We start from the raw sequence: 56,235 nt of genomic DNA on the forward strand, positions 1-56,235 counted from the left end.
CGCGTCGCTGCCAGACGGCTCCCGGCTCCACGTGGTCCTGGCGGGCATCGCCCGCGGTTCGTGGGCGGTGAACATCAGGAAGTTCCTGCCGGGTGCCGCCTCTCTCGATCGCCTCGTCGAGCTCGGGGCCCTCTCCGGCTCCGCCGCGGAGCTGCTCACGGCCGCGATGAGCGAGGGACGGTCGACGATCGTGTCCGGCGCGACGCACGCGGGCAAGACGACGATGCTCGGCGCGCTCGTGTCCGCCTGCCCGCCGGAGCAGCGCATCGTGACGGTCGAGGAGACCTTCGAGCTCGCGGTGGAGAGGGAGGACCTCGTCGCGATGCAGGGTCGCCAGCCGAGCCTCGAGGGCACGGGGGAGATCACGCTGCGGCGTCTCGTGAAGGAGGCGCTGCGCATGCGACCCGATCGGCTCGTCATCGGCGAGGTGCGCGATGCGGAGGCGCTCGATCTGCTGCTCGCGCTCAACACGGGCCTGCCCGGAGCCGCGACGATCCACGCCAATTCGGCGGCCGACGCGCTCGTGAAGCTGTCCGCCCTGCCGCTGCTGGCGGGGCGCAACATCGACCGCGACTTCGTGCTGCCCGCGGTGGCGAGCTCTGTCGATCTCGTGGTGCACTGCGCCCGCACCGCGGACGGGCGCCGCTACGTCGCCGAGATCGTCGAGCCGACGGGGCTGATCGTCGACGGCGTCGCGGAGATCCGCAGCCGCTACACGGGCGATCCGCCTCCGGTCGAGCGAGCGGAGCGGGCTCCGCTGAGGCGCGCGCAGCGGCGCGGGGAGCGCGCGGCGTGACCGTGCTGCTCGGGTGCCTGCTCGGCGCGGGCCTCGTGCTCGTCGCCGCCCCCTGGCTCTGGCCGCGAGGAGTCGGCGCGACGCGGCGCGCGCCCCGCCGCCGGCCGGCGGACGGCCGGCTCCAGGCGCTGCTGGGGGCGGCCGGGCTCAGCCGCGTCGCGCCCCGGGTCCTCCTCGTCGGCATGGCCGCGACAGGGCTCCTGGCCGCGGCCTCGGCCTGGCTCGTCACGGGGATCCCGGTGATCGCCGTGCTCGCGGGAGGCGCGGCGGGGGCGGCTCCCGTGCTCTGGCTGCGCTCGCGCGCCGCGCGCCTCGTCCGTCAGCGCCGCGCGCTGTGGCCCGACGTCTGCGACCTGCTCGTCGGATCCGTGCGGGCGGGGCTGTCCCTCCCCGAGGCCGTCGCGAGCCTCGCCGACTCGGCGCCCGCCGCTCTGCGCGAGCCCTTCGCCGACTTCGATCGAGACATGCGCGCGAGCGGGCACTTCTCCACGAGCATCGACCGCCTCAAGCAGCGGATCGCCGATCCGATGTGCGACAGGATCGTGGAGACGCTCCGGATGGCGAGGGAGGTCGGCGGCGCGGAGCTCGTGCCCGTGCTGCGCGCGCTGTCGGCCTCGGTGCGCGCCGACGTGTCCCTCCGCGGAGAGGTCGAGTCGCGTCAGTCGTGGACGCGCGGGGCCGCCGTTCTCGGCGTGGTCGCCCCCTGGGCGATCCTCGCGCTGCTGTCCCTGCGTCCCGAGGGAGCGCACGCCTACGCGACGCCGGGCGGCATCGTCCTGATCCTCTGCGGCGCGGTCGTCTCGTTCGTCGCCTACCGGGTGATGCTCCGCATCGGGCGTCTCCCCGAGCCGCGGCGGTGGTTCGCGTGAGCGGCGTGACCGACATCGCGATCGCGATCGTGCTCGGCGGCGCTCTCGGCGGCGGCCTCTGGTGCCTCGCGGCGGCTCTTCCCGCCTGGCGCGCCCGGCCTCTCGTGGCGCGGCTCGCTCCGTACGTGCGCGACGTCACGCATCCCGCGGGGCGCGCGCTCGAGGAGGCCCCCTCCGATCCCACGGCGGTGCTGGTCGGAGGCGTCCGCGCCGTCTGGTCCGATCTGCAGGATCGCTTCGCGCGGCTCGTCGGGTCGGGAGACGCGGTCGAACGGCGGCTCGCGCAGGCCTCCTCGAGGCTCGACCCGGCGGCGTTCCGGGGGCGGCAGCTGAGCTGGGCGATCGCGGGGGCGACGGTCGGCGCGGGAGCGCTCGTGGTCCTCGGCGCCGCCGGCCGCTTCTCGGGCCCGGCGATCCTCTTTCCCGTGATCGGCCTCGTCGCGGGCACCTTCGCCCGCGACGCGCTGCTCGCCCGTCAGGCGGCGGCGCGGGTGGCCAGGATCGAGGAGGAGCTCCCGACCGTCCTCGAGTTCCTCGCGCTGTGCCTCTCCGCCGGCGAGGGCGTCCTGTCCAGCGTGCGCCGCGTCGCGGCGATCGGCTCCGGCGAGTTCACGCGCGAGCTGCGCGCCGTCGTGGTGGCGGTCGACACCGGCTCGTCGCTCGCCGATGCGCTCGAGCAGATGGCCCAGCGTCTGCGCATCCCCGCCCTCACGCGCGCGGTGGATCATGTCGTGGCCGCGATCGACCGCGGGTCGCCGCTCGCCCAGACCCTGCAGGCGCAGGCCGCCGACGCGCGCGAGGAGGCCAAGCGCCGTCTCATCGAGCAGGCCGGCCGCAAGGAGATCCTCATGATGATCCCTCTGATCTTCGGCCTGCTCCCCCTCAGCGTCCTCTTCGCGATCTTCCCCGGAATCATCATGCTCCGGCTCGGCCTCGGCTGAGCCCCGACAGAAAGGCGACCATGATCAACACACTCTCGGCACGACTCGACAGGGGGCTCCGGCGCGCCCGCACCGCCTGGGGCGAGCTCCGCGACGACGAGGAAGGCGATATCGCGGGCTGGGTCCTCATCGTTCTGATGACGGCGGGCCTCGTGATGCTCCTCTGGGCTCTGGCGGGTCCGGCTCTCACGGGCCTGTTCGAGCAGGCGATCGACCGGGTCACGGGCATCGGATGATCGACGACGAGCGCGGGTCGGCGCCCGTCGAGTTCGTGCTCGTCGGCGCCCTCCTCACCGCGCTCACCCTGGCGGTCCTCCAACTCGGCCTCGCCCTGTACGTGCGCAACGTGGCTCAGGACGCCGCGGTGGAGGGCGCGCACCACGCGGCCCTCGCCGACGTGGATCCGCAGGAGGGGGCCGCGCTCGCCGAGCGGGTGATCACCCGCACCCTCGGAGAGGGGTTCGCCCGCGGCGCGCGGGCGGAGCTGACCGACCGGGCGGGGGCGCCGTCGGTGACGGTGCGCCTCACGACGACGCTTCCGCTGGCGGGACTGCTCGGCGTGCCGCGCGGGCTGGAGGTGGTCGCGCATGCCCCGCGCGAGAGCCTGGACTGACGACGACGGCAGCGCGTCGCTGGAGTTCCTCACGGTCGGCGTGCTCCTGCTCGTGCCCATCGCCTACCTCGTCATCGCCCTCGGAGCCATCCAGAACGCGTCCCTCGGAGTCGAGGCGAGCGCGCGCTTCGTCGCACGGTCCATCGCCGGCGGTCAGGACGCGCCTCCCGACGCGGTGCTCGCGTCCGTCGCCGACGCGTACGGCCTCGACCCGGACGCGCTCGAGGTGCGGGTGACCTGCCTGCCGGAGGGGCCGGAGTGCCCGACGGCCGGATCGACCGTGTCGGTCACGGTGGCCGACCGCGTCCCGCTCCCCCTCGTGCCGGGGTTCCTCGGGCTCGGGGAGCGTCTCGCGGTGCCCGTCGACGCCACCGCGGTCTTCCGCGCGTCCCGCCTCGCGGAGACGTCGCCGTGACCGCGTGGCGCGACCGGCATCCGTCGCCCGTCGAGGACGACGAGGGCAGCACGCTGGTCCTCGCGATCGCCTACGCCGCCCTCGCCCTGGCCGCTCTCTTCGTCTGCGTGTGCGGCGCGTCCCTGCACCTCGCGCAGCGCCAGCTCGACGCCGTCGCCGATGCCGCGGCCCTCGCCGCCGCCGACGGCTTCGTCCTCGCCTCCGGAGACGGCGGCGTCCGCACCGTCGTCGACGAGACGGCGGCGGAGGGGCAGGCGCGCGACATCGTCGATGCGGCGCGGCACGACGCCCGGCTCGTCTCCGCGGAGGTCAGGGGCGGGTCGTCCGTGCGGGTCACGGTCGCCGCGACCTGGCGCCCTCCCCTGCCCGCGATCCTCGTCCCCTCCGGCATGCCGCTCGAGGCGACGGCGACGAGCCGCTCCGCGCTCGCGGGAGGGGAGGAGTAGCGTCGGCTCCGTCACCGAAGGGAGTCATCATGGCCGACGACATCCGCCTCAAGCGGGTCTACTCCCCCGCCGAGAAGGCCGACGGGTTCCGCGTGCTCGTCGACCGGCTCTGGCCGCGCGGCGTCTCCAAGGAGCGCGCCGCCCTCGACGAGTGGGACAAGGAGGTCGCGCCCTCCCCGGACCTGCGCACGTGGTGGGATCACGATCCCGACCGGTTCGACGAGTTCGCGCGCCGGTACCGCGCCGAGCTCGACGACAGCCCGGCACTCGACGACCTCGCTCGGACGATCGCGGCGCACCCCGTCGTCACGCTCGTGTACGGCGCGCGCGACGAGCGGGTGAACCATGCGACCGTGCTGAGGGAAGTCCTCCGAGAGCGCTGATCCGCCGCGATCCGCTCAGAGGTCGCGGAGCACGTCGCCGAGGGCCGCGAAGGCGCGGGCCCGATGCGACGCGGCGTTCTTCTCCTCGGGGCTCAGCTCCGCGGCGCTGCGATCGCCGCCGTCGGGGATGAAGACGGGGTCGTAGCCGAAGCCGTGCTCGCCCTGCGGCTCCCGGGCGACGCGGCCGGGCCAGACGCCCTCGACGACGTGCTCGGAGCCGCCGGGCGACACCACGGCGATCGTCGACCGGAACTGGGCCGATCGGTCCTCATCGCGGGCGAGGTCGCTCAGCTGGTCGAGCAGCAGCGCGAGGTTCGCCCGCGCATCCTTGCGGTGACCGGCCCAGTAGGCGGAGAACACGCCGGGCGACCCGCCGAGCACGTCGACGCAGATCCCCGAGTCGTCCGCGAGCGCGACGAGCCCCGTGTGCGCCGCCGCCGCTCGGGCCTTGATGAGGGCGTTCTCCGCGAACGTCGTGCCGTCCTCGACCGGCTCGGGGCCGTCGTAGCTCACGACCTCGAGATCGGGGCGCACCTGCGCGACGATCGCCTGGAACTCCGCGACCTTGTGCGGGTTGTGCGTGGCGAGCACCACCTGCGAGGTCATCAGCGAGCGCCCGCGAGCGTCTCGCGCTGCAGGACCGCGAGGTCGGCGCAGCCCTTCGCCCCGAGCTCGAGCAGGCGGTCGAGCTCCTCCTTGTCGAAGGGTGCGCCCTCGGCGGTGCCCTGCACCTCGACGAAGCTGCCGGATCCCGTCATCACGATGTTCATGTCGGTCTCGGCACGGGAGTCCTCGACGTACGGCAGGTCGAGCATCGGGACGCCGTCGATGATGCCGACCGAGATCGCCTGCACGCTGTCGGCGAGCGGCTCGGCGCGACGGGCGACGAAGCCCTGCGCGCGCCCCCACTCGATCGCGTCGTGGAGGGCCACGTAGGCGCCCGTGATCGACGCCGTGCGCGTGCCGCCGTCTGCCTGCAGGACGTCGCAGTCGACGACGAGGGTGTTCTCGCCGAGCTTCCGCGTGTCGACGACGGCGCGCAGCGCGCGTCCGATGAGGCGGGAGATCTCGTGGGTGCGTCCGCCGATCTTCCCCTTCACGCTCTCGCGCTGGCTGCGCTCGTTCGTCGCGCGCGGGAGCATCGCGTACTCCGCCGTCACCCATCCGCGCCCCTGTCCGGTGAGCCAGCGCGGCACGCCGTTCGTGAAGGACGCCGTGCACAGCACCTTCGTCCCGCCGAAGCTGATGAGGGCGGATCCCTCCGCCTGGCTGCTCCAGCCGCGCTCGATCGTCACGGGGCGGAGCTGGTCGAGGGCACGGCCGTCGGCGCGCTGGGTCATCGGTGTTCCTTACGGTCGGTGTGTCTGGTCAGTCGTCGAGGGCGGCGCGCAGCTCGGACAGGTCGATCTGTCCGGTGCGCACGAGGCGCACGTCGCGCACCTCGCGCCCGAGGAGTCGGTTGGCGAGATCGATGAACGCCCCCGAGTCGGCGCCCGTGGCCTCGTAGGTGCGGGAGGAGACCGCATCGGATCCCGCGAGCAGGTCGCCGCGCACGAGGCCGCTGTAGACGTCCTTCGCGGTCTCGCTGTCGCTCGAGACGAGCGAGACGCCCGGACCCATGAGGTAGCTGATGGCGCCCTTGAGGAACGGATAGTGCGTGCAGCCGAGCACGAGGGTGTCGACCTCGGCCCTCCGCAGAGGGGCGAGGTACTCGTCGGCCACCGCGAGCAGCTCGGGCGAGTCGGTGATCCCGCTCTCGACGAACTCGACGAAGCGGGGGCACGCCTGGGCGAAGACCTCGACGCCGGGGTTGACCTGGAGCATGTCCTGGTAGGCGCCGGACGCGATCGTGCCGACCGTGCCGAGCACGCCGATCCTCCCCGATCGAGTCGTGGCGAGCGCCGTGCGCACGGCGGGGCGGATCACCTCGACGACCGGCACGTCGTAGCGCTCGCGCGCATCGTGCAGCAGGGCGGCGGACGCCGTGTTGCAGGCGATCACGAGCATCTTGACGCCCTGGTCGACGAGCGCGTCGAGCACCTCGAGCCCGTAGCGCCGCACCTCGGCGATCGGCTTCGGCCCGTACGGCGAGTGCAGCGTGTCGCCAATGTAGAGGATCGACTCCCGGGGCAGCTGGTCGCTCACGGCGCGGGCGACGGTGAGACCGCCGACTCCCGAGTCGAAGATCCCGATCGGAGAATTGTCCACGCTCCCAGCCTACGTCGCCGGGTCCGACGTCCCGGGATCCGCGCGCATTAGAGTGACGGGATGACCGCATCGACGGCACTCCGCACCGATCAGTACGAACTCACGATGCTCGACGCCGCGCTCCGCGACGGGACGGCCCATCGCCGCTGCGTGTTCGAGCTGTTCGGTCGCCGGCTCTCGGGCGGTCGGCGCTTCGGCGTCGTCGCCGGACAGGGGCGGCTCATGTCGCTCCTGCGCGACTTCCGTTTCGGCGACGACGAGCTGCGCTTCCTGCGCGACCGCCGGATCGTGAGCGACGAGGCGCTCGCCTACCTCGAGGGCTACCGGTTCTCGGGCTCGATCACGGGCTACCGGGAGGGCGAGCTGTACTTCCCCGGATCTCCCCTCCTCACCGTCGAGGGGACCTTCGCCGACGCGGTCATCCTCGAGACGCTCGCGCTGAGCGTGCTCAACTACGACTCGGCCGTCGCGACGGCGGCCGCGCGCATGAGCATCGCCGCGGGAGAGCGCCCGCTCGCCGAGATGGGGTCGCGCCGGGCGCACGAGGAGGGCGCCGTCGCGGCGGCCCGTGCCGCCCACATCGCGGGCTTCACGGCCACGAGCAACCTGGAGGCCGGACGCCGCTGGGGCGTCCCGACGATGGGCACGGCCGCCCATGCGTGGACCCTGCTGCACGACACCGAGCAGGACGCCTTCCGCTCGCAGATCGCGGCGCTCGGATCCGACACGACGCTGCTCGTCGACACGTACGACATCGCGGAGGGCGTCCGCCGCGCGGTCGAGATCGCCGGCCCCTCGCTCGGGGGCGTGCGCATCGACTCGGGCGACCTCCCCCTGGTCGCCGCCGCCGTCCGCGACCAGCTCGACGCTCTCGGCGCGACGGACACGACGATCACGGTGACGAGCGACCTCGACGAGTACGCGATCGCCGCGCTCACCGCCTCCCCCGTCGACGCCTACGGCGTCGGGACGTCGGTCGTGACGGGCTCGGGCTACCCGACGGCGGGTCTCGTCTACAAGCTCGTCGCCCGCGAGAACGGCGCCGGCGAGTGGGAGTCGGTCGCGAAGAAGGCCGAGGGGAAGGGCTCCGTCGGCGGGCGCAAGACCGCGTTCCGCCGGCTCGCGAACGGCCGCGCCGTCGCCGAGCTCGTGCTCGGCGCGGACGCCGAGGCCGGGGATGCGCGTCCGCTCGAGGTCGGATACGTGCGATCGGGATCCTTTGACGACGCCCACGAGGGCGCGGACGGCGTGCGCGCCGCTCGCGCGCACCACCTGGCGGTGCGGGAGGAGCTCCCGGTGCGGGCGCTCGCCCTCAGCAAGTCGGATCCGGCGATCCCGACGGTCTACGAGGTCAGAGACTCGTAGATCTCCTTGCAGGTCGGGCAGACCGGGAACTTCTCGGGGTCTCGGCCCGGCGTCCACTTCTTGCCGCAGAGCGCCCGCACGGGCTTGCCGGTGATGGCCGACTCGAGGATCTTCTCCTTCTGCACGTAGTGCGAGAAGCGCTCGTGGTCGCCGGGCTCCTGGGTCTCTTCGTTGAGAAGCTCCTCGAGCTCGCGGTCGAGGAGCGCGGTGCCCCCGCTGTCGGGACGGTCGAGTGGCGTGCTCATGGGTTCGAGTGTAATGCGGTGAGGGGCGGTCAGGCCCGAGCCGCGAGATCCAGGGCGCGGTGCCCGCGCCGGTCGAAGACGATCGCGCCGATGGCGACGCCGACGACGAGCACGCCGAGACCCGTGCCGATGCCGGTCGCGATCGCGTCGCCGTCCGTCGGCTCTCCGCCGAGGATGGCCCGCCCCGCGAGGATCAGGGTCGGCAGCGCCGCGCCGACCGTCCCGACGAGCACGATCGCGGGCGACAGGACGCCGCGGGCTCCCGTGCGCTGCGGCTGCCGGAACGGGCTGTCCCCCGGCCTCGCGACCGCGTAGGGCGCGACGACGGACGCGACGGACGACAGGCCCAGTCCGCTGAGGAACAGGCACGCCGCGACGGCGACCAGGACGCCGATGTGGTCCCAGGCCTGCGCGAGCTGCGCGGTCAGGGCGACGGCGATCGCGAGGACGGGGAGCGCGATCGCCGTCACCGGCACGAGCCTCCCGAGACGGTCGGCGACGCCGCGCGCGCCCGTGATCACGTGGATCCAGAGCGCCTCCGAGTCGTAGGCGAGGTCGTTGTGGACGATCCAGCCGAGGAACGTCGCCATGATCGGCATCGGGATCAGCGCCGCGATCTCGATCGGGACGCCGGCGATGAGCAGGGGGACGATCGGCACGATGCCGGCGATCGGGACGACGGCGAGGTTCGCGAGGTAGCGCCGGTCGCGCGCCCAGTAGAAGAGGCCGCGCGCGCCGATCGCGCCCGTCGCGGTGCCGGGGAGCATCGCGAACCAGCCGAGGCGGTCGCGCAGCTGCGTGCGGGGACGCGGGGGGACGTGCAGGGTGCGCACGACCGCGCCGTGCCACGCGAGGGCCAGGAGCGCGAGCGTCGCGAGCGCGACGACGGCGCTCGCCGCGAGCACCGCGAGGACGCCCCCGCCGTCGAACGCGCCGAACGCGCCCACCGCGGTCGCCGCGCCGAAGGGGGTGAAGGAGAGGGCGTTCGTGATCGCCCGCACGACGGCCGGGGCCCCGTCCTCCCAGGACATCGAGAGGATCTGGAGCAGGGCGGGCACGAAGATCACGAGCACCGCGATGACCGAGAGGGCGGTGAGCTCCGCCGAGCGATGCCCGTCGAGCAGCCGATCGGAGCACCAGTAGCCGAGACGCGCCGCGAGCGCGCAGGTCGCGAGATGCAGCACGAGCGATCCGATGCCCGCGGCGACGGGAGCGCCGTGCGCGCCCCAGACGGCGATCATCGCGACGTCGACGACCGCGGTGGCGAGGATGGGGACGCTGAGGAGCCCGCAGAGCCCCGTCCAGGCCGACAGCAGCGCGGGGCTCGCCGGGAGCGGCGCGAGCGCGCGCAGGTCGAGGGGGTCGCGGCGGCCGCGCGCGAACGACAGCGCGAAGAAGCAGAAGGTGAGGAGCGATCCGATCGCGGTCGTCGTCACGAAGGCCACGTCGCCGGGGGCGTCGCGCAGGTGCCCGATGCCCCAGACCGCGGCCGCGGTGAGGAGCGCGAGCGCGACGAGCCCGACGACCGTGCGCACGGTGCGCCGCCAGGGTCCGCGAACGGGGGCGACCAGCAGCGCGAGCCTCAGTCGGAGGATGTATGCAGCCACTCCAGCCCTCCCCCGGCGTCGCCTCCGCTGAGATCGATGAAGCGCTGTTCGAGCGACATCTCGCCCCGCACCTCGTCGAGGGCGCCCTCGGCGAGCACCTGCCCCGTGACGAGCACGGCGATGCGCGAGCACATCGTCTCGATGAGGTCCATGCTGTGCCCGGACAGGATGACGGTGCCGCCGCCCGCGACGTAGGAGCGCAGCACGTCGAGCAGCTTCTGCGACGACACGGGATCGACGGATTCGAACGGCTCGTCGAGCACCAGCAGCCGGGGCGCGTGGATCATCGCGCAGGCGAGCATGAGCTTCTTCGTCATGCCGGTCGAGTAGTCGGACACCGCGCGTCCCATCGCGGCCGCGAGGTCGAACGCGGCGACGAGGTCGTCGGAGCGCTCGCGGACCTCGTCCGCCGGCAGGCCGCGGAGGGCGCCGAAATAGGCGAGCAGCTGACGCCCGGTGAGCCGGTCGAAGGTGCGCATGCGGTCGGGCAGCACCCCCATGAGCGACTTCGCGCGCCGCGTGTCCGTGCGCGCGTCGACGCCGAACACCTCGATCGTCCCCTTGTCGGGCTTGAGCAGCCCGGAGATCATGGACAGGGTCGTCGTCTTGCCCGCGCCGTTGGGGCCGACGAGGCCGTAGAAGGATCCCGCGGGCACCGTGAGGTCGATGCCGGCCACGGCCGGCTCTCCCCCGTATGTCTTCACGACGCCGCGCAGCTGCAGCGCCGCATCGGGATCGGACTCGCTCTCGTGGTCGCCCGCCTCTGCGAACTCCGACACGATCGCGGACGCCTCGCGAGCGGCCTCGTCCTCGTCCTCAGGCTCAGGCTCAGGCTCAGGCTCAGGCTCAGGCTCAGGCTCAGGCAGAGCCTGGTCCGCCGCGGCGCTCACCCCGTCCTCGGAGCCGGCGTCGCCCTCGTCCTCCGCGCTCGGATCGGCCTCCTCCGCCGCCTCGACGACCGACTCGGTCTCGTCCGCGTCGTCGTCATCGAGCGGCGTCGTCTCCTCGTCCGGTTCCGCTCCCTCGTCGGCATCCGCGGTCGCGGAGGAGCCATCGTCATCGGGGGCGTCATCCGCGTCCCCGTCGGCGGGGGCGTCGTCCTCGGCTCCGGGCTCGGCGCTCACGCTCTCCCCTCCGAGAGCCTCCGGATCGGCGGGTGGGGCCGGCTCCGCCGCGTCGTCGTCCTCTCCGGCGCCCGCCGACTCCGGCCCGTCCTCCGCGAGGATCTCCTCATCCGCCGCGGGGCCCGCGGGCTCGGTGTCGTCCGGCTCTCGCTCCCCGAGATCCTCGCTCGACGCGTCATCGGCATCCGCGACGGCGTTCTGCTCCTCGTCGCCCTCGGCCGGATCCTCGCCCGCCTGGGCGGAGAGAGCCGCGAGTCGCGCAGCGGCCTCGGCCGCGGTCTCCGCGGGTTTCGGGGGTGCGGTCGCCAGCGCGTCGGCGCCGTCCGATGCGCTCTTCTCCTCGTTCTGCATACCGCGTATATCCCCCGACCTGCTCGTCACCGTCCCAACCTAACAATGCGAGAGGCCCTCTCCCGACGAGACACCTCGACCGACCCTGAATCGGCGCGGGGAGAGCCGAGTCTGCTGATCAGCCGTGAGAATCCCCGCGATATTCAGCTGACGCGAGTACCATCGGGCCAGACCAGGGATGAACGCCCCGTGAACCCCGCGTGACGCGGAGGTTCCCGATGCACGACGCGTCGGCGGAGCGCCTCCCCCGATCCAAGGAGCTCTGTTCCGCATGACCATCCAGACCGTGATCCTCGCCGCAGGCATGGGGACGCGTCTCGGACGCGCCCTGCCCAAGTCGCTCACCCAGCTCTCCGACGGCCGCACCATCATGCAGCAGCAGCATGAGAACATCCGTGCCGCCTTCGGCCGCGACGCCCGCATCACGACCGTCGTCGGCTACCGCGCCGAGACGATCATCGACGCGTTCCCGGACGCGCACTACGTGCACAACGAGCGCTACGACCAGACGAACACGTCGAAGAGCCTGCTCCGCGCCCTCAGCGAGACGGGCCGCGGGGGCGTGCTGTGGATGAACGGCGACGTCGTGTTCGACCCGCGCATCCTCGGCCGCGCGGTCGCGCACATCGAGCGCGACGAGTCCTTCGTCACCGTGAACACCTCGCGCGTCAGCGACGAGGAGGTCAAGTACACGCTCGACGAGAACGGCTTCATCCAGGAGCTGTCGAAGACCGTCGTCGGCGGCATCGGCGAGGCCGTGGGCATCAACTACATCTCGCGCGCCGACAAGCGCACGCTCATCCAGCAGCTGCAGCGGGTCGACGACCAGGACTACTTCGAGCGCGGCCTCGAGCTCGCGATCGCGGAGAACGGCGTCCGCGTGCAGGCGATGGACATCAGCGACCTCTACGCCGTCGAGGTCGACTTCGCGGAGGACCTCGAGCGCGCCAACGAAGTGCTCGCCTGACGTCTTCCTCGGGAAGCCCCTCCGACGACCGAACGGATGTTCGACTGTCGGAGGGGTTCTCTATGTTCGGGCCATGTCGCCGATCCCCCTCCGCCCAACCCTTCACCCGCCCTCCGACGCGCCCCTCGCCTACCGCGTGCCCTGGAGCGTCGATCGCTCCGGGCCCCATCCCGTCGTCGCCAACACCGGGGATGAGACGCTGCGCTTCGTGCGAGCCCTCATCGGCGACGGGTCCGGGCACGCGTCGCAGGAGCGATGGGGATCGATCGCTGCCGGCGAGACGAGCGAGGTGTGCCTGTGCGACCTCGACCGCTCCGACTGCTTCGTGACCCTCGCGTGGTTCCGCGACGGCGGGGAGGACGAGTACCTCTGGAGGTTCGTCCTCTGATCGATCAGAGGATGCCGTCGTCTCGCCGATGGCGCCGGCGCGGCTCGTGTTCGCTGTAGCCGTAGGGCGCACGCCCGTTCTGCAGCTGCTCGGGACCGATCTCCCGCACGAGCTCGCTCACGTCGACCTCGAGCGCGGTCGCGATCTGCACGAGCGTGGAGATGGTGGGGTTCCCCTCGCCGCGCTCGATGCGCTGGAAGTTCGTGAGATCCATGTCGGCGCAGTGCGCGAGGGTGCGGGCGCTGACATTCGCGCGGGTGCGCAGCTGCGCGATGCGCCGACCGATCTCGATCGACGCCGCGGAGTGCTTTCGTGCGGCCACCCCTCGTGTCTACGGGGCCACCGCCTCGACACACTAAGCACTCGTGCCGTCGCTTATATGCCACGGGCGAGAGGAACCGGGCCCTTACGCCCGGTCGAGATCAGCGGGTCGGCGCCTGCTCGCGCTCGGACCAGGCCTCCCACGTCGCCATGAGCTGCTCGATCGCCGCGTGGAAGCGCGCGGTCGGCGCGCCAGGGGTCGTGTCGCCGAAGTAGTGGCGGGTCCACTTCTCCAGGCGCTGGGTCGTCTCCGGGTCCGCGCGCACGCGCTCGACCTCGGCGATGACGTCCGCGGCGCGGTCGGCCTCGAGCCACTCGCACGCGCTCAGATACCCGGCGTCGTCGATCTCGGCCTCGGGATCGACGGGGCGCGCGATCATGAGCGGCTTGCCCGCCGCGAGGCGGTCGTAGACCATCGCGGAGATGTCGACGATCGCGACGTCGGACGCCGCCAGCTGCCATCCGAGCTCCGGGCCGTCGTCGTGCACGTGCTGAGCCGCAGGGTCCGCCTCGTTCGCGCGCTCGATCGCCGCGACGATCCGCGCTCGAGCCTGCCCGTAGGCCGGGTCGACGACGCCGCTGCGCGGGTGGGGACGGAAGATCAGCCGGTAGCGGGGATCGGCGAGCAGCGCCTCCGCGATCGCCTCGCCGTGCGAGACGATCGACCCGTAGTGCGCCGCCGGCCGGTCGCCCTCCCAGGTCGGGGCGTAGAGCACGACGGTGCGGTCGTCGGGCGCGTACGGCAGCTCGCCCGAGTAGTGGTCGGCCTGGGGGCGGCCGATCTCGATCGTGCGCTGGTCGAGGTCGAAGTCCCACAGCGTGCGCGAGAGCCGGTCGCGCGCCGCCTGCCCGGCGATGAGCGCGTAGTCGTAGGCCTTGTACTGGTTCGTCGTCATGTACATCTTGTCCGACTCGCCGTGGTTGATGAACACGTGCCAGCGCTCGCCGTACCGGAACATCTGGAAGTTGCGGGTGTTCTGGTTCACGTAGAGCACGACGCGGATGTCCTGGCGGCGCAGGAACGCCTCGACGTGCTTCACCTCGGGCACGAAGGCGACGGGGAGGGCGTCGTCTTCCATCAGCGCCTTGGCGCCCATCGCGTTGCGCGCCATGACCACGACGGGCCAGTGCTCGGAGAGCTCCTGGAGGGGGCGGTACCACTGCCGCATCTGGTACATGTTCACGTCGCTGTCGGCGAAGTAGACCGCGACGCGGAAGCGGCCCTGCTCGAACGGCCCCCTGTCGCCCTGCACCCTGCGGACGGCGAGGTGCGCCGAACGCGCCCTCCTGGCCTTCCGGATGAGAGCCACGGCTTTCTTCGCATCGTTCAGCAGACCCACGGCCTCCACGCTAGCTCCGGGACCTGGCAGGCACCTCGTGGGATGATCGACGAATGCGTAACGATCCCCGCGAGCGGCCCGCGCGCCCGACGCGACGCGACGCACCCGACGTGCCCGATGGATCCGGGGTGTCGTTCGTCATGCCCGTGCTCAACGAGCGGGACTACCTCGAGCGGGCCGTCACGACCACCCTCGCTCAGAGCGTCGACGGGCCGATCGAGCTGGTCCTCGCCCTCGGCCCGTCGTCCGACGGGACCACGGAGCTCGCTCGGGAGCTGGCGGCCTCCGACGCCCGCATCGTGCTCGTCGACAACCCGGCGGCGGACATCCCCGTGGGACTCAATGCGGCGATCCGCGCGAGCCGGCACCCGACGATCGTGCGCGTGGACGCGCACTCCGAGCTCGCCCCCGGGTACACGCGCCGCGCTCTCGCGACGCTCGCCCGCACCCGGGCCGGGAACGTCGGCGGGATCATGCGCGCCGAGGGCCGCACGCCGTTCCAGAAGTCCGTGGCCGCGGCGTACAACTCGCGCGTCGGACTCGGCGGCGGCGCCTACCACGGCGGGCAGGAGGAGAGCGAGGCCGAGTCGGCGTACCTCGGCGTGATGCGCCGCGCCGTGCTCGACGAGGTCGGGCTCTTCGACGAGTCGATCCGCCGCGGCGAGGACTGGGAGCTCAACCTGCGCATCCGCTCGGCCGGCTATCGGGTGATGTTCGATCCGGAGCTGTCGGTCACCTACTGGCCGCGCGAGAGCTGGGCCCGGCTGGCGCGCCAGTTCGTCGCGACGGGACGCTGGCGCGGCGAGCTCGTGCGCCGCTACGGGACGCGCAACTCCCTGCGCTTCTTCGCTCCGCCCGCGCTCGTCGTCGCGGTCGTCGTGAGCGCGGTCGTCGGGATCCTGCAGGCGACGCCGCTGCTCTCCCCGCTCTGGACGGCCCTCGCCGCGATCACGCACCTGCCGCTCGCCCTGTACGTGGTGCTCGTCGTCGGCGTCGCGGTCTCGCGCCGGGGGGCGGGTCTCGCCGACCGGCTGTGGACGCTCGCGGTGCTGCCGACGATGCATCTCGCGTGGGGCGCGGGCTTCCTCGCGGGGGTCCTCCGCGGCGCGCACGACACGGTCGACACCTCTCGCCTCTCGGGACGCAACACGCCCCTCCCCTGATCAGCGCGCGACGAAGCCCTGATCGAGGATCCGCGCCACGACGCGCTCGGCGGCGCGGCCGTCCTCGCGGGCGTTGAAGCGGGCGCGCCACGACGCGTATCGGCCGGCGTACGCGGAGGGGTCCTCCGCGAGCGCGTCGACCAGCTCCTCCTGCGTGCGCACCACCGGCCCGGGGGCGCGCTCGACGAGGTCGAAGTAGAAGCCGCGCAGCTCGCCCCGGTAGTGCTCGAGGTCGGGCACGAGGAAGATCATCGGCTTGCCGGTGACGCTGAAGTCGAACATCACCGACGAGTAGTCGGTGATGAGCGCGTCGGCGGCCACGAGCAGGCTCGACGTGTCGGGGAAGCCCGTCACGTCGATCACGCGCGGACCGCTCGTGTCGCGCCCGGGCTGCAGGGTGCGGGTGTGACCGCGCACGAGGACGACGGATCCGGTCTGCTCGGCGAGCAGGGCGGGATCGACGAAGTCGACCATCTGCTCGCGGTCGTCTCGCCACGTGGGCGCGTAGATGAGGACGCGCTCGTCGGCCGCGATGCCGAGGCGCTCGCGCGTCGCGCCGCCGTCGCCCGTGACGAGGACGTCGTTGCGCGGATACCCCTCGACCCAGACGGGCCGGCCGAGGAAGGCGTAGGCCTTCGCGAGGATCCTCGCGGCGTAGGGATTCTGCGCGAGGAGCGCGTCCCAGCGGCGCGACTCCTTGACGATGGCGCCCCACCGGCGCGGCGCGAAGCCCCGGCGATGGAGGGCGAGCCGCTTCAGCGGGGTGCCGTGCCAGGTCTGGAGCACGCGCTGACCGGGGCGGCGCACGAACAGGCGCCGCAGCCAGTCGTTGACGACGAGCAGACGCGCGGCGCTCCGGGCGCGCCACCAGGCGGCGCTGCCCTCGACCACGGGGATCGCGCCGTCGGGGACCTCGACCGAGAGATCGACGACGCTCCAGTACCGGACCACGTCGGGGGCGACGCGTGCGAGCTCCCTGTCGATCGCGAGCGGGTTGCACCCGGCGACGCGCCCGTAGAAGCTCTCGAAGAACACCGCGTTCTCGAGCGGGGCCGTGTGCGCGGCATAGCGGCGCTCCACGGCGAGCGCGGCCTCTCGGGTCTCGAGCTCGGGGTCGACGGGCGGGCCGACCACGACGTCGGATCCGCTCGTGGAGATCCGGAGCCCCGTCAGGACGGTCATCGGGATGTCGTCCGCGATCTCGGCGCCCGGGATCTCGATGCGGTACTCCCCCGCGGGCAGCGGCAGCTCGGGGCCGTTCCACCGCGAGGCGCGCAGGGCGAAGCGCGCCTTCCAGGTCTTCCCCCTCCCCGTCAGGCGGGCCTCGACGCGCGCTCGCGCGCCGACGAGGGACGCGCGGGCGGGGCGCTCCCCCTCCCCCGCGATGATGAGGATCTCCTCGGCGGCGTCGAGTTCGGCGGTCGCGATCATTCGGCGCGATCCTTCCCGGTCGGCGGGAGCTTCGCGAGGATGGCGCGAAGAGCCCTCTGGGTGTTCTGGCCGTCGCGGAAGTCGTGCACGCGAGCGCTGAGGCGGCGCGCGCGATCCCGTGCGGCTTCGATCTCGGAGTCGTCCGACAGCAGAGCGTCGAGACGCGGCGCCAGCTGCCCCCAGGTGCGGGGGACGTCCTCGCCCGCGATCTCGGCGTAGTCGCCGTAGAAGCCGCGCCGCTCGGCGTACTCCTCGACGTCCGGCGCGAGGAAGAGGACGGGCAGCGGCACGAGCGCCGAGTCGTAGACGAGCGACGAGTAGTCCGTCACGAGCGCGGCGAACGCCGGCAGCGCCGGAGTGATGTCGGCGAGGAGGTCCGACCCGAGGGGGACGACGCGCTCCGTCTCGAAGGGCGGCTCGTAGCTCCCCTCGCCGAGACGATGGGAGCGGACGACGAGGGTCGCATCGCGCCGCTCGAGGACGTCGACGATCCGGCGCCATTCGTCCGCCGTCGGCTGGGCGGGATCCGGCTCGCCGTCGCGCCAGGTCGGCGCGTACAGCACGGGCCGCGAGGCCTCGGCGAGGCGCGGCTGCGCCGCGGCGATCAGGGCGCGCGCCCGCTGCTCCCGTGTGCCGGCGTCGTCGATCGAGAGCGCGTCGACCCGCGGCTCCCCCGTCACCGCGATGCGCCCGTCCGGCAGGCCGAAGGCCGACTCGAGCCGCCCGCGCACGAGGTGCGAGGCGGCGGGGAGCACGTCGATGCGGCGCGCGGATCGGCGGTAGAGGAAGGCGATCAGGCGCCGGACGAGCTCCGACGACGGGAGGAACGAGCTGCGCACCATCTCCGGAGCGTCGAGCCCGATGCGCTTGAGGGGGATCCCGTGCCAGAGCTGCGCCACGACGGCCCCCGAGACCGCATACGGGTTGACGTCGCCGAGCCCGTGGGTCACGACGATCGCCCGAGCCCGCGCGGTGGCCCAGAATCCGCGCCACGACATCTTGGGCGCGTGGCGCATCCCCCGGCGCTCCGCCTCCGCGGCCTCGGCCGCGTCGGTCGTGAGCCAGATCCCGTCGATCCCGTGGGCGCGCGCCGCCGTCCAGACCGCGAGGCCGCCGTCGGCGACCCCCGCCCCGCAGCCGAACGCCCAGCGCCGGCCGCGCGGGATGATGAGCGTCGCGGCTCTTCCGAGCGCATACAGGGGGATGCGCGCGAGCTTTCTCGCGTTGCCCGCACCGAACGAGAAGGACGCCACGCGTCGAGCCTAACGGCCGATGCGCGGCGTCCCCTTCCCGCGAGGGCGTTTCCGTCTACTCGAGCGTGCCGAGGGTGACGGTCGCCTCCTGCTCCTCGCCGTCGCGCACGTAGGTGACGGTCGCCTCGCTGCCACCGGCGGCCGCGCGCACCTGAGCCGTCAGGTCGACCGCGTCGTTGACGCGCACGCCGTTGAAGTGGGTGATGACGTCGCCCTCCTTCAGCCCGGCCTGCCCGGCCGCGCCGTCGGATCCGGCCTCGCCGACGTAGGCGCCGGTCGTGGTGGTCCCCTCGACCGCGGTGGCGGGGAGCACGCTGGCGCCGAGCAGCCCGTGGGTGGCCTCGCCGCTCTCGATGATCTCGTCGGCGATGCGCTGGGCGATGCTGGACGGGATCGCGAAGCCGAGCCCGATGGATCCGCCCTGCTCCTCCTGCGTGGAGGAGGCCGTCGCGATCGCGACGTTGATGCCGATGAGCTTCCCCTCGTCGTCGACGAGGGCACCGCCGGAGTTGCCGGGGTTGATCGCCGCGTCGGTCTGCAGCACGGCGATCTTGATCGACTCGGAGGGGGTCTGCTGCTGCTCCTCGGGACTCTGCCCCGGGAAGTCGAAGAACCAGGGCAGCTCGCTGTCGCGCTGGGGCTCGTCGCTGCCGTCGCTCGCATCGTCGCCCTCGTCGGGCGCCGCGGACGAGGCGATCTCGATCGAGCGGTTGAGGTTGCTGATCACGCCCGTCGTGACGGTGTTCGCGAGCCCCATCGGGGCTCCGATCGCCACCGTCGTGTCGCCGACGTTCAGCTCGGACGAGTCCGCGAACTCGATCGGGGTCAGCCCCGATGCGCCCTCGAGCTTGATGACGGCGAGATCGTAGGTGGGATCGGTGCCGACGACCGTGGCGTCGTAGATCGTCCCGTCGGCGGTCGTGACGCGCACCCGCGCGTCGGAGGCCGCGCCGCCGAGCGTCACCACGTGCGTGTTCGTGAGCACGTACCCGTCCTCGCTGAGGACGACGCCGGATCCGCTGCCGCTGGCGCTGTCCGAGGCCGCTTCGAGGGTGACGACGCTGGGCAGCGCGCGGGCGGCGATCGCCGCGGTCTGGTTGACCTCGTCCGGGTTGTTGATCGTGAGGTTCTGCCCCTCGCTCGTCACCGGGGCCGATGCCTCCGACGTGCCCCAGACGGCGTTCCCGAGCCAGGCGCCGCCGAGGCCCGCGCCGCCGCCGACCAGAGCCGCCGCGAGGAGGAGCGCGGCGATCCTCGTCCCGCCTCCGCTCTCGGCCTTCTTCTTCCTCTGGGGAGGGGCGGGGGGCGCCCAGGCGTACGCGGGGCCGGCGCCCGGGCCCTGACCGGCGCTGTCGCCGACCGGGCGCTGCGCCGCGCCGAACACCCCGTGCGCACCCTGCGGACGGCCGAAGTCGGGCGCGAGGGGCGGCACGGATCCGCGGGTCTCGTGCGGGGCGGCGGTCGGCTGCTGCCACGCGGGGGCGCCCGTCTGCTCCGGTCGACCGGCTCCGTACGCCGCGCCATCGCGAGCGGCGTCGGCCGCCGAGCGGTCCGGCAGCGGGGGAACCGGGGTCGCGTCGTCGTTGCTCATGTCTGCTCCTTCTTCCTGGTGATCCCAGAATGCGTCCGCAACCTATGACGCGCCTATGTCCAGGCTACGGCGCTGATGGGACTTCGGGAGCGGGCCGGATCGATACGCTGACCCCATGTCCTTCGTACCCGGCGCGTGGCGCCGCACCGCCTCCGGGGCGGGCCTCCTCGCCCCCGACGGCGGGATCGCCTCGACGATCTTCGCCGAGATGACCGACCTCGCCATCCGCACCGGCGCGGTGAACCTGGGGCAGGGCTTCCCCGATGAGGACGGTCCCGCCGAGGTGCTCGAGGCGGCGCAGCGCGCCATCCGCGACGGCCTCAACCAGTACCCGCCCGGGCGGGGGATCCCGGATCTGCGCGCGGCGATCGCCGAGCACCAGGAGCGCTTCTACGCGCTGACGCCCGACCCCGACACGGAGATCGTCGTCACGGCCGGCGCGACGGAGGCGATCGCGGCGTCGCTCCTCGCGCTCGTCGACGGACCCGAGGACGAGGTCGTGGTGTTCGAGCCCTACTACGACGCGTACGCCGCGGGCGTCGCGCTGGCGGGCGCCCGCCTCGTCCCCGTGCCGCTCGCCTGGCCGGACTTCCAGCCCGATCTCGAGGCGCTGGAGCGCGCGGTCACCGACCGCACGCGCGTGATCCTCGTGAACAATCCGCACAACCCCACGGGCGCGGTGCTGTCGCGGGAGGCGCTGGGCCGCGTCGTGTCGCTCGCCGAGCAGCACGACGCCGTCATCGTCTCCGATGAGGTGTACGAGCACCTCGTGTTCGACCGCCCGCACGAGCCGATCGCGACGCTGCACGGCGCGGCCGAGCGCACGCTGACGATCTCGTCGGGCGGCAAGACGTTCCGCACGACGGGCTGGAAGATCGGCTGGGTCACCGGACCGGCCGATCTCGTGACGGCCGTGCTCACGGTGAAGCAGTTCCTCACCTACGTGAACGGCTCGCCCTTCCAGCCGGCGATCGCGGCCGGCCTGCGTCTGCCCGACGCGTTCTTCGCAGGTGTCGCGGACGACATGCGCGACAAGAAGGATCTGCTCGGAGCCGGCCTCCGCGCCGCGGGCTTCGCGGTCTCGGAGCCCGCGGGAACCTACTTCACGGTCGCCGACGCCGCAGCGCTCGGCGCGGACGACGCGGCCTCCTTCTGCCGCACGCTCGCGCACGAGGCGGGCGTCGTCGCGGTGCCCCTCACGGCGTTCGCCTCCGAGGCCCACCGGGATCGGTACGCGACGCTCGTGCGCTTCGCGGCCTGCAAGCGGGGCGACGTGCTGCGCGACGCGGCCGGGCGTCTCGTCGCCTTCGGGCGCGATCAGCGCGAGACGACGCGGTAGCGCCGCAGCCGCAGCGCCGGGTTGGCCTCGCGCACGCGATCGATCTCGCCGCGCGACGCCCAGCCGATCGCGACGCCCGGCTCGGTGCCGCACGCGGCGAGCTGCACGCCCTGCGGGTCGACGACCATCGAGCATCCGATGCCGATGGGCGGGGTGTGGTCGCTCGCGACGACGTACGCGGTGCTCTCGATCGCCCTGGCCGCGACGAGCGTGCGCCAGTGATGCTCCTTGAGGGGGCCGCGCACCCACTCGGCCGGCACGAGGATCACGTCGGCCCCCGCGTCGACGAGCATGCGCGCCGCCTCCGGGAACCGCAGGTCGTAGCAGGTCATGAGGCCGAAGACGAGGCCGCCGACCTCGAAGGTCTCGGGCTCGGAGAGCTCGCCCGGTTCGACCCAGTCGCTCTCCGCCTGCCCGAACGCGTCGTAGAGGTGCTGCTTCCGGTACACGGCTCGCACGCCCGCCGCGTCGACCGCGACGGCCGCGTTGCGCACCCTGCTGCCGTCCGCCCTCTCGACGAGCCCCGCGACGAGCGTCACGTCGTGCGCGGCCGCGATCTCGACGAGCCGCGCGACGAACGGCCCCTCGAGCGTCTCGGCGCCTTCGAGGATCCGCTCGTCGAACGGGGCGACGAACACGTTCGCGTACTCGGGGGCGACGACGACCGCGGCTCCCCTGCCCGCCGCCTCTGCCGTCAGACGGGCGATCTCCGCGAGGTTCGCCTCGGCGTCGTCGCCGGGACGGAACTGCAGGGCCGCGATGCCGACGGGTGCTGCGCTCATGGCGCCATCCTCGCACGCGGGTGCCCGCCCGGACGAGCGGGCGACGACACGCCCGGCCTCCTCGTCGGCCGGTCTCGATTTGCGAACCCCTCACGCCGTGCTAGAGTAGATTCTTGTGCCGCGGGGTGGAGCAGTTCGGTAGCTCGCCGGGCTCATAACCCGGAGGTCGTAGGTTCAAATCCTGCCCCCGCAACCAGAAGAAGGCCCTGATCAGGAGAAATCCGGATCAGGGCCTTCTGTATGTCCCCGCGGCGGCGACGATCATCGATCCCGCCAGGAGGCGCTCCCGATGGTCACCAGCCGGCGGGCTTGATCCACGTGAGCCTGCAGCGGTAGGAGAACCGGCGCCTGATCCGACTGCCGGGGAGGATCGCCGCGGCGGCTTCCCGGATCTCGGCGAGCGACTCGGACGGCCGGGCCGTCGCCATGCCGGGGTAGCCGGATTCGCGACGGACCCTGCTCATCACGCGAATCGGAACGAGCACGACCCCGGAGAGGACCGCATCAGCGATGCTCCTGTTCGCCGCGAGGCCGACGATGCGAAGCTGTCCTCCCGGGGCAAGGAGATCGCGCATCCGCTCGAGCGCCGGAACGAGCGGCAGATGATGAAGCGCGGCCACCCAGGTGATGAGGTCGAAGCGCCGCCCGTCGACTTCGGGAGCGGACAGGAGGTCTCCGAGGACGATGTCCGCCTCGGAGGGATCCGCGAAACGCGCCCTCGCGCGCTCGAGCGCCGCCCGATCGGGGTCGACGCCGGTGACGTGATCGGTCGAGGCTCTGAGCTCCTGCAGGAGAAGGCCATCCCCGCAGCCGACATCGAGGACACGACAGGATCGCGAGGAGACCGCGGCGACCAGCTCCGGATGGAAGGCCGTGTTGTGTTTCCCGTATTCGTCCATGCTCTCCGTCGCGGATGTCGGAACGGTGCGATCGGGTCAGCGCAGTCCTTCCTCCCGGCACGGCGTGAGCGCCGCCCCTCTCCGGATCGGGTACACTGGATGAAGCGGCACGAGGAGCCCGATCCCGAGGGTCGGATGTCCTCCGCCGAATGACTTCCTTGGAAGTCGGTGCCGCGGGGTGGAGCAGTTCGGTAGCTCGCCGGGCTCATAACCCGGAGGTCGTAGGTTCAAATCCTGCCCCCGCAACCAAGCGATGGCCCCGAGACGGAGAGATCCGGATCGGGGCCATCGGCATTCCCGCGGACAGCGCCGAGACGAGGATCCGTCTCGCGTCACGGCGGCCGACGCGGTCTCGACGTGCGCGGCGCCGCTGTCCGCGCGGGGCCGATGCCGCGTTCCCTACACTGGCCGCCATGCACGACGACGAGATCGCGCTCTCCCCCGAGACGGCCGAACGGCTGGTGCACGACCTGTCGCCCGCATACGCCGGCCTCTCGGTCGTGGCGCTGTCGACCTCCGCGACGACGAGTCGCGTGTTCCGCGTCGGCGACCGGCTCGCCGCCCGCTTCCCGATGCAGGGGTCGGATCCCGAGGCCGTCCGCACCGCTCTGGAGAGGGAGCGCGGCGCGATGACGGAGTTCGCCGCGCACTCCCCCATCCCCTCGCCCGAGGCCGTCGCGATCGGAGCCCCGGGACACGGCTTCCCGCTCCCCTGGACGCTGCAGACCTGGGTGCGCGGCGACACGGCCACCCCGACGTCGGCCGCGCACTCGCTCCGATTCGCAGACGACCTCGCCGCGCTCATCGCCCGCCTGCGCGACGCGCCGACGCGCGGTCGGGCGTTCTCGGGCGGCGGGCGAGGAGGCGATCTCCGTGCCCACGACGAATGGGTCGCTCTCTGTCTCGACCGCAGCCGGGGGCTCCTGCCGGTCCGCGAGGCGGAAGGCCTGTGGCGGGCGCTGCACGACGTCCCCACGGAGGGCCCCGACCGCATGGCCCACGGCGACCTCACCCCGGCCAACCTCCTCGTGGAGGACGGCTGCCTCGTCGGCGTCGTCGACACGGGAGGCTTCGGCCCCGCGGATCCCTCTCTCGACCTGGTCGTCGCCTGGCACGCCCTCGACGACGGTCCGCGCTCACGGCTCCGCGAGCTGCTCCGCTCGGACGATCGCGAGTGGCGGCGCGGTGCGGCATGGGCGCTCCAGCAGGCGCTGGGGCTCGTCTGGTACTACGCCTCCTCGAACCCCGAGATGAGCGATCTCGGGCGCCGGACGATCGCCCGGCTGCTCGCCGACCCCGCCCTCGGCCGACGACGCTCCGAGGTCACAGGAGGCTGAACCCTCCGTCGCTCGTGAGCACCTGCCCGACCACCCAGGAGCCCGCGTCGGTCGCGAGCCAGCCGATGAGCTCGGCGGGATCGGTCGGCTCGCCGTAGCGGCCGAACGGCATCGCGGCCAGGTGCTCACGCAGCTCGTCGAGCGGGCGATCGGTCGTCTCGGGATCCATGTACCCGGTGTTCACGGGCCCCGGGTTGACGGTGTTGAGCACGACCCCGATGTCGAGCAGCTCCGCGGCGACGGTCGCCGTCGCCCCGGCGAGCGCCGCCTTGCTGGCGGCGTAGGCGACCTCTCCGCGCATCGGACCGTGCATCTGACCGGAGGTCATCCAGATCACCCGCGCGCGGGGCTTCTCGACGGGACCGCGCCTCGGCGTGCGTTCGCCGGGTCTGCGCGCCTCCGCCGACGTCTCGCCGGCGAGGCGCCGCGCGAGCTCCGCGGTGAGCAGCAGCGTCGACCGGGTGTTCGCGTCCCAGAACGCATCGAGGCGGCCGGGCGTCATGTCGAGGATCCCTCCGTCGCCGCCGCTTCGCGCGTGGTTGCAGACGAGCAGGTCGACCCGTCCGGCGAGGCGATGGGCCGCGTCGATGAGACGCGGCGCCTCATCGGCATCGGTCAGATCCGCCGCGCGATCCGCGAACGCCGCCCCGGGGGCGAGCGCCTCGCGGATCCCGGCGCGGACGAGGTCGAGGTCGTCCGCGCCCCACGGCTGATCGGCGTCGTGCGGACGATGGTGCTGGATGACGATGCTCGCACCGAGGCTCGCCAGCTTCCTCGCGACCGCGTACCCGATTCCGCGCCGCCTCGAGACGCCCGTCACGAGCGCGACCTGATCGCGGAGGGGATGCGGGTCGGTCATGATCTCTCCTGAGGACGGGCGACCCGAGACGGGCCGACGGGCGGCCCACGATACCGCCGCCGGCATCCGGGCGCGAAGGCGACCGTCGCCCCCCGGGCGGGGATCACCGCGCCGCCCGTTCCCGGGGCGGGTCCGTTCCCGCATCGAGTAGACAGCGCTGTCAGAGACCGATATCTTCGTGCCGACCCGCTCCGCATCGGCGCTCCCGCGCCCACACCGCGCGGACCGTCGTCTGGAGGAACAGTGACGTTCGGAAGACCCAAGGCCCTCTCGGCCGCCGTCGCGCTCGCGCTGACCGGCGCCCTGCTCGTCGGAGGCTCCGCGCCCGCGACCGCGGCGACCACGACGGGGGATCCCGCACCGGCGCCCGGCGAGCTGCTCGACCTGACCTCGTTCGTCGATCCGCACATCGGCACCGCCGTCTCGCCGACCAGCGGCTTCGCGGGCAACGTCAGCCCCGCGGCCAAGGCGCCGTTCGGCATGGTCGCGTTCGGCCCCGACATGTCGCGCACGAACTACAACGGATCGGGCGGGTACCTGCTGCCCGCCGACGCGGAGTCCGGCTCGATCAACTTCCTCAGCATGACGCACCTGAGCGGCACGGGATGCCCCGGCCAGGGCGTCGTCGGCATACTCCCCCGCACTGCCCCGGAGGGCGTCGCCGACGAGGACGGCGTGCCGCAGAACGCCCCGACCTTCCGGACGGCGAGCGAGGAGGCCTCGCCCGGGGCGTACTCGGTCGACCTCGACAGCGGCGTCGCGGTCGAGCTGGGTGCGACCACCCGCACGGGCATCGCCCGGTTCACCTACCCCGACGCGGACGCCGCCTACCTCGCCCTCGACACGCGCCTCAACGCCAACTCGAACATGGAGAGCACGGCCGGGCGCATCGATCCGGAGAACGTGGAGCTGACGATCGGCGACGACGGGACCGTGCTGAGCGGCACCACGGTCGCCCCCGCGTTCTGCACCCCGTACGGCACGACGTACACCTCGAACGTCTTCTTCTACGCCGAGGTCGACAGAGCGCTGAAGGACCAGGGCGAAGCGGGCTCCGCCGTGAACGACGTCGTCGACGGAGCCGCCGTGCTCCAGTACGACGTCTCCCCGGACGACCCGACGCTCACCCTGCGCGTCGGTATCTCCTCCGTGAGCGTGGAGAACGCCAAGGAGAACCTCGAGGTCGAGAACCCCTCGCAGAGCCTCGAGGAGGTGCGCGCCGCCGTCGACGAGGAGTGGAACGAGCGGCTCAACACGATCCAGGTGGATCTCGCCGCCGACCCCGAGGCGCTCAGCGAGGACCAGCGGGAGGACCTCGTGAAGTTCTACACGTCGCTGTACCGGGTGTACGGGTCGCCCACCGTCTACTCGGATGCGAACGGCGACTTCCGCAGCATGGAGGCCCAGGATCTCTCGGTCGACGAGGTGGATGTGGCCGGCGCGGTGGAAGACCGCGAGACGGCCAACGTGGGGGACTACGCCTACACCCGTCCTGATGGCTCGACGGGCGGCTACGAGACGCACTACTCGGGGCTCTCGCTGTGGGATTCCTACCGTACCCACTCGCAGCTGCTCGCCCTGCTCGCACCCGACGTGGCCAGCGAGGTCGCGCAGTCGATCGTCGTGGACGCCCAGCAGTGCGGGGCCTTCCCCCACTGGGTCGACGCGAGCGACGACTCGACGCCGATGTCCGGCGACAACGCGCTGCCCGCGCTCGCCGGCGCCCACGCGTTCGGCGCCCGCGACTTCGACGTCGTGACCGCCGCCGCCTTCGCGAAGCAGTCGGCGTTCGATCCGACGAGCTCCTGCAACGGGAACCTCAGCTTCATCGACCAGGACGAGTATCTCGTCGACGGGTACTACCCGCTCGAGTCGAGCGCCAACATCGAGCGCTACAACAGCGACTACGCCGCCGCGCAGCTCCTCTCGGCGGTCGGCGAGGACGTCCGCTCGCACGCGTCCGTCGGGGTCGACGACGCCGACATCGAGGCGCTGCGCGACCGAGCCGGGATGTGGGAGAACATCCTCGACCCCGAGACCGGGACGATCATCGCCCGGGAGGCGCCGACGTCTCCCGGCGAGCTGGGCGAGATCGTCGAGGGCTCGTTCCACGAGTCGACCGAGCCGAACTACTTCTGGTCGTTCGGCCACGCGTGGGACGACCTGATCGACGCGATCGGCGGCGAGGACGCGGCGATCGATCGCCTGGACGCGCTGTTCTCGATGGACGGCGCCCTCACCGCGGAGCCGACCCTGGAGCAGATCAACGGCGGCGAGGAGTCGCCCCTGTTCTACATGGGGAACGAGCCCAGCTACCAGGCGCCGTGGGCCTACAACTGGGCGGGCAAGCCCTCCGCCGCGCAGTACGTGATCGGCCAGCTGCGCGACACCGGCTTCGGGACGACGCGCGACGGGATGCCGGGGAACGACGACGCGGGAACGCAGTCGGGGTGGTTCGTGCTGGCGTCCCTCGGGCTGTTCCCCGTCGTGCCGTCGGACGCGGGGCTCGCGATCGCGACCCCGCTGTTCCCCGCGGCGACCGTGTGGATCGACGGGGAGCCCCTCCGGATCATGGCCGACGGCGATCCGACCCGGTCTCGCTTCATCGACTCGATGACGGTGGACGGCCACCCCTACGGACGCAGCTGGATGCCTCTCAGCCGACTCGCCGAGGCGCGGGAGATCTCCTACGGGCTCAGCGACGCGCCGACCTCGTGGGCGGCGGATGTGCACCCGACCGCGGCCGCCGCGACCGAGACGACCCTCGCGCTGTCGCACGACGAGATCGAGGCGGGCGCCCCGGGCCCCGTCGACGCGAGCATCGTGGTCGCCTCGTCCGACGAGACGACGCCGATCGGCTCCGTCGAGCTGCGGCGGATCGCGCAGGGACAGGATCCGGCCGAGGGCGACGTGCTCGCGGCGGGGACCCTGGACGAGGACGGCTCGACGACGCTCGAGGTGCGCGTCCCCGCGGGCGCCGAAGAGGGCGTCTGGGAGCTCGTCGCCGTCTTCGCGCCCGACGACCCGTCGTTCCTCGCGGAGTCGGCGTCGGATCCCGTCTCGGTCACGGTGCGCTCCCCCGAGGCCGATGAGCCGGGAGACGACGGAGCAGGCGCGGCCGAGGACGCCGACGACGAGACCCCCGGCGTCGAGGACGACGGCTCCGCGGGCGACGACAGGGCGGATCCCGGCGACGACGGCCTCGCGCCCACGGGCGGGGAGCCCGCCTGGCCCGCGCTCGTCGGCGCGCTGCTCCTGACGGCCGGCCTGGGGGCGCTCCTCCTGCGTCGGGCGAGGATCCGCCGCACGCTCTGAGGCGGTCGCCCGGAGAAGCGAACGGACCGCGGAGCCCGATGGGCTCCGCGGTCCGTTCGACGCGTGCGGCGCTCAGGCCCAGAGGAAGGGCACGACGAGCGTCGCGAGGGTGACGACGGGGCCGATGACGACCATCGACAGGCCCCAGATGGTCAGGTTGCGGTTGACCCTCGGCCGGTCCTCCTCCACCGTCGAGGCGACGATCGTCGCGCCGGTCGTCCCGAACGGCGCGCAGTCCACGAGCGACGCCGAGATCGCGAGCGCGTAGATGAACCCGGTCGTCTCGAGGCCGCCTCCGGGCACGAGCAGCGGCACGGCGAGCGGGATGAGCGCTCCGATGATGCCGATCGTCGACGCGAACGCCGAGACGAGGGCGGCGATCACGCAGATCACGAACGCGGCGATCAGCGGGGTGCTCACCGAGCGGGCGGCCTCGCCGAGCTGGTCGATCGCGCCGAGGCGGGTGAGCACCTCGACGTACGTGATGATGCCGCCCAGCAGCAGGATCGTGCCCCAGTCGACGCGGGTGATCGCCTTGCGTCCGATCTTCGGGTCGATGAGCGCGATGATCACGGCGAGCGTCAGCGCGACGACGCCGAGGTTCACGTCGACGTCGAGCTGCGTGAGCGCGAAGAAGCCGCCGACGAGCACGATGATCGACACGATGACGAGGATCTGCATGCCGGTGAGGCGCTCGGTCTTCGTGCGCGTGCGGGTCGCGGTGCCGCCGGAGCCGTTCGCGCCGCCGGCGGCGCGGGCGCTCCGCGACCGGGCGATGAGCTCGCGTCCGCCGAACAGGAAGAACGCGACGAGCACGACGAGCGCGTTGATCCCGACCGACAGGCCGAACATGAGGCCCGCGTTGTACGGGAGGTCGGCGCTCCGCGCGACGGTCTGGACCGTGATCCCGACGATGCTCGTGGGAGCGAGCGCGCCTCCGACGATCGCGGAGCTCATCGCGATGCCCATCATCGTGGAGTTGATGCGGTGGCTGTACGCCAGGCTCATCGCGATCGGGACGACCGCGAACGCGGCGTGCGAGGTGCCGAGGCAGGCCACGGCGGTCGCGATCGCCCAGAGGCCCCAGGGGAGGATCGCGACGCGGTCGCCGATGAGGTCGAGCGAGCGGTCGACGAGCCAGTCGATCGTCCCCGTCTCCCTGGCGATGCCGAAGAGGTAGGTGATGCCGAGGAGGATCACGAGGGCGTCCACGGGGAAGCCGCCGAGCACGTCGTCGAGCCCCTCGCCCACCACGCCGATGCCCACCACGAAGGCGGCGACGAGCGCGAGCGCGCCCATGTGCACGTTCCGCAGCGCGGAGATCGCGAAGACCAGAGCGAGTCCGATCAGGGCGATGATCTCGGCGTTCATGCGCTCTCCTCCTCGTGCGCCTGCGCGGCGAGCGCCGCGCCTGGGGTCGTCATCGTCATCGATTCACTCCGTTCGGTCGTCTGCGGTGCGGGCGAGGCCCGCGCGATGGAGCTCGAGCGAGAGGGCGTCGACGCCCTCCACGTCGGCGAAGCGGATCAGCTCGCCGCGAGCAACAGGTCGGGTCGTCCGCGCGCCGTCCAGCAGGTAGTAGGCGCTCACCCCGTCACGAGGCGGGATCATCGCCGGCGCGACGCCGGCGATCTCGTGGTGGTGGCCGGCGACCGCGAAGGTCGTCCCTGCGGGGAGGTCCTCGGTCGCGCGCGCGGCCAGCAGGACGTCCGCCCGAGCGGCCGGTGCGGGCGCCCCCGCCATGGCGGCCCGCACGGTGAGAGGGGTCTCGACCCCCATGAGGTGGTAGGGCCAGTAGATGCAGGCGTACCGCCCATCGCGGCTGACGACGTGCCCCTTGCCGCGGAGGAGCTCCCACGTGACCGGGTCCCCTGTGCGGACGATCGCGAAGACGCCTCCGGCGAAGCTCGCCTCGCCCGGCAGCCTCAGGGCCGAGAACACGTCGACGACGTCGCGGCTCTCGAGGATCCCGCCGTCCGCCCGCAGCGCGTAGATGTCCGCGAGCTCGTCGATGCGGGCGACGGGGTAGCGCATCTGCTCGACGTCGGCCGCGGTGCCGGTGCGCATCGCCACGACGGTCATCTCGCACGGGTCGGCGGCGGCGGAGCGCTTCAGGCCGCGGACGGCCTCGGCGCGGCGCGCGAGGGTCTCGGCGAGGTCCTCGCCGAGGTCGAGCAGCGCCGCGAGGTCGGGGGCGTCGATGCTCTCGCCCGCCTGCGTGACGCTCCCGGTCGCCGGGTCGAAGACGAGGTCGTACTCGCCCGACTTGCCGAGGGCGACGATCTCGAGGCCGACCGCGTCGACCCATTCCCTCAGCCGGATGAGGTTGGCGGGCTGGTCGCCGTCGCCCGGCAGGTAGCGGAGGCCCCGCTCCGCCGCGAGCGCGTCCAGCTCGGGGCCGGCCACCGTGTCGACCTCCTTGCTGACCATCACCACGTGGGTTCCGCTCTCCAGCGCCGCGCGCGCGTAGGCGGCGCCGAACGGCACGCGGCCGCACGCCTCGACGAGCACGTCGACGCGCGTCCAGTCGATCGCGTCGAGCCCGGCGACGAGAGCGGTCTCACCCGCGTCGACGGCGTGCGCGAGCTCGTCTGCGCCCGCGCACTCCCGAAGGGGGCGATCGGCGCCGAGCTCGGCCATCATCGTCCGCACGCCCGCGATGTCGGGGTCGACGAGGACCGCCGGGACGATGTCGGGCGTGCGTGCGAGCTGTGCGAGGAAGGTGCGCCCGTAGCCGCCCTTCGCCCCGGTGAGGGCGATGCGGATGGGCTCACGTGCTCCATCGGTCTGAGGGAGGATCACCGTTGTTCCGATCTTCATGCGTTCCATTCGGCCTTCGAATGACTGACGGCAAGAGTGCCACACCTTTTCAGATTCGTCTAATTTTGCACCAAATCGTCACATACGATGTGATGGACGCACACGGGACCATCCCGGACACGGGCCGCCGCCGCGGTCGAGAGAGGAGCGATCGTGCTCGGAGCCATCGCAGACGACTTCACCGGAGCCACCGACCTGGCCACCATGCTGCGCCGGTCGGGCCACCGGACGACCGTCGTGATCGAGGACGGCGGGCCCTCCGCAGAGCAGATCGCCGGCTCGGACGCCGTGGTCGTCGCGCTCAAGAGCCGGACGGCCGCGGCGGACGAGGCCGCGGCCGACTCCGTCCGAGCGCTGCGCCGGCTGCGCGGATGGGGCGCGACGCGCTTCTACGCGAAGTACTGCTCGACGTTCGACTCGACAGACGCGGGGAACATCGGCCCCGTCCTCGACGCCCTCCGCGCGGAGCTGGGCGCGTCGAGATGCGTCGTCGTGCCCTCGCTGCCCGCGAACGGACGCACGGTGTACAGCGGGCACCTCTTCGTGAACGGCGAGCTCCTCGAGGACTCCCCGATGCGCCACCACCCCCTCACCCCCATGACGAGATCGCGCGTCGCCGATCTGCTGCGCCCCCAGACGGCCGACCACGCCGTCGACGAGGTGCCCCACTCCGTCGTCCGCGCCGGCGCGGACGCACTCCGATCCGCTCTCGACGCGCTCGCCGCTCCGTACGCCGTCGTGGACGCGATCTCCGACGAGGACCTCGTCGCGATCGGACGCGCCGTGCAGGACGACCCCCTCGTCTCCGGCGGATCGGGGCTCGCGCTCGGGCTTCCCGGCCCCGGCGCGGAGGAGGACGACTGGCGGCCGCCGGAGGACGGCAGGAGCGCCGTCCTGTGCGGCAGCGTCTCGCGGACGACCCTCGCTCAGATCGATGTCGCGTCGCGCACGCAGCCGGTGCGGCGGATCGACCTCGACGGTGCGGTCGCCGACCCGGAGGGCACGGCGCGCGCGCTCGCCATCTGGGTCCTGGAGCAGGACGCCGACGCCCGCCCCGTCGTGTGCGCGGCGCGCGATCGCTCCGACGTGCGCGCCCTCCACGGGGGATCCGAGGTCGCTCCTCTCGTGGAGCGGATCCTCGCCGAGACGGCGCGGCGCCTGGTCGCCGCGGGCGTGCGGCGCCTCGTCGTCGCCGGAGGCGAGAGCAGCGGCGCCGTGGTCCGCTCCCTCGGGATCGAGTCGATGCGCATCGGCCCCGAGCTCGCGCCGGGGGTCTGCTGGTCTCTCGCCGACGCGTCGGGGATCCGCATCGCGATCGCCCTCAAGAGCGGGAACTTCGGCGACGACGACCTGTTCGTCTCGGCGTGGGAGCGCCTCTCGTGACCGCCGTCGACGCGCTCGTCGCCGCCGGCCGACGACTCGTGGAAGCCGGCCTCAGCCCCGGCAGCAGCGGCAACATCAGCGCCCGCGAGGGCGACGAGATCCTCGTCACCGGCACGGGCGCCGAGCTCGGCCGGCTCGAGGCGTCGTCGTTCTCACGGTTCTCCCTCGACGGCGAGCACCGGAGCGGCGCGCGCGGGTCGAAGGAGACCCCCCTGCACATCGGCCTCTATCGTCGCGACGACGCCCACCGGGCGGTCGTGCACGTCCACTCCCCCCATGCCGTCGCCCTGTCGTGCACGGAGCCGTGGGCCGCGCACAGCGCGATCCCGCCCCTGACGCCCTACTTCGTGATGCGGGTGGGTCAGACTCCCCTGCTCCCCTACCGCCACCCGGGCGACCCGGCGCTCGGAGACGACGTGCGGTCCTGGCCGCAGCCGATCCGCGCGGCGCTGCTGGCCAACCACGGCGCGGTCGTCGCGGGCGCGGACCTCGGCGACGCGGTCGATCGCGCGATCGAGCTGGAGGAGGCATGCCGGATCGCCCTGCTCACGGCCGCGACGACGCGTCGCGAGCTCGACCCCCGCGCGGTGCGGGAGCTCGCGGAGCGCTGGGGCAGCCCCTGGTCGGCCCCGACCCTAGACTGAGGGCGGAGGAACACCGATGGCGCGCACGACTTCCCTGATCCCCGAGCAGCGACGGCAGAGGATCCTGCGCGCGCTGCGCGCCGAGCAGGTGCTGAGCTACCGGCAGATCGCCGAGATGCTGGACGTGAGCCCCATGACGGCGCGACGCGACGTCGCCGCCCTCGCGGAGCAGGGCAGGCTGACGGCGACCCAGGGAGGCGCCTCCGCGCTGACGCGGATGATCTCCGAACCCCGGCGATCGGAGAAGGCGGCCGCGAACATCGCGGAGAAGTCGGCGATCGCCCGCGCGGCGGCGGCCAGGGTCTCCGACTCCATGACGGTGTACCTGGATGCCGGGACGACCGTGCAGGCGATGCGCCCGCATCTCGAGGAGGTCGAGGGGCTCACGATCGTTTCCAACGACCTCGGCACGATCCGCTCCTTCCTCGACCACCCCTCCGCGGACCTCATCTGCCTGGGCGGGCGCCTCGACCGCGACAACGAGTCGATGATCGGGAGGCTCGCGGCGCTCACCCTCGCCGAGCTCTCGCTCGACATCGCGTTCCTGTCGTCGAGCTCGTGGGACGTCCGCCACGGCGCGACGACCCCGGTCGAGGCGAAGGTCGACCCGAAGCGCGCCGCGCACGCCTCCGCCACCGCGACCGTCCTCCTCGCCGGCAGCGACAAGTTCGGCACCTACGCCAAGTACCGCGTCCTGGCGCTCGACGAGTTCGACGCGATCATCACCGACGACGGCCTGGCCGACGCGGACGCGTCGGCCATCGAGGTCGCCGCCCTCGAGCGCGTCGCGGCGACGCCGCGCCGGGCCGACGCCCCCGGCGCGTGACCCCTCATGACGCGCGCCGGTGGCGCCGCGTCGCTCCGCCCGAGAGGATGGGGGCACCCGCCCCGTCCAGAAGGAGCATCATGACGTCTCGCCCGACCGCCCTCGTCACCGGTTCCACGGGAGGCATGGGGATCGCCATCGTCCGCGAGCTGGCCCGCACCCACCGCGTGCTCGCCGTCGGCCGCGACGCCGCCCGCCTCGACGCCCTCGCGGCGGAGACGGGCGCCGAGCCGATCGTCGTCGACCTCCTCGACGTCGGCCACCTCCCCGATGCGGTGCCCGCCCTCGACGAGCTCGACCTGGTCGTGCACGCCGCCGCGGTGGGCGAGCACATCTCGATCGCCGACGCGACGGCCGGCGACTGGCAGCGTCAGCTGACGACGAACGTCGTCGCCCCGTCCGTCCTGACCCGCACGCTCCTGCCCGCGATCCGCCGCGCCGAGGGCACGGTCGTGTTCATCGGATCGGGCGCCGGCACGCGCCCCGTGCCGGGCAGCGCAGTCTACACGGCGAGCAAGCACGCGCTCCGCGCGGTCGCGGATGTGCTCCGCATCGACGAGGAGCCGCACCGCGTGCGCGTCGTGACGATCGCCCCGGGGCAGACCGACACGCCCATGCTGCGCGAGGGCGTCGAGGCCTCGGGAGGCGCCTACACGCCCGAGCGGTACATCCGGCCCGAGTCGATCGCCGCCGCGGTGCGCTTCGTCGCCGACGCCTCGCCGGACGTGCATCTCACCGACCTGCAGGTGCGCCCCCGGCAGGAGCTCGCGCGGCTCTGAGTCGTCGGGACCGGCGGGCGCTCGACGCGAGGAGAAGCGTCACCAGGGAGCGGCGACCTCGGCGTGGGTGCGCAGGATCCCCTCGGTCGTGCCCGCGGGCGCGCGGCCGATGCCGCACTCGGTCGCCACGCCGAAGCGCGGCACGACGCGCTGCGCCGCGGCGATCCGGCGCTGAGCGCCCTCCGCACCGTCCTCGCGGTGCACGAGGCCGAGGTAGAGCTCGGTCTCCTCCGGCAGGCGCAGGTCGGCGAGCGGCGAGAAGAACGCGTCGTCGTCGCGCTCGATCGGCACGGGCAAGTGCACCCAGGCGGGCACGCGACGAGCGGCGTCCGCGATCGCGTTCGCGAAGCGCACGAGGTTGCCCGCGTCGCGGGGCTCGACGAAGTGCTTCTCGGCGACATCGCCATAGCAGAGATGCAGGCCGACCTCGACATCGTGCGGAACGAGGTCGACGCCCCACGCGGCGCGCTCGACGACCCCGGCCCACGCGCCGTCCCACCACGCGGCCACGCCGCCGGGGAGCTCCTCGATGATCTGGAACTCGACCGCGAGATCCCACTGCACGGCGAGGTCCTCGTGCGGGACGGCGGCGAGGATCTCCTCGACCTCGCGGCTCATCGCCTCACGGTACGCCGGCTCGATCGCCGCGCGCTGCTCGGGCGGGAAGAACGCCCCCACGACGGCGAGCGGCGTCGGCAGCGACACCTGGAAGCGCATGCCGGGCGCGATGACACCCTCCTCGCGCAGCCGGCGGAAGAGCGCGTAGGACTCGCGCGCGGCGCGCGCGTAGCCGAGCTCGGGGAAGCGGATCTCACGCGGATCCACCCCGTCGGCGACCCGCAGCGGGCGCGCGTCGAGCATCCGCAGGGGGATCCGCTCCTCCCCCACCCGCTCGATGCCCTCGGCCTGGCCGAGGACGTCGGGCTGGAACATGATCCAGTGGAAGCGCGGCCCGACCTCGCCGTCGGGGATCCGGCGGAGGAGGCCGCCGAGCTCGGTCGCGGCGGTGCGCATCGTGCGCTCGGCGTCGTCGAAGGCGATGCTCCCGACGAGGAGCGCTCCCTGCGGCTGGGTCATGGGGTCCTGCTCTCGAGGTGTCGTGGCGCGGCGGGAGGAGGGATCTGCCCGCCGTGCCACGATACCCGCGCGTCAGAGCACCACGTGCGCCCCGTCGCCGCGCCGCAGCTCGAGGCGGTACCCCGCCTTCTCCCCCTCGACGACCCCGCCGACGTCCTCCGGCTCTCCGATCGCGGCGAGCAGCGCCCTGACCGGCTCCGGATCGGGCTCGACGCGCGCGAACGAGACGAACTCCAGCGTCGGCAGGTCGCCCTCGCCCGGGTGCGGGGTCCCGCCCCAGTCGATGAGGAACGGCACGTCCGCGCGCCGGCGCTCCGTGCGGGTGAGGCGCCACTCCAGCAGCGTTCCGTCCGGCGTGCGACGGGACAGGTCGCCGACCTCGCCCGGGTCGTATCCCGCCGCTCGCCACGCGGCGGCGGCCGCGTCGATGTCGTCGGGATGCACGGCGTAGGCGACGACGGCGGGCCCCGTCAGCTCGGGCAGGCCGAACGCCGTCGGAAGGACGTCATCGACCCGATCGGGGTCCGGGCTGATGAGCTCGACGTAGCGCGGCCCGCGCTGTCCGTCGACCGTGAGCGCGACGAGCGCGTTGGCGGTGCCCGTCGGGTGCGCGCCTCCCGGCGCCGCGACCACGCCCGTGCGCTCTGCGAACCAGCTCACCAGGTCCGCGAGATCCGGGCCCGCGATGACGACGTGATCGAGCAGCCGGGGAGCGCTCACTCGCGCTCCCCCCGCCGCGCCGGGACCTCCGGCTCGCCGAGCGACAGCATCAGCCGGTTCGCCCAGTTGAAGAACGCGGCGCCGCTGATCACGTCGACGATCTCGGCGTCGTCGTACCCGGCGTCCCGCAGCCGCCGGACGTCGCCCGCGCCGAAGGACAGCGGCGTGCGGTCGAGCGCCACGGATGAGGCGACGATCGCGTTCCACCCGGCGTCGCCGAGGTCGGCGTCCGTGCCCTCGTCGAGGAGGCGCTGCACGTCGTCGCGGCGGCCCGACTCGCGCGTCGCGGCCGCCGCATGCACCGAGGCGCAGAACACGCAGCCGTTGTCGCGGGAGGTCGCCGCCGCGGCGAGCTCGCGCTCCGCGCGCCCCACCCCGCCCGCGGTGTTGTGGAAGATGTCGAGGTCCGTGAGGGTGCGCGCCTTCAGCGCCCCGGGATCGCGGGCGAGGAGCCGGAAGTACGGCATCTTCGCGCGAGCCGGCTCGATGAGCGCGTGCCTCTGGGCGTCAGTGAGGTCCTCCTCGTCGACGGGACGCAGCCAGGGCACCCACCCGAGCCCCTCCTGGGTGAACCGCGTCGGGCGGTCGAGCTCGGGGTGCTCGGCGACGAGATCGCTCATCGGCCTGCTCCTTCCGTGACGGGGGCGGGGTTCTCGGCCACGACGCGCAGGCCCCACGCGAGACGCAGCTGGAAGGCGAGGAAGGCCACGAGCTGGGAGAGCGTGACGATGTCGTCGGCGCTCCACCCCGCGGCGACCAGGAGCCTCAGGTGCTCGGCGCGCGCCTCGCGAGGACGCACGAGGAGGAGGTGCGCGTGGGTGAGCGCCGCCGCGAGCCGCGTCCCGAGCGCGTCCGGGGAGGCCGCCCACGGGGCGACCGGTGCGCTCTCGTCGGCGAGGTCCGGCTCGCGGTAGTCGCCCGCCGGCCCCTCCGTCGCGCCCGTGGTCGCGGCCTCGGTCACGGCGTCGACGAGCGCCGGCGCCTCATCGGCGAGCAGGTCGGAGTAGAACTCGGCCGCGGCCGGGAAGCCGTGCACGCGCGCCGCGAACGCGGCGACCGCGTACCGCTCGGCGAGGGGGAAGGTGCCCGGATCCGCGGGTTCGAGGAGCGCCTCGAAGCTCTTCTGCGCGTTCTCGCGCGCCTGGGGGCGCGCGTCCCGCAGCGCGTCGAGAGCGCTGCCCGGCGCGATGCCGGCCAGCAGGTCGATGATGTCGCTCATGAGACTCCCTGAGGGGTGAGGTGGGCGGTGCGGAGGGCGTCCGCCGCGGCGGCGCCGGTCTCGTATCCGAGCCGCGGGGCGACGGCGCTCCCGAGCAGCTCGATCGATCGGAGCGTGATCTCGTGCGAGGCGGGGATCGAGTGCACCTGGAACGAGACGTCGGTCGACGCGCCGATGGCGGCGTCGCGGCTCAGGGAGTCGACGACCTCGTCGACCGTCCCGACGTGCGTGTCGGTGACGCGGATCAGGTCGTCGAGGCCGAGCCCGTCCGGATCGACGCCGGCGGCCGAGCGCGCGGCGTGCCTGAGACCCGGCTCCGCGATCTCGAGCACGCGGGTGCGGTTCTCCTCGTCGACCACGAGAGCCGTGCGCGACGCCAGCACCCGCGCGGGAGCGCCTGACGGGAGCGCCGCGCGGTACGCCTCGATGATCGGCAGCTGGATCTCCTCGAGCCGGGCGTCGGGGGCGCTCTCCGGACGCGGCTGCGTGCGCGAGAGCATGAGACCGTCGCCCGACTCGCCGGCGCGGCGCCCGCCGTCGACGGAGAACGTGGCCTGCCAGACCCGGTCGGCGAGACCGTCAGCGGGCGGGTAGATCCGCGAATCGGTGCCGCGCACCCCGCGTCCGGACAGCGCGTCCAGGAAGACCGCGAAGTGCTCGGCGAACAGCTCGCGCCTGTCGCCGGGGTCCCGTCCGAACGCCGCGAACGAGGAGGGGGTCCCTCCCGCCGCGACGCCCAGCTGCACGCGGCCGCCGCTCAGGGCGTCGACGACGCTCGCGTCCTCGGCCGCGCGCAGCGGGTCGTCGATCGGCAGGGTGACGACGCCCGTCGCGAGGCCGATGCGGCTCGTGCGCTGCGCGGCCGCCGCGAGCAGCACGAAGGGCGACGGCAGCCCTCCCTCGTGCGCGCCGAAGTGGTGCTGCGCGATCCACGCCGACGCGAAGCCCGCCCGCTCCGCCTGGTCGATCTGCTCGAGCGCGAAGCGGTAGCGGTCGGCGGGAGGCGCGTCCTCCAGGAGTCGGGTGAAGAATCCCAACCGCGGTCCCGTCATCGTTCCTTCTCCTGTCCTGCGGCCGCCTCGGGACGGAAGGACCCGCCCGGGATCGCCGCGATGAGTCGCTGCGTGTAGGGGTGCTCGGCGTGCGCGAACACGTCGGCGGTGCGGCCCTGCTCGACCTGCTGGCCGCGCTGCAGCACCGACACCGTGTCCGAGATCTGGCGCACGACGGCGAGGTCGTGCGAAATGAACACGTAGGTGAGCCCCAGCTCGTCCTGCAGACGCGAGAGCAGCCGCAGGATCTGCGCCTGCACCGTGACGTCGAGGGCCGAGACGGCCTCGTCCCAGACGACGAGCTCCGGCTCGAGGATGAGGGCGCGCGCGATCGCGACCCGCTGCTTCTGGCCGCCCGAGAGCTCGCGGGGCCGACGCTCGGCGATCTCCGGCGCGAGCGAGACGAGCTCGAGGTGGTGCGCCGCCCGCTCCCGGCGGTCGGCGCGCGAGCCGATGCCGAAGTTGCGCAGCGGCTCCGCGAGGATCTCCCCGATCGACTGGCGGGGATCGAGCGACCCCGACGGGTTCTGCGCGATGAGCTGGGTGGTGCGGCGGAAGCCCCTCAGCTCCCGCCCGCGCAGCGCCGTCACCTCGGTGCCCGCGACGCGCACGGATCCCGACGTCGGCCGGTGGAAGCCGGCGAGCGTCCGCCCGGTCGTGGTCTTTCCCGACCCCGACTCGCCGACGATCGCGTGCGTCGTGCCGCGCGGCACCGCGAACGACACGTCGTCGACCGCCACGAAGGGCGCGCGTCCCGCGCCCCGCGAGAACTCCTGCCTCAGCGCCGTCACCTCGACGAGGGGCGCGTCGTCGGGCGCCGTGTGCGGGATCCGCTCCACGACCTCGGCGAGCGAGGGGGCGTCCGCCAGCAGGCGCCGCGTGTAGTCGGCCTCGGGATGCACGAGCACGCGCGAGGTCTCGCCCGTCTCCTGCACCTCTCCCCCGCGCATGACCACGACCTGGTCCGACCGGTCGGCGGCCACCGCGAGGTCGTGGGTGATGAACAGCACGCCCGTGCCGCTCTCCTCCCGCAGGCCGTCGATGAGGTCGAGCACCGTGGCCTGCACGGTCACGTCGAGCGCGCTCGTCGGCTCGTCCGCGATCACCAGCTCGGGCTCGAGCGCCACCGCCGCGGCGATCAGGACGCGCTGGCGCATCCCTCCCGACAGCTCGTGAGGGAACTGCCGCGCGCGCAGCTCGGGCTCGTCGATGCCCACGCGGTCCAGCAGCTCGTGCACCCGCGCGCGGATCTTCTGCGCGTCTCGCCAGCCGTGGATGCGCAGCGACTCGCTCACGCTCTGGCCGATGGTCTTGACCGGGTTGAGCGACGAGGAGGGATCCTGGGGGATCAGCGCGATGCAGCGCCCGCGCAGCTCGCGCCAGCGCCGTTCGGACAGGCCGACGAGCTCCGTGACCCCCTGCCTGCGCTCGTTGAGGCCGATCCGGCCGTCGACGACGCGGCCGTTGGAGGCGAGCAGCCCGATCGCCGCCTGCGCGACCGAGCTCTTCCCCGATCCGGACTCCCCGACGAGGGCCGTGACGGCTCCCGCCCGCACCTCGAGGTCGACGCCGCCCACCGCGCGCACCGCGCCTCGGGACGTGCGGTAGTCGATCGCGAGGCGCTCGACGGACAGCAGCGGAGCGTCGCTCATGCGCTCTCCCCTCCTCGGATGGCCTGGCTCAGGCGGTTGGTCGAGAGCACGACGGCCGCGACGACCGCGCCCGGCAGCACCGTGAGCCACCAGGCGGTCGCGACGTAGTCGCGCCCCTCGGAGATCAGCAGCCCCCACTCCGGCGTGGGCGGCGGCGCCCCGTATCCGAGGAAGCCGAGCGTCGAGATCTGCAGGATCGCGGAGCCCAGCTGCAGCGCCGCGAGCGCGACGACGGGGGTGAGGGAGTTCGGCAGCACGTGCCGCCAGAGCACCGATCCGAACGTGCCTCCCGAGCCGTACGCCGCCTCGACGTATTCGCTCACGCGCACGCTCACGACCTGCGAGCGGGCGAGCCGTGCGAACACCGCGATCGACGTGACGCCCACCGCGATCGCCGCGTTGGTCGTGCCGAATCCGAGCAGGAGGACGACGCTCAGCGAGAGCAGCAGCCCCGGGATCGCGAGCAGCACGTCGACGACCCGCATGATGATCTCGTCGACCGCGCCGCCCACCGCCCCGGCCGTCACGCCGAGGGCGAGCCCGACGACGAGCCCGACGAGGACCGCGACGAGCGCCGCGATGATCGACTGCGAGGATCCGTGCACGACGCGGGCGAAGACGTCGCGCCCCGTCGCGTCCGTGCCGAACCAGTGCGCCGCGCCGGGCGCCTCGAGGGCGGGGCCCACCGTCGCGGTGGGGCTCGTGCTCGCGAACAGCGTCGGGGCGACGGCCCAGGCGAGTGCGACGACGAGCACGGCGATCGAGAGCACGAGGCCCGGCCGGGCGAGCGCCCGCCAGCGGAACAGCGACGCGGTGGGCGTCTGGGCGAGCGCCGTCATCGGCTTCCTCCCACCTGGACGGCCGCCCGCGGCGCGGAGCGGCGCAGGCGGGGATCGAGAACCGGATAGAGCAGGTCGACGACGAGGTTGACGGCGACGAACGTGATCGTCGCGATCACCACCACGGCGAGGAGGACGGGGGCGTCGCGGTTCTGCACCGCCTGCACCGTGATGTGGCCGATGCCGTAGCGGCCGAAGACGGTCTCGCTCACGACCGCGCCTCCGACGAGCTCGCCGAACAGCAGGCCCGCCATCGTCAGCGTCGGCAGCAGGGCGTTGCGGGCGACGTGGCGCCAGAGCAGCCACGAGGTGCTCGCGCCGCGCGCGCGGACGACCGCGACGAACGGCTGCTCGCGCACCTCGTCGATGCTGCGCATGAGCACCTGGGCGAGCGGCGCCGCGATCGGGATCGCGATCGTCGCGACGGGGAGGACGAGCGCCTGCGCGTCGCTCGCGCCGATGGCGGGGATGAGCCCCAGCTGGAACGAGAAGATCTGCATCAGCACGATGCCGATCCAGAACACCGGCAGCGAGACGAACAGCGGCGGAAGCGCCCGGAAGAGGCGGCGCAGCCAGCGCCCGGCGCCGAACGTGGCGGTGAAGGCGATCGTGACCGCGACGAACACCGCGACGACGATGCTGAGCACCGCGAGCACGAGCGTCGAAGGCAGCGCCTCCGCGATCATGTCGGCGACCGGGGTGCCCGTCTGCACGGAGTACCCGAGGTCGCCCTGGAGCGCCGAGGCGACGGACGACAGGTAGCGCTCCACGAGCGGCCGGTCGTAGCCGAGCGACTCACGGATCTCCTGGAGCTGCGCGGGCGTCAGGCCGAGCTCGGGGCTGCCGAAGCGCGCCAGGACGGCGTCGCCCGGGAGCGCCGCGAGCAGCACGTAGGCGACCGTGTAGGCCAGGGCGAGCACGAGCACCGCCTGGCCGACGCGTCTGAGGACGTAGATCATCTTCTCCCTCTCGTCTGGCCGCATCCGAGAGATCCCTCTCGGATGCGGCCGTCGCGAGTGCGCCGGTCAGCCGCCGAGCGAGACCTGGTAGAACCAGGGGCGGCCGATGGACTCCGTCTCGAAGCCCTCCACGCGGTCCTGCAGGCCGAACACCTGCGGCTCCTCGAAGAACGGGAGGATGTAGGCCTCTTCCGCGAGACGCTGCTGCGCGGCCTCCGACGCCGCCTGACGGCCCTCCTCGTCGGACACGGACGCGATCTCCGCCAGCAGGTCCTCGAGCTCCTGGTCGATGACCTCGCCCGTCTCGGGATCCTTGTTCACGAGCACGTTGCGGTTGTCGCCGTGGTACTGCGACTTGATGACGTCGTAGTCGGCGCGGCCGACCATCGAGTGGTAGATCTGCACCTTGTCGAGGTCGTTGCGGGTGCTGTCCTGCTCGGCCTGATCGCCCGCGAAGAGCTCGATCTCGACGCCGATCTCGGCGAGCTGCTCCTGCACGAGGGTGATGACCTCGCGCGACCGGGGCTGCGGGAGCGCCTCGTTGATCGTGAACGACAGCCGCTCGCCGTCCTTCTCGCGGATGCCGTCCGAGCCCTCCTCCCAGCCCGCCTCGTCGAGCAGGCGCTCCGCCTCGGCGGGGTCGTACGCGTAGTACTCGGAGGTGTCCGCGTAGCCGAGAGCGGTTTCCGCAAGCGCTCCCGTCGCGAGGGGGTAGCTGTCGGTGAAGAGCGTCTCGACGATCGCCTCGCGGTCGATGCCGGCGATGATGGCGCGGCGCACCTCGACGTCCTCGAGCTGGGGGACGCCGGGACGCAGCGACAGGCCGTTGTTGACGCCGTTGGTCGACGCCGCGACGAGCTCGAGCCCGTCGGCCGCGAACTGCTTCTCGTCCGGCGCCTCGATCTGCCGCGCGATGTCCGCCTGGCCCGAGACGACCGTGCCGACGCGCACGCTGTCCTCCGCGGCGACGACGAACTGGATCCCGTCGAGGGGCGCGCGGCCCTGCTGGTCGAGCGACGGCGGCGCCCAGTCGTAGTCGTCGCGGGCGGTGAGCGTCAGCTCAGTGCCGAGCTTCTCCTCGGAGATCTCGAACGGGCCGCTGCCGATGATCTCCGTCGCGTTGCCCGGGCCGAACTCGTCGCCCGTGCGGTCGAGCGTCGCGTTCGACACGAGACCGGAGTTGATCGTCGAGACCGCCTGCGCGAAGCCGGGGGACGGTGCCGAGAAGTGGAAGCGCACCGTGCGCTCGTCGACGACCTCGCCGTGGTCGTAGTTGTTGATCGCCTCCGACACGGGCAGCGCGCGATCCGGGTCGCCCTTGCCGTACAGGTCGAAGTTCTTCACGACGTTCTCGGCGTCGAGCGGGGTGCCGTCGGAGTAGGTGACGCCCTCCCGCAGCGTGAACGTGTACTCGGTCGCGTCCTCGTTCACCTCCGGCAGCTCCTCCGCGATCCACGGCTCGAGCTCGAGCGTCTCCGGGTTCTGGAACAGCAGGCGATCGGTGATGTTGTTGATGACGCCGCCGTTCGGGTAGAAGCCGCCCGACGGCGGGTACAGCGTCGACCAGGCCTGCGGCTCGAGGTAGGTGAGCGTCCCTCCCTCGCCTCCCTCCCCGGAGGACGAGGAGCCCCCTCCCCCGCCGCAGCCGGCCAGGAGCGCGACGGCGGCGACGGCCGAGACGGCGGCGAGAGAGGTGCGGCGGAAGCTGCGCATGGGGGTTCTCCTCGGGAAAGGGGATGCGGTGTGGAGCGAGTCCACCACAGCCGCCGCCCCGCGCGCGCATCGCGCTTCACGGAGCGTAAGACAAGCCGTCACGGTTCGTCATACGAAGGAGTCGCAGACGCGACGCGCCCCTCGGATCCGCGGGATCCGAGGGGCGCGTCGGCGGGGTGCGGCTACTCGCCGTCGGTGAAGGCGAGGAGGCGCTCGACCGCTTCGGTCATCGCCTTGTCCGCCTCGGCGTAGGCGACCATGTCGCCGTCCTCGAGGGCCTTCTGCTTCGCCGACATCGCGTCCTGCGCGTCGGCGAGAGCCTCCTCGTACGAGTCGTTCGACGGCGGCGACGGCTGCGGGGTCTCCTCCGAGGGCGTCTCCTCCGCGGGCGTCTCGTCGACCGATCCCTCGGACGGCGCCTCGTCGTCGATCGGCTCGCCCGTCTCCGGGTCGACCGGCGTGACGTCGTCATCGCCCGTCTCGGCGCCCGAGTCGCCGCCGAACAGCGTGTCCAGCGCCTCGGCGAGCGTGTCCTCGAAGGCCAGCTCGTCGCCGAACGCCACGAGCACCTTGCGGAGCAGCGGGTAGGACGTGTTGCCCGTCGACTGCACGTAGACCGGCTGCATGTAGAGCAGGCCGCCGCCGACGGGGAGGGTCAGCAGGTTGCCCATCTTGACGCTCGAGTCTCCGATGCGGAGGACGTTGAGGTCCTGCGCGATGGCCGAATCGGAGTTGAACGAGTTCTGCACCTGGCCCGGGGCAGGCACGGTGCTCGCCGAGGAGATCTGCAGCATGCGCAGCGTGCCGTAGCCGTCGCGCACCGTTCCCTCCTCGGTGCCCGCGTCGGAGTCGACGCCCAGGTACCCCATGAGAACCTGCCGCTCGCCGCCCTCCGGGATGAAGGTCGTGAACATCGAGAAGGTCGGCTCCTCCTCGTCCGGCATCTGCATCGTCAGGTAGTACGGCGGCTGGAGCGTGTTGTCCGAGACCGGGTCGGCCGGGGTCTCCCACGCGTTGTCGCGCTGGTAGAAGGCGCTGGCCGTGTCGACGTGGTAGGTGCCGAGCATCGCGCGCTGCACCTTGAACAGGTCGGTCGGGTAGCGCACGTGGCTCATCAGGTCGCCGGACATCTCGCTGATCGACTCGACCGTCGAGGGGAAGATCTTCTGCCACGTCTGCAGCACCGGATCCTCCTCGTCCCACGCGTAGAGGGTGACGCTGCCGTCGTAGGCGTCGACGGTCGCCTTCACCGAGTTGCGGATGTAGTTGACGTCGTCGATGAGCAGGTTGGGCTGCGGGTTCGACGAGTCGCTGATGGCCTGCGACAAGCTCGTCTGCGACGAGTAGGGGTAGCTCGCGCTCGTCGTGTAGCCGTCCACGATCCACACGATGCGGCCGTCGACGACGCTGGGGTACGGGTCGCTGTCGAGCGTGAGGTACGGGGCGACCTTCTGCACGCGCGTGACCGGGTGGCGGTCGAACAGGATCTGCGACTCGGAGTTGATCTGGTCGGAGAAGAGGATCTGCTCGGACTGGAACTTCAGAGCGAACAGCGTGCGCATGAAGTAGTTGCCGACGCTCGGCCCGCCGTCGCCCTCGAAGGTCGTGAACGTCTGGTTCGCCTCGCCGGAGCCGGTCGCGTAGTCCAGCTCGACGGGATCGGAGCCCTCCGGCGCGCCCACGATCGAGTACTGCGGGGTCTTCTCGCCGAAGTAGATGCGCGGCTCGTACTCGAGGTCGGTGAGGAAACCGGAGGCGGGGATGTCGCCCTCGATGAAGACGGGCTCTCCCTCGCTCGTGCGCTCGTTGCCCTTGGCCGCGACCATGCCGTAGCCGTGGGTGTAGGTCATGGTCGTGTTGACCCAGCTCTGCGCGTCCGCGCCGAGGTCCTCGAGGTTGAGCTCGCGCAGCGCCACGACCGTGTCCTGGCTCTCGCCGTCGATCTCGTAGCGGTCGACGTCGAGGGTGTCCTCGAAGCCGTAGTAGGGGCGGTACTGCTGCAGCTGCTTGACCGTCGGGCTGACCACGGCCGGGTCCATGAGGCGCAGCGAGGCGGTGGTCGCCGCGTCGTCGCGCAGCTGGCCCGCCTCGGCGGCCGTCTCGGCCTCGTACTCGATCGTCTCGATGTCGTCGAGGCCGTACGCGGCGCGGGTGGCGTCGACGTTGCGCTGGTAGTAGTCGAGCTGCAGCGCGCGCTCGTTCGGCGTGACCTGGAAGGTCTGCACGCCCCACGGGAGCGCCGTGGTGACGACGAGGGAGGTCACGATGAGCAGGCCCGTCGCGACGAGCGGGTAGCGCCACTTGCCGATCCACGCGGTCACGAGGAAGAGCACGGCGACGAGCGCCGCGACGATCGCGAGGATCGTCTGGCCGGGGATGACGGCGTTCGCCTCGACGTAGGCCGGGCCGGTGATGCGGCCGCTCTGCTCGACGACCGACGCGAAGCGGTCGAGCCAGATGCTCGCCGCCTGCAGCAGGAGGTAGAGGCCGGCGGTGATCGCGATCTGCATGCGCGCGGGCTTGGAGATGGTGAACTCGCCCTGGCCGACGCGCACGGATCCGTACAGGTAGCTCACGAGGGCCGTGACGAGCAGGGAGATGAGGACCACGGCCGACGCGAAGCCGACCACGCCCTGCCAGAACGGCAGGTCGAACATGTAGAAGGCCGCGTCGAGGCCGAACTGCTCCTCCGTGACGCCCGCCTCGACGCCGTTCAGCCACAGCCAGGTGGTCTCCCACTGGGCCGAGGTGGCGAAGCCGGCGAAGAAGCCGAAGAGGACGGGGATGCCCCACATCGCGAGGCGACGCAGCGGCTCGACGACCTCCTGATAGCGGTCGAGCTGCGAGCTCAGGCGGGCGTACACCGGCCGCAGGCGGTAGGCGAGGAAGATCGCCAGCCACACCGGGAGGGCCATGCCGACGAACCCGACCGCGAACATCACGACGCGCGCGATCCACTGGGTCGTCAGCACCGACGAGAAGCCGAGCTGCCGGAACCACAGGAGCTCCGTGTAGAGGTTCGCCAGGCCGAACAGCACCGCCAGCAGGACGGCGATGGTGACGACCGTCACGATGACGACCCGTCTGATCGGGGAGGGCGATGTGGCCGGGGGCTGCGTCGAGTTCGTGGTCACACGCTCTATTCTACGGGCGGGAGAAGCCGGTGGCGCACGCCGCGAGCAGTCGGCGTCGCGGGGCGATCAGCCGGCCTCGCAGGTCGGCAGCTCGTCGGCCCCGTCGGCCGCGATCGCCTCGACGGCGTCGAGCGCCTCCCCCAGCGTCTCGACCCGCACGACCCGCAGCCCGTCCGGTACGTGGCCGACGACCTCGTCGCAGTTCGCCGCAGGGGCGAGGAAGAAGTCGGCCCCGGCCTCCTCGGCGCCGTAGAGCTTCTGGCGGATCCCCCCGATCGGCCCGACCTCGCCGGGCGCCGTGATCGTCCCTGTGCCCGCGATGCGCTCGCCTCCGGTGAGCTCCCCCTCGGTGAGCACGTCGATGATCCCGAGCGCGAACATCAGCCCCGCGCTCGGCCCGCCGACGTCGTCCAGCTGGATCCGCACGTCGAGGGGCAGCTCGTAGGTCGTGCTGAGGCCGACGCCGATCGCCCAGGAGGATCCGCCGGCCGCGTCGGACCGGACAGGCGTCACCTCCACGTCGTGCTCGGAGCCGTCGCGCTCGATCGTCAGCGCGATGGGATCGCCCTCGCCCGCGCCGATGATCTCGCGGAGCTGATCGATGTCGTGCAGGTGCTCGCCCTGGGCGGCGACGATCCGGTCGCCCTCCTCGATGATCCCCTCGGACGGCGACCCCTCCGGCAGACCCGCGACGCGGATGTCCGCGGGCACGTCGTAGCCCAGCTGGGTCAGCGCCGCCGCGGACGCCTGTCCCTGCGAGTCCGTCATCAGGGCGGCGTTCTGGGCGTCCCGCTCCTCGGTCGTCACTCCCTCGGGGAAGACCGCGTCGATCGGCACGATGGCGCGCGACGGGTCGAACCACGCGAGCGCCAGCTCCACCCAGGAGATCCGCTGCTCGCGGTTGCCGAGCACCTGGACCGTCGTGAGATCCAGCTCCCCCGACGTCTCGTAGGTCTCCGCATCGGAGACCTCGATGAGCGGCACCGGATCCTCGCCCTCCCCCATCTCGACGGTCCCCACCGTGTTGAACACCGGGCCGGGCTGCTGGATGACGTAGTCGGTCGGCATGAGGCCCATCGCGATGAGCAGCGCGAGCGCGACGAGGACGGAGACCGATCCGGCGGCCGTGCGGCGCGCGCGGGCGCGACGCGGGCTCCTCGAGCGGAGCGGACCTCGGGCGGTCTCGTCGGTCGGCGTCACGGTGCTCCCCTCGGCGCGGATCGCGCGGGCGGTGGTGTCGGATCGCGCCGTTCGCGGGAGGCGTACGGACGAACCCGCCATCGGGGCCCGCCTCATGGCGCGTGACGTTTAGCGTAGATCCTGAACACTCCCGCAGTGCTGAAAGGCGGCCGATCCGTGAGCGACGACACCCCAGAAGACGACTTCCAGGAGATGCTGCGCCGCCTGCTCGGCGGCGGCGCCGACGGGGGCGGCATCGACTTCGAGCAGCTGCGGGGCATGGGCGTCGACCCGGCCATGATGCAGCAGATGATGGGCGCGCTGCAGAACGCGTTCGCCGGGGCGGGCGACGGCATCTCGTGGGATGCGACGCGCACAGGGGCGCTGCACATCGCCAACCGGTCGGACCGCGGCGTGTCCGCGGGGCAGCGCGCGGACCTCGACCAGGCGTTCCACCTCGCCGACCTGTGGCTGGGAGACGCGACGGCCCTCGCGCCGCTCGCGGAGGCGCCGCGCGTGCTCACCCGCGGGCAGTGGGTCGAGGAGACCCTGCCGGTGTGGCAGGAGCTGGCCGAGCCGGTCGCGACCAGCGTCGCCGACGCGCTCACCGAGGCGCTGCGCGCGCAGGCTCCCGAGGAGATGCGCGACGTCGTCCAGGGCGCCGGGCGCATGCTGCGGCAGGTGGGCGGCTCGCTCTTCGCCGCTCAGCTCGGCCAGGTCGTCGGCAAGCTCTCGCTCGAGGTCGTCTCGGGCGGCGACGTGGGGATCCCCGTGATGCCCGCGGGCGCCGCGGCGATCCTCCCGCAGAACTTCGCCGATCTCGGCACCGGGCTGGAGATCCCCGACGACCAGCTCGCGCTCTACTTCGCGGCGCGCGAGATCGCCCACGCGCGCCTGTTCCGCCACGCGCGCTGGCTGCGCCTGCACGTGATGTCGCAGGTCACCGACTACGCGCGGGGCCTGCGCGTCGACACGGAGGCGCTCGACGACCTCGCCACCCGCTTCGATCCGGCGAATCCGGAGGAGCTGCAGGACGCGCTGAAGAACGGCGCGCTGCTGCCCCAGCAGACCGACGAGCAGAAGCAGGCGCTCGCCCGGCTGGAGAACATGCTCGCCCTCATCGAGGGCTGGGTCGACGTCGTCGCGGCGGGCGCCACGGCGCGCGTGCCGCAGCTCGACCGCATCGCCGAGGCCACGCGGCGTCGGCGCGCGACGGGCGGTCCCGCGTCCGACGCGCTGGGGGCGCTCGTCGGCCTGCAGCTGCGTCCCCGCCGGCTGAGGGAGGCCGCCGCGATGTGGCAGGCCGTCGGAGACGCGGTCGGCGTCGCCGCCCGCGATTCGCTGTGGGACTACCCGGATCTCGTGCCGACGTCCGAGGACATCGACGATCCGTCGGCGCTCATCGCGCGGCTCGAGGCCAGGGCGCGCGGCGACGAGGCTCCCCGCGACGAGATGGACGACGCGCTCGCCCAGCTGCTCGCGGAGGCGGAGGACGGGGGCGACGAGGAGGGTCCGGAAGGGCCGCGGCCCGTGTGAGGGCGCCTCCACAGACGCGCCTCGTCGGGTGCGTCTGTGGATAACCCCTCTCCTCGCGTCGCGGCGCGCGAGAATCGCGACATGGCGGTCCTCCTGCTCGATCCGGCGCATCCGGTCCTCTGGCGCGACGCTCGCGCGCTCCAGGTCGGCCACGCGCCGCCGGTCTGCGTCATCGACGACCCGGCGCCCTGGCAGCTCGCCCTGCTCGACGCCCTCGCGCGGGGCATTCCGCGCGGCGCGATCGCGGGGTTCGTCCGGGCTCACGACGGCGACCCCGGGGCGGCGGCCGACCTCGTCGAGGCGCTGGCGCCCGCGCTGCGCGCCTCCGTCATGCCCCGGGAGATCGGCCTGGCGGCGGCGGACGTCGTGCCGCACGAGGCCGTGCTCGGCCTCGTCGACGCCCTCCAGGCCGCGGGCGCGCGGGTCGAGCGGGTGAGTCCCGCGTCCGCCGCCGAGCGCCCCGACCGGCTCGTGGTGCTCGCCGGCGCGGGGGTCGTCCCCCCTCACCTCGCGCACGAGCTCATGGCCGCCGACGTGCCCCATCTGCCCCTCGCGCTGGAGACCCGGCGCGCGCGGGTCGGGCCGATCGTCCGGCCAGGCGCCACGCCGTGTCTTTCCTGCATCTGGGCGCACGAGGCCGATCTCGATCCCGCCTGGCCCGCGCTCGCCTCCCAGCTCGCGACGGCTCCCTCCGCTCCCTCTCGCGCGCTCGCGGCGCTCGCGGGATCCGTCGTGCCCCGTCTCCTCCGGCGCGCCGAGGACGCGCCCGGCACGTCGCGCTCGCTGGAGGTCAGCGCCGACGGTCGGGGGCGCTGGCGCTCCCATCGCCCGCACGCAGGATGTCTCTGCCGATCTCCGCGAGGAAGCGAGACGGCTGGCGCGCGGATCGTCCCGCACCCCGCGACCAGGACAGGGACAGCGTCCGCGCGGCACGCGTGACGCCCACGTACGCGAGGCGGCGCTCCTCGTCCACCCCCTCGAGCGAGGAGGCGTAGGAGATCGGGAGGAGCCCCTCCGAGACGCCCATGATGTGCACGTGCGGCCATTCGAGGCCCTTCGCGGCGTGGAGCGTCGAGAGCGTCACCGTGCCGAGCGGGGGCTCGTGCTGGTCCTTCGCGCGCGCGAGCAGCCGATCGGCGAACTCCCGCATCGACGTGTGCGGCGGCTCCTCCTCCGCCAGGCGCAGGAGCGCCTGGCGCGCCTCCCAGGCCGCGCGGAGCGCGCCGCCCGCCTCGGGGGCGTCCTCCGTGTGCCCGATCGCGCGCAGCACGCCGCGCACCGCGTCGACGAATCCCTCGTCCGTCGGAGCGACGGCGGCCGCCCGCAGCGCGAGGATCGCCTGACGCACCTCCGGCATGTCGAAGAACCGTCCCCCGCCGAGCACGCTGGCCGCGATCCCCTCGGCGGCGAGCGCCTGCTGCAGGAGAGCCGACTGCGCGTGAGAGCGGTAGAGCACCGCCACCTCGTTCGGCGGCGTCGGACCGCCGCCCTCGTCTCCTTCGAGGAGGCGGCGGATCCGCCCGGCCACCCCTGCGGCCTCCTCCTGCTCGGTCTCGTACGCCGTGACGGTCGGCCGCGCCCCGGCCGGCGCGGCGGTCGGCTCGAGGGTCAGGGCGCCCTCGCGCCCGCGCATGAGCGCGTTCGCGACGTCGAGCACCTCCGGAGCCGAACGGTAGTTGCGCTCGAGGCGCACGACCGTCGCGTCGGGGAAGCGCTGCGGGAACTCGAGCAGGAACCGCGCCTCCGCCCCGGTGAAGGAGTAGATCGTCTGACTCGCGTCGCCGACGACGCAGAGATCGCGCCGCTCTCCCAGCCACAGCTCGAGGAGGCGGTTCTGGAGGGCGGAGACGTCCTGGTACTCGTCGACCGTGAAGTGGCGGTACTGCTCGCGCACGGCCACCGCGACGCGCGGCTCGGCCTCGATCATGCCGGCGCAGGCGAGGAGCACGTCCTCGAAGTCGAGCTGCCTGCGCTCGTCCTTGAGCTTCTCGTACGCGGACATGAGGTCGGCGAGCGCCGCGGTGTCGAGGGAGCCGACGCTGCGGCCGAGCGTCGCGTAGCGCTCGATGGAGTGCATGGTGACCTTGCGCCATTCGATCTGGGCGGCGACGTCTCGGAGCGTGTTCCGATCCGGCCGCAGCCGCAGGCTGTCCGCCGCGTGCGCGAGGAGGCGGACCTTGTTGTCCACGATCCCCGGGGCGGAGTCGCCGGCCACGGTCGGCCAGAAGTAGTTCAGCTGGGCGAGGGCCGCGGCGTGGAAGGTCTTCGCCTGCACGCCGACGACGCCCATCGTGCGCAGGCGTCCGCGCAGCTCGCCCGCCGCCTTCGTGGTGAAGGTCAGCGCGAGCACGCGGTTCGGGGTGTAGGTGCCGGTGTCGACGCCGTGGGCGATGCGGTGGGTGATGACCCGTGTCTTCCCCGTTCCCGCTCCCGCGAGCACCGCGACGGGTCCGCGCAGGACCGACGCCGCCTCGCGCTGCCGGTCGTCGAGGGCGTCGAGCGGACTCACGTCTCGTCGGCCTCCGGGCCGTCGCACCAGCGTCGGATGATCCGGTGGGCGATCGAGGACGCGCCGGGGAGGCGGACGTCGCCCTCGCCGGCGAACGCGCGCCGCACCTCCTCGCGGGTGAACCAGCGGGCCGCGATGATCTCCTCGCCGTCCGGACGCACGCGGGTCTCGTCGACCGCGGTCGCGAGGTATCCGAGCATGAGCGACCGGGGGTAGGGCCAGGCCTGCGAGCCGACGTAGCGCACGTCGCGGACGTCCACCCCCGCCTCCTCGACGAGCTCGCGGCGGATGGTCTGCTCGGCCGACTCCCCCGCCTCGACGAATCCGGCGAAGCACGAGAACATGCGGCCGCGCCAGGCGACGTTCGCGCCCAGCAGGAGGCGCGAATCGTCGGCGCTCGTGATGCCGACGATCACGGCGGGGTCGGTCCGGGGGAAGTGCTCGCGTCCGCACCCGCGGCACCTCCGGGCCCACCCGCTCATCGTGATCTCCGCGGAGCCGCCGCAGGCGGGGCAGAACGACGCGTCGCGCAGCCAGCGTCCGAGCGCGACCCCGGCGGAGAGGAGACCCGCCTCCTCGGGGTCGGCGAGGAGATGCGAGACGTCGCGCAGCGCTCCCCACCCGTCGGGGATCTCTCCCTCGCCGTCGAGCGCCGCGAGGAGGAGCGCGGATCCGTCGTCGAGGCGCCCGAGGAACGCCCAGGCGGCATCGTCGATCACGTCCGCGGGACGGACGAGGGCCAGGCCGCGGCGGGCGTCGTCGAGGGCGACGCGATCCCCGCGCACCGCGAGGACGCGCGTGGCCGGCTCCGTGCGCAGGCGCGCCACGAGATCGTGCTCGCCGCGCTCGACGGCGCCGCGAGCGATCGTGCGGACTTCGGTGCTCGCGAGCATCGGCTCCCTTCCTCCGGGGCGTGGCGTGGTGGGAGCTGCGCGCCCGGCGACCTAGTCTGGTCGGCATGGCACGGTCCCCCTTCACTCTAGCCGCGGCCGCGACAGCCGCCCTCGAGGGCGTCGAGGTGCGGGGCGCTCGGGCGCTCACCGCGGGCGGCGCGGGTCGCTACGACTCGGCCGTCCTGACCCTCGACGACGGGCGAGAGCTCATCGCGCGGGTTCCGGTCGACGAGGACGGGGAGAAGGAGATCGACGCGCTTCTCGTCGCGCTGCGCGCGCTCACCCCCGGCGTCCGCGATCTGCTCGGGCTTCAGGCGCCGGAGGTGCACGGCACGGCGGCCCTCGACGACTCCCGCGTGATCGTGTCGGACTTCCTCCCCGGCTACCTCGTCGACGCGGCGGAGATCCCCCCTGGCCGGGGCGTCGCCCGCGAGATCGGAGAGGCGATCGCGCGGATCCACGCGCTTCCGCCCTCCGTCGTGCGCGGGGCGGGGCTCCCGTCGCGGTCCGCCTCCGACGCGCGCGCCGACCTCGAACGGCTGCTCGATGCGATCGGCCGCAGCGGCCGCGTGCCGGTGCGGCTGATGGTGCGCTGGCGCGAGGCCGCGGAGGACGACCGGCTCTGGTCGTACGAGCCGACCGTGACCCTGGGCGGCGCTCAGGCGACGTCGTTCGTCTTCGTCGACGACGCCTTCGAGGTGCCGCGCGTGCGCGGCGTCCTCGACTGGCAGGGGCTCGCGATCGGGGATCCCGCGATCGATCTGCACTGGACCGCGTCGGCTCCCGACGCGGCGGAGGACGTGCTGGACGCGTACGCCGACGCGTCCGTGCGCGCTCCGGACCCGGCTCTGCGCGTGCGCGCGCGGCTGCATGCCGAGCTGGAGTTCGCCCACTGGCTCGTGCACGGCATCGAGACGCACCGTGCGGACGTCGTGGACGACGCGGCCGAGCTGCTCGACTCGCTGTCGGCGGGTCTCGCCGACGACCTGCTGCTGGCGGATCTCCCCACGGGCGAGCAGGCGGACGTAAGCGAGGCGATCGCGCTGCTCGACCGGCTGCCCCGCACACCCGCGCCCCAGACGGACACCTCCCTCCACACCGACGCGTACGGCCCCGACGAGCTGAGCCTGCACCGCGAGGAGAGCTGGGACGCCGCTCCCCCGCGCCCGGCGCCGGAGGAGGAGCTCACCCAGCCGATCGATCCGATCTCGGACGACGACGCCGAGACCGACCGCATCGATCAGGTCTGATCCGCCCGCTCAGCGCGCCGCGCGCCATCGCTCGACGAGCTCGCTCTCGGTGAGCGGGTGCTCGTCGCGCAGCACGAGGTCGTCGGCGACATAGAACAGTGCCACGTCGATCTCCTCGAGGGGCACGCCGTGGCGGCGGTGGTAGGCGAGCCGGTAGAGGGCCAGCTGCAGCAGCCGGTCCTCCCGCTCGGCGGCCGTGCGCGGGGGGCGGCCCGTCTTCCAGTCGACGATCTCGATGCGTCCTCCCCTGTCGTCGCGCCGGTAGACCGCGTCGAGCTTGCAGATCATGATGTGCGGCTCCGCGCCGTCGAGACCGGGCATCGCGAAGTCGATCTCGGTCTCGACCTCGATCGGCTGCAGACCGGCCCATTCGCTGCGTTCGAAGACGGCGCGCAGGGCGTCGAGCGACTCCTCGTCGTCGGCGGATCGCTCGGATGCCGCGACGTCGAGATCGAACTCGTCGTCGATCTCCCAGAGCGCGTCGTCGGGGGTCGCCGTGCGCCCGACGAGGCCGGATCGCTGCTCGACCCACTGATGGAACAGCGTGCCGAGGCGGGTCTGACGGTAGGGGCGCTCGGGCATGGGGCGCACGAGGTCGGCGGCGGTCTCCTCGAACGCCGTGACGTAGTCCTTGAACTTCGACGCCGGGATGCGGGCGGGGATGCGGATGTCAGCGCCCCGCTCGCGCTCCTCGCGCTCGCGCAGCAGCTGCGCCGCGACGGGGTCGGGGGCGACGCGGGGAGCGCGGCGCACGAGGTCGGCGGCCCGCGTCACCTTCTGTCGGCGCGGGCCGAGGGGGTCGAGCGGCCAGGTGAGCTCTGCGCCCTCCCCCTCGAAGGGGTTGTCGCCCGCCTCGTCCTTCTCAGGGAGCGGGTCGAGGTCGAGAGCGCGCACGATCTCGTCGAGGAACGGGCTCGGCGTGCGGGGCGTCTTCTGCCCCGACCACGTCGATCCCGCGAGGAGCAGGTCGGAGCGCGCGCGGGTCACCGCGACGTAGGCCAGGCGGCGCTCCTCCTCGCCCTGGTGGTCGCGGTTCGCCTGCGCGTACGCGGCGAAGGCCTCCTTGAGCGTCTTGGTCTCCTCGCGGAGGCGCCGGGGGTCGTCGATCGGCCCCGGCGGGAGCCATTCGAAGCGCGGCAGCGCGGGCGCGTCGCCGCGGAACGGGGTGGGGAGGACGCCGAATCCGAAGGATCCGCGGACGCCGTGCGACCTGCCGGGGAGCTCGCCGTCGACCATCCGCACGACGGCGACGGCGTCCCACTCGAGTCCCTTCGACCCGTGGATGGTCAGCAGCTGCACGACGCCCGGCTCGGGAGGCTCCATGCGCGGCGCGAGATCATCGGCCTGCTCGGCGTGGTCGAGCCAGGCGAGGACGCTGCCGATCGTTCCCCGCTCGTCGACGGCGAGGAACGAGCGCACCTCCTCGCCGAACGCGCGCAGCTGCGTGGAGGCGAGGCGCGCGGGGCCTCGGGTCTCGTTCGCGGCGAGCTCGACGTCGAGGCGCAGCTCCGATTCGATGAGCCGCAGGAGGTCGGGAACCGGCTGACCGGCGGAGCGGCGCAGTCGGTCGAACATGTCGGCTGCCTCGCGCAGGCGGGCCCTGCCCTCGGAGGTGAACCCCTGCACGAGGCGGTAGGTGTCGGGTGTCGTGCGCACGAGGTCGAGCGCGTCGACGATCGAGACCTGCTCGTCGATCCCCGCCG

51 protein-coding genes and 2 tRNA genes (2 of these 53 only partly in view) are annotated in these 56,235 nt (G+C 72.9%); 23 read left to right on the top strand and 30 right to left on the bottom strand.

Features of this window, described 5'->3' with window-relative positions; genetic code table 11:
- The 8 genes in view from NHL53_RS04105 to NHL53_RS04140 are tightly spaced (at most 29 nt apart) and all read left to right on the top strand, a layout consistent with a single transcriptional unit that may run on beyond the window.
- Positions 1-796: the 3' portion of a CpaF family protein gene (locus NHL53_RS04105; protein WP_433775425.1), read on the top strand. The gene continues 416 nt to the left of window position 1, outside the view; only the last 796 of its 1,212 coding nucleotides appear in the window; its start codon lies beyond the left edge, outside the window; it ends in the stop codon at positions 794-796.
- A complete protein-coding gene (locus NHL53_RS04110) occupies positions 793-1,665 on the top strand; it encodes a type II secretion system F family protein (RefSeq protein ID WP_433775427.1) in 873 nt (290 codons plus the stop codon). The genes NHL53_RS04105 and NHL53_RS04110 overlap by 4 nt, the downstream gene beginning before the upstream one ends.
- 5 nt (positions 1,666-1,670) lie before the next feature.
- The gene (locus tag NHL53_RS04115; RefSeq protein ID WP_433775429.1) at positions 1,671-2,606 is read left to right on the top strand and encodes a type II secretion system F family protein; all 936 of its coding nucleotides are present in this window, start codon (positions 1,671-1,673) and stop codon (positions 2,604-2,606) included.
- Between the two features lie 20 nt (positions 2,607-2,626).
- Complete coding sequence (locus NHL53_RS04120; protein WP_433775431.1) at positions 2,627-2,842, top strand: hypothetical protein; 216 nt, start codon at positions 2,627-2,629, stop codon at positions 2,840-2,842.
- On the top strand, positions 2,839-3,219 hold the full coding sequence (locus NHL53_RS04125) for a TadE/TadG family type IV pilus assembly protein (RefSeq protein ID WP_433775433.1): 381 nt from the start codon (positions 2,839-2,841) through the stop codon (positions 3,217-3,219). Before NHL53_RS04120 ends, NHL53_RS04125 begins: the two co-directional genes overlap by 4 nt.
- Positions 3,194-3,634, top strand: coding sequence for a TadE family protein (locus NHL53_RS04130; protein ID WP_433775435.1), 441 nt, complete (start codon positions 3,194-3,196; stop codon positions 3,632-3,634). The genes NHL53_RS04125 and NHL53_RS04130 overlap by 26 nt, the downstream gene beginning before the upstream one ends.
- On the top strand, positions 3,631-4,080 hold the full coding sequence (locus NHL53_RS04135; RefSeq protein WP_433775437.1) for a hypothetical protein: 450 nt from the start codon (positions 3,631-3,633) through the stop codon (positions 4,078-4,080). The genes NHL53_RS04130 and NHL53_RS04135 overlap by 4 nt, the downstream gene beginning before the upstream one ends.
- A gap of 29 nt (positions 4,081-4,109) precedes the next feature.
- Positions 4,110-4,463, top strand: coding sequence for a DUF488 domain-containing protein (locus tag NHL53_RS04140; protein WP_433775440.1), 354 nt, complete (start codon positions 4,110-4,112; stop codon positions 4,461-4,463).
- A 15-nt stretch (positions 4,464-4,478) separates the two neighbouring features.
- Here NHL53_RS04140 and rdgB read toward each other — a convergent pair whose 3' ends face one another.
- Genes rdgB through murI form a run of 3 tightly spaced genes read right to left on the bottom strand, consistent with a single transcriptional unit; the run spans position 4,479 to position 6,671 of the window.
- Positions 4,479-5,069 (bottom strand): RdgB/HAM1 family non-canonical purine NTP pyrophosphatase, encoded by a 591-nt coding sequence (rdgB, locus tag NHL53_RS04145; RefSeq protein WP_433775442.1) that lies wholly within the window; start codon positions 5,067-5,069, stop codon positions 4,479-4,481.
- Complete coding sequence (gene rph, locus NHL53_RS04150; RefSeq protein WP_433775444.1) at positions 5,069-5,803, bottom strand: ribonuclease PH; 735 nt, start codon at positions 5,801-5,803, stop codon at positions 5,069-5,071. The genes rdgB and rph overlap by 1 nt, the downstream gene beginning before the upstream one ends.
- A gap of 28 nt (positions 5,804-5,831) precedes the next feature.
- Positions 5,832-6,671 (bottom strand): glutamate racemase, encoded by an 840-nt coding sequence (gene murI / locus NHL53_RS04155; protein ID WP_433775446.1) that lies wholly within the window; start codon positions 6,669-6,671, stop codon positions 5,832-5,834.
- Positions 6,672-6,731: 60 nt separating this feature from the next.
- On the opposite strand from murI, the gene NHL53_RS04160 reads away from it, so the two are divergent.
- The gene (locus tag NHL53_RS04160; RefSeq protein ID WP_433775448.1) at positions 6,732-8,036 is read left to right on the top strand and encodes a nicotinate phosphoribosyltransferase; all 1,305 of its coding nucleotides are present in this window, start codon (positions 6,732-6,734) and stop codon (positions 8,034-8,036) included.
- Here the strand turns inward: NHL53_RS04160 and NHL53_RS04165 are convergent.
- The 3 genes from NHL53_RS04165 to NHL53_RS04175 are packed head-to-tail and all read right to left on the bottom strand — an operon-like array spanning position 8,015 to position 11,363.
- Entirely contained in the window at positions 8,015-8,281 is a 267-nt protein-coding gene (locus NHL53_RS04165) for a DUF3039 domain-containing protein (protein ID WP_433775449.1), read from the bottom strand. The two genes, NHL53_RS04160 and NHL53_RS04165, sit on opposite strands and share 22 nt — an antisense overlap.
- A gap of 29 nt (positions 8,282-8,310) precedes the next feature.
- On the bottom strand, positions 8,311-9,888 hold the full coding sequence (locus tag NHL53_RS04170; RefSeq protein WP_433775451.1) for a hypothetical protein: 1,578 nt from the start codon (positions 9,886-9,888) through the stop codon (positions 8,311-8,313).
- Entirely contained in the window at positions 9,864-11,363 is a 1,500-nt protein-coding gene (locus NHL53_RS04175) for an ATP-binding cassette domain-containing protein (RefSeq protein ID WP_433775453.1), read from the bottom strand. Before NHL53_RS04175 ends, NHL53_RS04170 begins: the two co-directional genes overlap by 25 nt.
- A 271-nt stretch (positions 11,364-11,634) precedes the next feature.
- Here NHL53_RS04175 and NHL53_RS04180 point away from each other — a divergent pair, with 271 nt between their 5' ends.
- The gene (locus NHL53_RS04180) at positions 11,635-12,330 is read left to right on the top strand and encodes an NTP transferase domain-containing protein (protein WP_433775455.1); all 696 of its coding nucleotides are present in this window, start codon (positions 11,635-11,637) and stop codon (positions 12,328-12,330) included.
- Between the two features lie 73 nt (positions 12,331-12,403).
- A complete protein-coding gene (locus tag NHL53_RS04185; protein ID WP_433775457.1) occupies positions 12,404-12,718 on the top strand; it encodes a hypothetical protein in 315 nt (104 codons plus the stop codon).
- Positions 12,719-12,722: 4 nt separating this feature from the next.
- Here NHL53_RS04185 and NHL53_RS04190 read toward each other — a convergent pair whose 3' ends face one another.
- Positions 12,723-13,040: a helix-turn-helix domain-containing protein gene (locus tag NHL53_RS04190; RefSeq protein WP_433775459.1), complete on the bottom strand. Its 318-nt coding sequence runs from the start codon at positions 13,038-13,040 to the stop codon at positions 12,723-12,725.
- Between the two features lie 100 nt (positions 13,041-13,140).
- Positions 13,141-14,379 (bottom strand): CDP-glycerol glycerophosphotransferase family protein, encoded by a 1,239-nt coding sequence (locus NHL53_RS04195; RefSeq protein ID WP_433775461.1) that lies wholly within the window; start codon positions 14,377-14,379, stop codon positions 13,141-13,143.
- 53 nt (positions 14,380-14,432) lie between these two features.
- Here NHL53_RS04195 and NHL53_RS04200 point away from each other — a divergent pair, with 53 nt between their 5' ends.
- Positions 14,433-15,542: a glycosyltransferase family 2 protein gene (locus NHL53_RS04200; RefSeq protein WP_433775464.1), complete on the top strand. Its 1,110-nt coding sequence runs from the start codon at positions 14,433-14,435 to the stop codon at positions 15,540-15,542.
- On the opposite strand, the gene NHL53_RS04205 is transcribed toward NHL53_RS04200, so the two are convergent.
- The 3 genes from NHL53_RS04205 to NHL53_RS04215 are packed head-to-tail and all read right to left on the bottom strand — an operon-like array spanning position 15,543 to position 19,817.
- The gene (locus NHL53_RS04205) at positions 15,543-16,973 is read right to left on the bottom strand and encodes a CDP-glycerol glycerophosphotransferase family protein (RefSeq protein ID WP_433775466.1); all 1,431 of its coding nucleotides are present in this window, start codon (positions 16,971-16,973) and stop codon (positions 15,543-15,545) included. It abuts the gene before it with no gap.
- The gene (locus NHL53_RS04210) at positions 16,970-18,226 is read right to left on the bottom strand and encodes a CDP-glycerol glycerophosphotransferase family protein (protein WP_433775468.1); all 1,257 of its coding nucleotides are present in this window, start codon (positions 18,224-18,226) and stop codon (positions 16,970-16,972) included. Before NHL53_RS04210 ends, NHL53_RS04205 begins: the two co-directional genes overlap by 4 nt.
- A 55-nt stretch (positions 18,227-18,281) precedes the next feature.
- Positions 18,282-19,817 (bottom strand): S1C family serine protease, encoded by a 1,536-nt coding sequence (locus tag NHL53_RS04215; protein WP_433775470.1) that lies wholly within the window; start codon positions 19,815-19,817, stop codon positions 18,282-18,284.
- Between the two features lie 115 nt (positions 19,818-19,932).
- Here NHL53_RS04215 and NHL53_RS04220 point away from each other — a divergent pair, with 115 nt between their 5' ends.
- Positions 19,933-21,156, top strand: a complete 1,224-nt coding sequence (locus NHL53_RS04220; RefSeq protein ID WP_433775472.1) for an aminotransferase class I/II-fold pyridoxal phosphate-dependent enzyme — start codon at positions 19,933-19,935, stop codon at positions 21,154-21,156.
- Here NHL53_RS04220 and NHL53_RS04225 read toward each other — a convergent pair.
- The gene (locus tag NHL53_RS04225) at positions 21,135-21,938 is read right to left on the bottom strand and encodes a carbon-nitrogen hydrolase family protein (protein WP_433775474.1); all 804 of its coding nucleotides are present in this window, start codon (positions 21,936-21,938) and stop codon (positions 21,135-21,137) included. The genes NHL53_RS04220 and NHL53_RS04225 overlap by 22 nt on opposite strands.
- Positions 21,939-22,057: 119 nt before the next feature.
- Between NHL53_RS04225 and NHL53_RS04230 the strand changes: the two genes are divergently transcribed.
- A tRNA-Met gene (locus NHL53_RS04230) sits at positions 22,058-22,134 on the top strand.
- A 97-nt stretch (positions 22,135-22,231) separates the two neighbouring features.
- Here NHL53_RS04230 and NHL53_RS04235 read toward each other — a convergent pair.
- Positions 22,232-22,837 (bottom strand): class I SAM-dependent methyltransferase, encoded by a 606-nt coding sequence (locus NHL53_RS04235; RefSeq protein WP_433775476.1) that lies wholly within the window; start codon positions 22,835-22,837, stop codon positions 22,232-22,234.
- Between the two features lie 172 nt (positions 22,838-23,009).
- Here NHL53_RS04235 and NHL53_RS04240 point away from each other — a divergent pair.
- Together NHL53_RS04240 and NHL53_RS04245 are read left to right on the top strand one after the other, a co-directional pair.
- Positions 23,010-23,086: transfer RNA gene (locus NHL53_RS04240), tRNA-Met, on the top strand.
- A gap of 164 nt (positions 23,087-23,250) precedes the next feature.
- On the top strand, positions 23,251-24,174 hold the full coding sequence (locus tag NHL53_RS04245; RefSeq protein ID WP_433775478.1) for a phosphotransferase: 924 nt from the start codon (positions 23,251-23,253) through the stop codon (positions 24,172-24,174).
- Here NHL53_RS04245 and NHL53_RS04250 read toward each other — a convergent pair.
- Positions 24,161-25,033, bottom strand: coding sequence for an SDR family oxidoreductase (locus NHL53_RS04250; protein ID WP_433775480.1), 873 nt, complete (start codon positions 25,031-25,033; stop codon positions 24,161-24,163). The genes NHL53_RS04245 and NHL53_RS04250 overlap by 14 nt on opposite strands.
- A gap of 243 nt (positions 25,034-25,276) precedes the next feature.
- On the opposite strand from NHL53_RS04250, the gene NHL53_RS04255 reads away from it, so the two are divergent.
- Positions 25,277-28,348 (top strand): glycoside hydrolase domain-containing protein, encoded by a 3,072-nt coding sequence (locus NHL53_RS04255; RefSeq protein ID WP_433775482.1) that lies wholly within the window; start codon positions 25,277-25,279, stop codon positions 28,346-28,348.
- A 72-nt stretch (positions 28,349-28,420) separates the two neighbouring features.
- On the opposite strand, the gene NHL53_RS04260 is transcribed toward NHL53_RS04255, so the two are convergent.
- Together NHL53_RS04260 and NHL53_RS04265 are read right to left on the bottom strand one after the other, a co-directional pair.
- Positions 28,421-29,719, bottom strand: coding sequence for an SLC13 family permease (locus NHL53_RS04260; RefSeq protein ID WP_433775484.1), 1,299 nt, complete (start codon positions 29,717-29,719; stop codon positions 28,421-28,423).
- 63 nt (positions 29,720-29,782) lie between these two features.
- Positions 29,783-31,168 (bottom strand): homoserine dehydrogenase, encoded by a 1,386-nt coding sequence (locus NHL53_RS04265; protein WP_433775486.1) that lies wholly within the window; start codon positions 31,166-31,168, stop codon positions 29,783-29,785.
- 153 nt (positions 31,169-31,321) lie between these two features.
- On the opposite strand from NHL53_RS04265, the gene otnK reads away from it, so the two are divergent.
- The 4 genes from otnK to NHL53_RS04285 all read left to right on the top strand — a co-directional run bounded on the left by otnK (position 31,322) and on the right by NHL53_RS04285 (position 34,800).
- Complete coding sequence (otnK, locus tag NHL53_RS04270) at positions 31,322-32,551, top strand: 3-oxo-tetronate kinase (protein WP_433775487.1); 1,230 nt, start codon at positions 31,322-31,324, stop codon at positions 32,549-32,551.
- Positions 32,548-33,195: a class II aldolase/adducin family protein gene (locus tag NHL53_RS04275; RefSeq protein ID WP_433775489.1), complete on the top strand. Its 648-nt coding sequence runs from the start codon at positions 32,548-32,550 to the stop codon at positions 33,193-33,195. The genes otnK and NHL53_RS04275 overlap by 4 nt, the downstream gene beginning before the upstream one ends.
- Positions 33,196-33,211: 16 nt before the next feature.
- Entirely contained in the window at positions 33,212-34,021 is an 810-nt protein-coding gene (locus tag NHL53_RS04280; protein ID WP_433775491.1) for a DeoR/GlpR family DNA-binding transcription regulator, read from the top strand.
- A gap of 80 nt (positions 34,022-34,101) precedes the next feature.
- A complete protein-coding gene (locus NHL53_RS04285; RefSeq protein ID WP_433775493.1) occupies positions 34,102-34,800 on the top strand; it encodes an SDR family oxidoreductase in 699 nt (232 codons plus the stop codon).
- Positions 34,801-34,839: 39 nt separating this feature from the next.
- Here NHL53_RS04285 and NHL53_RS04290 read toward each other — a convergent pair whose 3' ends face one another.
- From NHL53_RS04290 to NHL53_RS04340, 11 genes are all read right to left on the bottom strand, one after another.
- Positions 34,840-35,877: a hypothetical protein gene (locus NHL53_RS04290; RefSeq protein ID WP_433775494.1), complete on the bottom strand. Its 1,038-nt coding sequence runs from the start codon at positions 35,875-35,877 to the stop codon at positions 34,840-34,842.
- A 72-nt stretch (positions 35,878-35,949) separates the two neighbouring features.
- On the bottom strand, positions 35,950-36,597 hold the full coding sequence (locus NHL53_RS04295; protein WP_433775496.1) for a VOC family protein: 648 nt from the start codon (positions 36,595-36,597) through the stop codon (positions 35,950-35,952).
- Entirely contained in the window at positions 36,594-37,217 is a 624-nt protein-coding gene (locus NHL53_RS04300; protein ID WP_433775498.1) for an alkylhydroperoxidase domain protein, read from the bottom strand. Before NHL53_RS04300 ends, NHL53_RS04295 begins: the two co-directional genes overlap by 4 nt.
- A complete protein-coding gene (locus NHL53_RS04305; RefSeq protein ID WP_433775500.1) occupies positions 37,214-37,816 on the bottom strand; it encodes a CMD domain protein in 603 nt (200 codons plus the stop codon). The genes NHL53_RS04300 and NHL53_RS04305 overlap by 4 nt, the downstream gene beginning before the upstream one ends.
- Complete coding sequence (locus NHL53_RS04310) at positions 37,813-38,868, bottom strand: putative FMN-dependent luciferase-like monooxygenase (RefSeq protein ID WP_433775502.1); 1,056 nt, start codon at positions 38,866-38,868, stop codon at positions 37,813-37,815. The genes NHL53_RS04305 and NHL53_RS04310 overlap by 4 nt, the downstream gene beginning before the upstream one ends.
- Positions 38,865-40,520 (bottom strand): dipeptide ABC transporter ATP-binding protein, encoded by a 1,656-nt coding sequence (locus NHL53_RS04315; RefSeq protein WP_433775503.1) that lies wholly within the window; start codon positions 40,518-40,520, stop codon positions 38,865-38,867. The genes NHL53_RS04310 and NHL53_RS04315 overlap by 4 nt, the downstream gene beginning before the upstream one ends.
- The gene (locus tag NHL53_RS04320) at positions 40,517-41,359 is read right to left on the bottom strand and encodes an ABC transporter permease (protein WP_433775505.1); all 843 of its coding nucleotides are present in this window, start codon (positions 41,357-41,359) and stop codon (positions 40,517-40,519) included. Before NHL53_RS04320 ends, NHL53_RS04315 begins: the two co-directional genes overlap by 4 nt.
- A complete protein-coding gene (locus tag NHL53_RS04325; RefSeq protein ID WP_433775507.1) occupies positions 41,356-42,318 on the bottom strand; it encodes an ABC transporter permease in 963 nt (320 codons plus the stop codon). The genes NHL53_RS04320 and NHL53_RS04325 overlap by 4 nt, the downstream gene beginning before the upstream one ends.
- Before the next feature lie 66 nt (positions 42,319-42,384).
- On the bottom strand, positions 42,385-44,031 hold the full coding sequence (locus tag NHL53_RS04330; protein ID WP_433775509.1) for a TIGR04028 family ABC transporter substrate-binding protein: 1,647 nt from the start codon (positions 44,029-44,031) through the stop codon (positions 42,385-42,387).
- Positions 44,032-44,213: 182 nt separating this feature from the next.
- Positions 44,214-47,165 carry a UPF0182 family membrane protein gene (locus NHL53_RS04335; protein ID WP_433775511.1) on the bottom strand — a complete coding sequence of 984 codons (2,952 nt, stop codon included), beginning with the start codon at positions 47,163-47,165 and terminating at the stop codon, positions 44,214-44,216.
- A gap of 66 nt (positions 47,166-47,231) precedes the next feature.
- Complete coding sequence (locus NHL53_RS04340; protein ID WP_433775513.1) at positions 47,232-48,365, bottom strand: YlbL family protein; 1,134 nt, start codon at positions 48,363-48,365, stop codon at positions 47,232-47,234.
- Positions 48,366-48,521: 156 nt separating this feature from the next.
- On the opposite strand from NHL53_RS04340, the gene NHL53_RS04345 reads away from it, so the two are divergent.
- Positions 48,522-49,880 carry a zinc-dependent metalloprotease gene (locus NHL53_RS04345; RefSeq protein ID WP_433775514.1) on the top strand — a complete coding sequence of 453 codons (1,359 nt, stop codon included), beginning with the start codon at positions 48,522-48,524 and terminating at the stop codon, positions 49,878-49,880.
- Between the two features lie 790 nt (positions 49,881-50,670).
- Here NHL53_RS04345 and NHL53_RS04350 read toward each other — a convergent pair.
- On the bottom strand, positions 50,671-52,389 hold the full coding sequence (locus tag NHL53_RS04350; protein WP_433775515.1) for an ATP-dependent helicase: 1,719 nt from the start codon (positions 52,387-52,389) through the stop codon (positions 50,671-50,673).
- The gene (nudC, locus tag NHL53_RS04355) at positions 52,386-53,282 is read right to left on the bottom strand and encodes an NAD(+) diphosphatase (protein ID WP_433775518.1); all 897 of its coding nucleotides are present in this window, start codon (positions 53,280-53,282) and stop codon (positions 52,386-52,388) included. Before nudC ends, NHL53_RS04350 begins: the two co-directional genes overlap by 4 nt.
- A gap of 65 nt (positions 53,283-53,347) precedes the next feature.
- On the opposite strand from nudC, the gene NHL53_RS04360 reads away from it, so the two are divergent.
- Positions 53,348-54,532: a phosphotransferase gene (locus NHL53_RS04360; RefSeq protein ID WP_433775520.1), complete on the top strand. Its 1,185-nt coding sequence runs from the start codon at positions 53,348-53,350 to the stop codon at positions 54,530-54,532.
- Positions 54,533-54,541: 9 nt separating this feature from the next.
- Here NHL53_RS04360 and NHL53_RS04365 read toward each other — a convergent pair whose 3' ends face one another.
- Positions 54,542-56,235 carry the final stretch of a UvrD-helicase domain-containing protein gene (locus NHL53_RS04365; protein WP_433775522.1) on the bottom strand. Its footprint extends 1,711 nt past the window's final position, so the window shows 1,694 of its 3,405 coding nt (coding positions 1,712-3,405); its start codon lies beyond the right edge, outside the window; it ends in the stop codon at positions 54,542-54,544.

This window comes from Microbacterium sp. gxy059 (assembly GCF_050958665.1).
Classification (GTDB): Bacteria; Actinomycetota; Actinomycetes; order Actinomycetales; family Microbacteriaceae; genus Microbacterium.

What these genes read in the sequence shown, in the direction of transcription:
- NHL53_RS04120 (WP_433775431.1), top strand. Translation starts at nt 2,627, where the DNA reads ATGATCAACACACTCTCGGCACGACTCGACAGGGGGCTCCGGCGCGCC.
- NHL53_RS04125 (WP_433775433.1), top strand. Translation starts at nt 2,839, where the DNA reads ATGATCGACGACGAGCGCGGGTCGGCGCCCGTCGAGTTCGTGCTCGTC.
- NHL53_RS04130 (WP_433775435.1), top strand. Translation starts at nt 3,194, where the DNA reads ATGCCCCGCGCGAGAGCCTGGACTGACGACGACGGCAGCGCGTCGCTG.
- NHL53_RS04140 (WP_433775440.1), top strand. Translation starts at nt 4,110, where the DNA reads ATGGCCGACGACATCCGCCTCAAGCGGGTCTACTCCCCCGCCGAGAAG.
- rdgB (WP_433775442.1), bottom strand. Translation starts at nt 5,069, where the DNA reads ATGACCTCGCAGGTGGTGCTCGCCACGCACAACCCGCACAAGGTCGCG.
- rph (WP_433775444.1), bottom strand. Translation starts at nt 5,803, where the DNA reads ATGACCCAGCGCGCCGACGGCCGTGCCCTCGACCAGCTCCGCCCCGTG.
- NHL53_RS04160 (WP_433775448.1), top strand. Translation starts at nt 6,732, where the DNA reads ATGACCGCATCGACGGCACTCCGCACCGATCAGTACGAACTCACGATG.
- NHL53_RS04165 (WP_433775449.1), bottom strand. Translation starts at nt 8,281, where the DNA reads ATGAGCACGCCACTCGACCGTCCCGACAGCGGGGGCACCGCGCTCCTC.
- NHL53_RS04175 (WP_433775453.1), bottom strand. Translation starts at nt 11,363, where the DNA reads ATGCAGAACGAGGAGAAGAGCGCATCGGACGGCGCCGACGCGCTGGCG.
- NHL53_RS04180 (WP_433775455.1), top strand. Translation starts at nt 11,635, where the DNA reads ATGACCATCCAGACCGTGATCCTCGCCGCAGGCATGGGGACGCGTCTC.
- NHL53_RS04185 (WP_433775457.1), top strand. Translation starts at nt 12,404, where the DNA reads ATGTCGCCGATCCCCCTCCGCCCAACCCTTCACCCGCCCTCCGACGCG.
- NHL53_RS04200 (WP_433775464.1), top strand. Translation starts at nt 14,433, where the DNA reads ATGCGTAACGATCCCCGCGAGCGGCCCGCGCGCCCGACGCGACGCGAC.
- NHL53_RS04205 (WP_433775466.1), bottom strand. Translation starts at nt 16,973, where the DNA reads ATGATCGCGACCGCCGAACTCGACGCCGCCGAGGAGATCCTCATCATC.
- NHL53_RS04215 (WP_433775470.1), bottom strand. Translation starts at nt 19,817, where the DNA reads ATGAGCAACGACGACGCGACCCCGGTTCCCCCGCTGCCGGACCGCTCG.
- NHL53_RS04220 (WP_433775472.1), top strand. Translation starts at nt 19,933, where the DNA reads ATGTCCTTCGTACCCGGCGCGTGGCGCCGCACCGCCTCCGGGGCGGGC.
- NHL53_RS04225 (WP_433775474.1), bottom strand. Translation starts at nt 21,938, where the DNA reads ATGAGCGCAGCACCCGTCGGCATCGCGGCCCTGCAGTTCCGTCCCGGC.
- NHL53_RS04235 (WP_433775476.1), bottom strand. Translation starts at nt 22,837, where the DNA reads ATGGACGAATACGGGAAACACAACACGGCCTTCCATCCGGAGCTGGTC.
- NHL53_RS04245 (WP_433775478.1), top strand. Translation starts at nt 23,251, where the DNA reads ATGCACGACGACGAGATCGCGCTCTCCCCCGAGACGGCCGAACGGCTG.
- NHL53_RS04250 (WP_433775480.1), bottom strand. Translation starts at nt 25,033, where the DNA reads ATGACCGACCCGCATCCCCTCCGCGATCAGGTCGCGCTCGTGACGGGC.
- NHL53_RS04260 (WP_433775484.1), bottom strand. Translation starts at nt 29,719, where the DNA reads ATGAACGCCGAGATCATCGCCCTGATCGGACTCGCTCTGGTCTTCGCG.
- NHL53_RS04265 (WP_433775486.1), bottom strand. Translation starts at nt 31,168, where the DNA reads ATGAAGATCGGAACAACGGTGATCCTCCCTCAGACCGATGGAGCACGT.
- NHL53_RS04280 (WP_433775491.1), top strand. Translation starts at nt 33,212, where the DNA reads ATGGCGCGCACGACTTCCCTGATCCCCGAGCAGCGACGGCAGAGGATC.
- NHL53_RS04285 (WP_433775493.1), top strand. Translation starts at nt 34,102, where the DNA reads ATGACGTCTCGCCCGACCGCCCTCGTCACCGGTTCCACGGGAGGCATG.
- NHL53_RS04290 (WP_433775494.1), bottom strand. Translation starts at nt 35,877, where the DNA reads ATGACCCAGCCGCAGGGAGCGCTCCTCGTCGGGAGCATCGCCTTCGAC.
- NHL53_RS04300 (WP_433775498.1), bottom strand. Translation starts at nt 37,217, where the DNA reads ATGAGCGATCTCGTCGCCGAGCACCCCGAGCTCGACCGCCCGACGCGG.
- NHL53_RS04305 (WP_433775500.1), bottom strand. Translation starts at nt 37,816, where the DNA reads ATGAGCGACATCATCGACCTGCTGGCCGGCATCGCGCCGGGCAGCGCT.
- NHL53_RS04310 (WP_433775502.1), bottom strand. Translation starts at nt 38,868, where the DNA reads ATGACGGGACCGCGGTTGGGATTCTTCACCCGACTCCTGGAGGACGCG.
- NHL53_RS04315 (WP_433775503.1), bottom strand. Translation starts at nt 40,520, where the DNA reads ATGAGCGACGCTCCGCTGCTGTCCGTCGAGCGCCTCGCGATCGACTAC.
- NHL53_RS04320 (WP_433775505.1), bottom strand. Translation starts at nt 41,359, where the DNA reads ATGACGGCGCTCGCCCAGACGCCCACCGCGTCGCTGTTCCGCTGGCGG.
- NHL53_RS04325 (WP_433775507.1), bottom strand. Translation starts at nt 42,318, where the DNA reads ATGATCTACGTCCTCAGACGCGTCGGCCAGGCGGTGCTCGTGCTCGCC.
- NHL53_RS04330 (WP_433775509.1), bottom strand. Translation starts at nt 44,031, where the DNA reads ATGCGCAGCTTCCGCCGCACCTCTCTCGCCGCCGTCTCGGCCGTCGCC.
- nudC (WP_433775518.1), bottom strand. Translation starts at nt 53,282, where the DNA reads ATGCTCGCGAGCACCGAAGTCCGCACGATCGCTCGCGGCGCCGTCGAG.
- NHL53_RS04360 (WP_433775520.1), top strand. Translation starts at nt 53,348, where the DNA reads ATGGCACGGTCCCCCTTCACTCTAGCCGCGGCCGCGACAGCCGCCCTC.